The sequence below is a fragment of the Shinella sp. NM-101 genome (genome assembly GCF_021401195.1).
Lineage (GTDB): Bacteria > Pseudomonadota > Alphaproteobacteria > Rhizobiales > Rhizobiaceae > Shinella.
Map to the genome: position 1 here is coordinate 1 of NZ_JACBFT010000007.1, position 56215 is coordinate 56215.

52 protein-coding genes and 1 riboswitch (1 of these 53 cut by a window edge) are annotated in these 56215 nt (G+C 66.1%); of the genes, 30 read left to right on the forward strand and 22 right to left on the reverse strand.

The features are described 5' to 3' along the window. Positions 1-191 precede the first annotated feature (191 nt). Together modA and L0976_RS14500 are read right to left on the reverse strand one after the other, a co-directional pair. Positions 192-965: a molybdate ABC transporter substrate-binding protein gene (gene modA, locus L0976_RS14495; RefSeq protein WP_234188029.1), complete on the reverse strand. Its 774-nt coding sequence runs from the start codon at positions 963-965 to the stop codon at positions 192-194. Positions 966-1133: 168 nt separating this feature from the next. Beyond that, positions 1134-2858: a chemotaxis protein gene (locus tag L0976_RS14500; RefSeq protein ID WP_234188030.1), complete on the reverse strand. Its 1725-nt coding sequence runs from the start codon at positions 2856-2858 to the stop codon at positions 1134-1136. 366 nt (positions 2859-3224) lie between these two features. Here L0976_RS14500 and L0976_RS14505 point away from each other — a divergent pair, with 366 nt between their 5' ends. From L0976_RS14505 to L0976_RS14545, 9 genes are all read left to right on the forward strand, one after another. Then, entirely contained in the window at positions 3225-3551 is a 327-nt protein-coding gene (locus L0976_RS14505) for an STAS domain-containing protein (RefSeq protein WP_203317957.1), read from the forward strand. Further along, the gene (locus tag L0976_RS14510) at positions 3551-3919 is read left to right on the forward strand and encodes a response regulator (protein ID WP_234188031.1); all 369 of its coding nucleotides are present in this window, start codon (positions 3551-3553) and stop codon (positions 3917-3919) included. The genes L0976_RS14505 and L0976_RS14510 overlap by 1 nt, the downstream gene beginning before the upstream one ends. Then, complete coding sequence (locus tag L0976_RS14515) at positions 3916-5913, forward strand: chemotaxis protein CheA (RefSeq protein ID WP_234188032.1); 1998 nt, start codon at positions 3916-3918, stop codon at positions 5911-5913. The genes L0976_RS14510 and L0976_RS14515 overlap by 4 nt, the downstream gene beginning before the upstream one ends. Beyond that, the gene (locus tag L0976_RS14520) at positions 5910-6428 is read left to right on the forward strand and encodes a chemotaxis protein CheW (protein WP_234188033.1); all 519 of its coding nucleotides are present in this window, start codon (positions 5910-5912) and stop codon (positions 6426-6428) included. The genes L0976_RS14515 and L0976_RS14520 overlap by 4 nt, the downstream gene beginning before the upstream one ends. Before the next feature lie 17 nt (positions 6429-6445). Beyond that, positions 6446-8143 carry a methyl-accepting chemotaxis protein gene (locus tag L0976_RS14525; protein ID WP_234188034.1) on the forward strand — a complete coding sequence of 566 codons (1698 nt, stop codon included), beginning with the start codon at positions 6446-6448 and terminating at the stop codon, positions 8141-8143. Between the two features lie 2 nt (positions 8144-8145). Continuing rightward, positions 8146-8640, forward strand: a complete 495-nt coding sequence (locus L0976_RS14530) for a chemotaxis protein CheW (RefSeq protein WP_234188035.1) — start codon at positions 8146-8148, stop codon at positions 8638-8640. Between the two features lie 11 nt (positions 8641-8651). Continuing rightward, positions 8652-9503: a protein-glutamate O-methyltransferase CheR gene (locus tag L0976_RS14535; protein ID WP_234188036.1), complete on the forward strand. Its 852-nt coding sequence runs from the start codon at positions 8652-8654 to the stop codon at positions 9501-9503. After that, entirely contained in the window at positions 9503-10591 is a 1089-nt protein-coding gene (locus L0976_RS14540) for a chemotaxis response regulator protein-glutamate methylesterase (RefSeq protein WP_234188037.1), read from the forward strand. Before L0976_RS14535 ends, L0976_RS14540 begins: the two co-directional genes overlap by 1 nt. A gap of 106 nt (positions 10592-10697) precedes the next feature. Beyond that, on the forward strand, positions 10698-11405 hold the full coding sequence (locus L0976_RS14545; RefSeq protein WP_234188038.1) for a ParA family protein: 708 nt from the start codon (positions 10698-10700) through the stop codon (positions 11403-11405). 478 nt (positions 11406-11883) lie between these two features. Here the strand turns inward: L0976_RS14545 and L0976_RS14550 are convergent, their stop codons facing one another. Both L0976_RS14550 and L0976_RS14555 read right to left on the reverse strand, forming a co-directional pair. After that, a complete protein-coding gene (locus L0976_RS14550) occupies positions 11884-12030 on the reverse strand; it encodes a DUF1127 domain-containing protein (RefSeq protein ID WP_234188039.1) in 147 nt (48 codons plus the stop codon). 171 nt (positions 12031-12201) lie between these two features. Then, positions 12202-13341, reverse strand: coding sequence for an aminotransferase (locus L0976_RS14555; RefSeq protein ID WP_234188040.1), 1140 nt, complete (start codon positions 13339-13341; stop codon positions 12202-12204). A gap of 63 nt (positions 13342-13404) precedes the next feature. Between L0976_RS14555 and L0976_RS14560 the strand changes: the two genes are divergently transcribed. Together L0976_RS14560 and L0976_RS14565 are read left to right on the forward strand one after the other, a co-directional pair. Further along, positions 13405-13974 carry a helix-turn-helix domain-containing protein gene (locus tag L0976_RS14560; RefSeq protein ID WP_203317946.1) on the forward strand — a complete coding sequence of 190 codons (570 nt, stop codon included), beginning with the start codon at positions 13405-13407 and terminating at the stop codon, positions 13972-13974. Positions 13975-14104: 130 nt separating this feature from the next. Beyond that, positions 14105-16666 carry an FAD-dependent oxidoreductase gene (locus L0976_RS14565; RefSeq protein ID WP_234188041.1) on the forward strand — a complete coding sequence of 854 codons (2562 nt, stop codon included), beginning with the start codon at positions 14105-14107 and terminating at the stop codon, positions 16664-16666. A gap of 76 nt (positions 16667-16742) precedes the next feature. Here L0976_RS14565 and L0976_RS14570 read toward each other — a convergent pair whose 3' ends face one another. Then, a complete protein-coding gene (locus L0976_RS14570; RefSeq protein WP_203317944.1) occupies positions 16743-17492 on the reverse strand; it encodes a L,D-transpeptidase in 750 nt (249 codons plus the stop codon). Between the two features lie 16 nt (positions 17493-17508). Continuing rightward, positions 17509-18552 (reverse strand): hypothetical protein, encoded by a 1044-nt coding sequence (locus L0976_RS14575; protein ID WP_370643680.1) that lies wholly within the window; start codon positions 18550-18552, stop codon positions 17509-17511. A 343-nt stretch (positions 18553-18895) separates the two neighbouring features. Here L0976_RS14575 and L0976_RS14580 point away from each other — a divergent pair, with 343 nt between their 5' ends. Next, complete coding sequence (locus L0976_RS14580) at positions 18896-19312, forward strand: helix-turn-helix domain-containing protein (RefSeq protein ID WP_234188042.1); 417 nt, start codon at positions 18896-18898, stop codon at positions 19310-19312. Here the strand turns inward: L0976_RS14580 and L0976_RS14585 are convergent. Together L0976_RS14585 and L0976_RS14590 are read right to left on the reverse strand one after the other, a co-directional pair. Continuing rightward, positions 19309-19875, reverse strand: a complete 567-nt coding sequence (locus L0976_RS14585; protein WP_234188043.1) for an SCO family protein — start codon at positions 19873-19875, stop codon at positions 19309-19311. The genes L0976_RS14580 and L0976_RS14585 overlap by 4 nt on opposite strands. Beyond that, a complete protein-coding gene (locus tag L0976_RS14590; RefSeq protein ID WP_234188044.1) occupies positions 19872-22103 on the reverse strand; it encodes a heavy metal translocating P-type ATPase in 2232 nt (743 codons plus the stop codon). Before L0976_RS14590 ends, L0976_RS14585 begins: the two co-directional genes overlap by 4 nt. Positions 22104-22633: 530 nt before the next feature. On the opposite strand from L0976_RS14590, the gene L0976_RS14595 reads away from it, so the two are divergent. Next, positions 22634-23734 (forward strand): carboxynorspermidine decarboxylase, encoded by a 1101-nt coding sequence (locus L0976_RS14595; RefSeq protein WP_234188045.1) that lies wholly within the window; start codon positions 22634-22636, stop codon positions 23732-23734. 36 nt (positions 23735-23770) lie between these two features. Continuing rightward, positions 23771-25009 (forward strand): saccharopine dehydrogenase family protein, encoded by a 1239-nt coding sequence (locus L0976_RS14600; protein WP_234188046.1) that lies wholly within the window; start codon positions 23771-23773, stop codon positions 25007-25009. A gap of 93 nt (positions 25010-25102) precedes the next feature. Here L0976_RS14600 and greA read toward each other — a convergent pair whose 3' ends face one another. The 4 genes from greA to L0976_RS14620 all read right to left on the reverse strand — a co-directional run bounded on the left by greA (position 25103) and on the right by L0976_RS14620 (position 29344). Next, a complete protein-coding gene (gene greA / locus L0976_RS14605; RefSeq protein WP_234188047.1) occupies positions 25103-25585 on the reverse strand; it encodes a transcription elongation factor GreA in 483 nt (160 codons plus the stop codon). A gap of 55 nt (positions 25586-25640) precedes the next feature. Then, the gene (locus L0976_RS14610; RefSeq protein ID WP_203317938.1) at positions 25641-25850 is read right to left on the reverse strand and encodes a hypothetical protein; all 210 of its coding nucleotides are present in this window, start codon (positions 25848-25850) and stop codon (positions 25641-25643) included. 80 nt (positions 25851-25930) lie between these two features. Then, entirely contained in the window at positions 25931-27223 is a 1293-nt protein-coding gene (gene rhaI / locus L0976_RS14615) for an L-rhamnose catabolism isomerase (protein ID WP_234188048.1), read from the reverse strand. Between the two features lie 24 nt (positions 27224-27247). Beyond that, the gene (locus tag L0976_RS14620) at positions 27248-29344 is read right to left on the reverse strand and encodes a bifunctional rhamnulose-1-phosphate aldolase/short-chain dehydrogenase (protein WP_234188049.1); all 2097 of its coding nucleotides are present in this window, start codon (positions 29342-29344) and stop codon (positions 27248-27250) included. A gap of 201 nt (positions 29345-29545) precedes the next feature. Here L0976_RS14620 and L0976_RS14625 point away from each other — a divergent pair, with 201 nt between their 5' ends. From L0976_RS14625 to L0976_RS14655, 7 genes are all read left to right on the forward strand, one after another. After that, positions 29546-30358, forward strand: a complete 813-nt coding sequence (locus L0976_RS14625) for a DeoR/GlpR family DNA-binding transcription regulator (protein ID WP_203317935.1) — start codon at positions 29546-29548, stop codon at positions 30356-30358. 49 nt (positions 30359-30407) lie between these two features. Then, positions 30408-31403, forward strand: a complete 996-nt coding sequence (gene rhaS, locus L0976_RS14630) for a rhamnose ABC transporter substrate-binding protein (protein WP_234188050.1) — start codon at positions 30408-30410, stop codon at positions 31401-31403. A gap of 219 nt (positions 31404-31622) precedes the next feature. Beyond that, positions 31623-33161 (forward strand): sugar ABC transporter ATP-binding protein, encoded by a 1539-nt coding sequence (locus L0976_RS14635; protein WP_234188256.1) that lies wholly within the window; start codon positions 31623-31625, stop codon positions 33159-33161. Between the two features lie 12 nt (positions 33162-33173). After that, positions 33174-34163: an ABC transporter permease gene (locus L0976_RS14640; RefSeq protein WP_234188051.1), complete on the forward strand. Its 990-nt coding sequence runs from the start codon at positions 33174-33176 to the stop codon at positions 34161-34163. 5 nt (positions 34164-34168) lie between these two features. Continuing rightward, complete coding sequence (locus L0976_RS14645; RefSeq protein ID WP_234188257.1) at positions 34169-35176, forward strand: ABC transporter permease; 1008 nt, start codon at positions 34169-34171, stop codon at positions 35174-35176. Further along, complete coding sequence (rhaM, locus tag L0976_RS14650) at positions 35176-35490, forward strand: L-rhamnose mutarotase (protein WP_234188052.1); 315 nt, start codon at positions 35176-35178, stop codon at positions 35488-35490. The genes L0976_RS14645 and rhaM overlap by 1 nt, the downstream gene beginning before the upstream one ends. After that, on the forward strand, positions 35487-36854 hold the full coding sequence (locus L0976_RS14655; RefSeq protein ID WP_234188053.1) for an FGGY-family carbohydrate kinase: 1368 nt from the start codon (positions 35487-35489) through the stop codon (positions 36852-36854). Before rhaM ends, L0976_RS14655 begins: the two co-directional genes overlap by 4 nt. A gap of 3 nt (positions 36855-36857) precedes the next feature. Here the strand turns inward: L0976_RS14655 and L0976_RS14660 are convergent, their stop codons facing one another. The 3 genes from L0976_RS14660 to L0976_RS14670 form a co-directional block, all read right to left on the reverse strand. Next, positions 36858-38801 (reverse strand): MacB family efflux pump subunit, encoded by a 1944-nt coding sequence (locus L0976_RS14660; protein WP_234188054.1) that lies wholly within the window; start codon positions 38799-38801, stop codon positions 36858-36860. Positions 38802-38810: 9 nt separating this feature from the next. Further along, positions 38811-40088 (reverse strand): efflux RND transporter periplasmic adaptor subunit, encoded by a 1278-nt coding sequence (locus L0976_RS14665; RefSeq protein WP_234188055.1) that lies wholly within the window; start codon positions 40086-40088, stop codon positions 38811-38813. 123 nt (positions 40089-40211) lie between these two features. Continuing rightward, a complete protein-coding gene (locus tag L0976_RS14670) occupies positions 40212-41021 on the reverse strand; it encodes a pseudouridine synthase (RefSeq protein ID WP_234188056.1) in 810 nt (269 codons plus the stop codon). An 88-nt stretch (positions 41022-41109) separates the two neighbouring features. Between L0976_RS14670 and prmB the strand changes: the two genes are divergently transcribed. Both prmB and L0976_RS14680 read left to right on the forward strand, forming a co-directional pair. Next, positions 41110-42027, forward strand: a complete 918-nt coding sequence (gene prmB / locus L0976_RS14675) for a 50S ribosomal protein L3 N(5)-glutamine methyltransferase (protein WP_234188057.1) — start codon at positions 41110-41112, stop codon at positions 42025-42027. Positions 42028-42117: 90 nt separating this feature from the next. Then, positions 42118-42741 (forward strand): histidine phosphatase family protein, encoded by a 624-nt coding sequence (locus L0976_RS14680; protein WP_234188058.1) that lies wholly within the window; start codon positions 42118-42120, stop codon positions 42739-42741. A 5-nt stretch (positions 42742-42746) separates the two neighbouring features. Here the strand turns inward: L0976_RS14680 and nrdF are convergent, their stop codons facing one another. From nrdF to nrdH, 4 genes are read right to left on the reverse strand one after another with little or no spacing between them, the layout of a single operon-like run. After that, positions 42747-43736 (reverse strand): class 1b ribonucleoside-diphosphate reductase subunit beta, encoded by a 990-nt coding sequence (gene nrdF / locus L0976_RS14685; RefSeq protein ID WP_234188059.1) that lies wholly within the window; start codon positions 43734-43736, stop codon positions 42747-42749. Positions 43737-43749: 13 nt separating this feature from the next. Beyond that, entirely contained in the window at positions 43750-45954 is a 2205-nt protein-coding gene (nrdE, locus tag L0976_RS14690; protein WP_370643683.1) for a class 1b ribonucleoside-diphosphate reductase subunit alpha, read from the reverse strand. After that, positions 45951-46349, reverse strand: coding sequence for a class Ib ribonucleoside-diphosphate reductase assembly flavoprotein NrdI (gene nrdI / locus L0976_RS14695; protein ID WP_234188258.1), 399 nt, complete (start codon positions 46347-46349; stop codon positions 45951-45953). Before nrdI ends, nrdE begins: the two co-directional genes overlap by 4 nt. Before the next feature lie 10 nt (positions 46350-46359). Then, complete coding sequence (nrdH, locus tag L0976_RS14700) at positions 46360-46581, reverse strand: glutaredoxin-like protein NrdH (protein ID WP_203319665.1); 222 nt, start codon at positions 46579-46581, stop codon at positions 46360-46362. A 250-nt stretch (positions 46582-46831) separates the two neighbouring features. Then, a riboswitch (cobalamin riboswitch) is annotated at positions 46832-47049 on the reverse strand. A 246-nt stretch (positions 47050-47295) separates the two neighbouring features. Here nrdH and L0976_RS14705 point away from each other — a divergent pair. Then, entirely contained in the window at positions 47296-47757 is a 462-nt protein-coding gene (locus L0976_RS14705; RefSeq protein WP_203317921.1) for a hemerythrin domain-containing protein, read from the forward strand. A gap of 9 nt (positions 47758-47766) precedes the next feature. Here the strand turns inward: L0976_RS14705 and L0976_RS14710 are convergent, their stop codons facing one another. The 3 genes from L0976_RS14710 to L0976_RS14720 are packed head-to-tail and all read right to left on the reverse strand — an operon-like array spanning position 47767 to position 50185. Further along, the gene (locus L0976_RS14710) at positions 47767-48702 is read right to left on the reverse strand and encodes a U32 family peptidase (RefSeq protein ID WP_234188061.1); all 936 of its coding nucleotides are present in this window, start codon (positions 48700-48702) and stop codon (positions 47767-47769) included. Positions 48703-48710: 8 nt separating this feature from the next. Continuing rightward, the gene (locus tag L0976_RS14715; RefSeq protein WP_203317919.1) at positions 48711-49688 is read right to left on the reverse strand and encodes a peptidase U32 family protein; all 978 of its coding nucleotides are present in this window, start codon (positions 49686-49688) and stop codon (positions 48711-48713) included. Further along, a complete protein-coding gene (locus L0976_RS14720; protein ID WP_203317918.1) occupies positions 49679-50185 on the reverse strand; it encodes an SCP2 domain-containing protein in 507 nt (168 codons plus the stop codon). Before L0976_RS14720 ends, L0976_RS14715 begins: the two co-directional genes overlap by 10 nt. A gap of 105 nt (positions 50186-50290) precedes the next feature. On the opposite strand from L0976_RS14720, the gene L0976_RS14725 reads away from it, so the two are divergent. From L0976_RS14725 to L0976_RS14750, 6 genes are all read left to right on the forward strand, one after another. Further along, complete coding sequence (locus L0976_RS14725) at positions 50291-51802, forward strand: UbiD family decarboxylase (RefSeq protein WP_234188062.1); 1512 nt, start codon at positions 50291-50293, stop codon at positions 51800-51802. Then, positions 51799-52386, forward strand: coding sequence for a UbiX family flavin prenyltransferase (locus L0976_RS14730; RefSeq protein WP_234188063.1), 588 nt, complete (start codon positions 51799-51801; stop codon positions 52384-52386). The genes L0976_RS14725 and L0976_RS14730 overlap by 4 nt, the downstream gene beginning before the upstream one ends. Positions 52387-52461: 75 nt before the next feature. Continuing rightward, positions 52462-53373, forward strand: coding sequence for a glutathione-dependent disulfide-bond oxidoreductase (gene yghU, locus L0976_RS14735; protein ID WP_234188064.1), 912 nt, complete (start codon positions 52462-52464; stop codon positions 53371-53373). A 10-nt stretch (positions 53374-53383) separates the two neighbouring features. Continuing rightward, entirely contained in the window at positions 53384-53761 is a 378-nt protein-coding gene (locus tag L0976_RS14740; protein ID WP_234188065.1) for a hypothetical protein, read from the forward strand. 155 nt (positions 53762-53916) lie between these two features. Beyond that, positions 53917-55365, forward strand: a complete 1449-nt coding sequence (locus L0976_RS14745; RefSeq protein WP_234188066.1) for a sugar ABC transporter ATP-binding protein — start codon at positions 53917-53919, stop codon at positions 55363-55365. Beyond that, positions 55362-56215, forward strand: the 5' portion of a protein-coding gene (locus tag L0976_RS14750) for an ABC transporter permease (protein ID WP_203317912.1). It continues 166 nt past the right edge of the window; 854 of the gene's 1020 nt are visible here — the first part of the coding sequence; the start codon lies at positions 55362-55364; its stop codon lies beyond the right edge, outside the window. The genes L0976_RS14745 and L0976_RS14750 overlap by 4 nt, the downstream gene beginning before the upstream one ends.

A 56215-nucleotide genomic window follows, 5' to 3' on the forward strand; every position in this document is an offset into this window, starting at 1 on the left:
ACGGCGGATGATGACCCGAGCTCTCCCACGGGCTTGCAAGCCCAAAGGTCATGCGGTCTCTCATCCGCCACCGCGACACGCACTACAGCGCCAAACGCGGGCCAAGGGAAGTTACAAAGGTCGCGGCAGCGGGATGAGGGGCTGCGCCATCCTGCGCTTACACGAAGCGATCGATATTCGCGAGCCTCGTCCTACTTCAGGATGGTGAAGCCCTGCTCGGTGAAGAAGGGGGCGGCCTTGTCGGACTTCAGGAAGTCGAGATAGGCGCCGGCGGCCGGGCTCTGCGATTCCGAAAGGATGGCGACCGGGTAGATGATCGGCGGATGGCTGTCTTCCGGGAAGGTGCCGACGACGGCGACGCCCGGATCGGCGGCGGCATCCGTCTGGTAGACAATGCCGTAGGGCGCCTCGCCGCGCGAGACGAGCGCGAGCGCGGCGCGCACGCTTTCGGCGCCCGCCACCTTGCCTTCGACGGCGGACCAGACGCCGAGCTTTTCAAGCGCGGCCTTGCCGTATTTGCCGGCCGGCACGCTGTCCACCGCGCCCATGGCGAGCTTGCCGTCGCCGACGAGATCTGCGAGGTCGAAGCCTTCCTTGATCTCGACGGTCAAGGCCTTGTCCTTCGGCGCGACGAGCACGATGCGGTTGCCGAGAAGGTTGGAGCGGGTGTCGTCCTTGATCAGCTTCTTCTCGGCGACGTAGTCCATCCAGGCAAGGTCCGCCGAGATGAAGAGATCGGCGGGCGCGGCCGCCTCGATCTGCTTGGCGAGCGCCGAGCTTGCGGCATAGGAGACGGCCGTCTCGTTGCCGGTTTCCTTCTGCCAGGCGGCATTGGCGGCATCGAGCGCGTTCTTGAGGCTGGCGGCGGCGAAGACGGTGACCTTCTCCGCGGCGGCGGCCGGCAGGGCGAGCGGCATGGCCGCGAAGGCGGCGACGACCAGTTTCAAAAGCAGACGGCGGTTCATTCCTGTTCTCCCTTTTCCTGCCTCGACGGCAACGTAATATCTCCTTGAATATATCGATGTTTCCGGCTTGGCCAGCGCTATGTTTTCAAAAATACAATGAAAGTGCCCACGCAAATCGACCGGAACGGCCGGCCTGCGGAAGCAGGCGAAGGATGGGGAAGCGGGGGCTCAGAAGAGCGCGTCGTCGAAGAGCGCCTCGTCGCTCCCGGCGGCGACCGGCGCAACGGGCATCTCGACCGTCGCGCCGAAGATCCGGGCATGGACCTCGCGCTCGCACACCATGGTATAGGTCCGCGCGATCCGGCCGCCGAGATCGGCAAGAGCCGCCTCCAGCCCGCGGGTATCGGGCAGGTCCGGCCCGGTCAGCGCGGCGGCGCTGGCGGCGCAATCGGCGAGCACGTCGCCGAGCTCGGCCTTGAAGTCGAGACCGGCGATCGTGTTGCCGGCCTTTGCGGAAATATCCGCGCCGCAGGCTCGCAGCGCCGCCATGTCCGCCTCCATGCGGTCGCCCGCGCGCCGGATATGGTCGAGGACTTCCTCCAGATGCGCATCGAGCGAACCATCCGCCGCATTGCCCGCCTCGCCGAGCTTGCCGGCATCGCCTTCCAGCGATTGCAGGGCGGCAAGGATGCGCTCGGCGGTCTCGTCGAGCTGGGCGGAAAAGGCGCGCAATTCCGCCGTCACCACGTTGATCGCCCGCCCCTCCTCGCCGAGCTTGCTGCAGCGCAGGTTGGTGTTGAGCGCCATGTACTGGATGTCGGTGCGCACGAGCTGGATCGTCTTCACGCCCTTGAGCAGTTCCTGCACCGTCTCGACCGTGCTCGAGCCGAGCGCATTGGCCTTGCCGGCCGCCTGCTCGATGTCGCGCACCACGGCGCGCGCGGCGGCGATGTCTGCCTCCAGCGTGCGCATGGCGCGGTCGGCGGAGTTGCCGTCGGCGGCGTCCATGTCGCCGTGCAGCGCCGTCAGCGCATCTATATCGACGCCGAAACTGCGGATCGTGCCGACGACGGTCCTGCATTCGCGCTCGAAATCGCGGGCGAGCCCGGCGAGCTGGTCGCGCACGAGATGGCGCACCAGCGCGGTGAGGCGCCCGCCGGCCTCGGCATCCAGCGTGCCTGCCGCAAGATAGTCCTCCAGCAGGGCGAAGGCCGACTGGCAGTGCTCGATGCGCTGGCGCGTGATATCGCCGATCTGCATGGCGGAGAGGGTCGTCGCCGCCTTGGTCTGCACCAGGCGCGCCGAGGCGCCGACCTTGCCGGCAAGCTGGGAAAGATGGCGGCGCTGGGCGGTGAGATCGGCCGCGTTGCGCGAAAGGTTGCCGGCGATATCCGGCACGCTGCGACGGAAGCGCTCCAGCGCCTCCCCGCCCCCGGCCGACGCGGCGTCGATCACGCTGCCGAGCGTGCCGATCTTCGCGCCGAGCGCATTGACCTCGCCCGCGCCGAACCGGATGCGTTCGAGGATCTCGTCCGCGAAACCGGAGAAATCGGGAATGGCGGCGCCGGTGATCTTGGCCGTCGTCGCGAAGGTGCGCAGGTAGCGCAGCGTCTCCTGCATGTCGGCAATACAAGTGCCGAGCGACTTTTCCGTCACGGCGACGCCGGCGAGGCGGGACTGGCGCGTCTCCTCGATGGCGGGCAGCGTCCTCAACCGGTCGACCGTTGCGAGCAGCTGGCCGATCGTCGCCTCGGCGGTGTCGTCGTCGAGCGAGTGCGACAGGTGCTCCAGCGAGGCGACCAGCCGGTTGAGCACGTCGAGCACGGCCAGCAGGACGACACCGCCGTCGAGGAAGCGCTGCTCGATGCGGGAACGGGCCCCTTCGAGGCGCGAGACGAGCTCGCCCTCCGCTGTCTGCCGCTCCACGCGGACTGCGCTTGCTGTTCCTGACACGCCCCACCCCATTTCCAAGAAAATCTGGGCGAACCCTAGGAGCCAACACGGTAACGCGCAGTAAATTCGCAACTCCTGATGAAGCCGAATCCCCCATGCCAGGGCGGTTTTGCGCCCTGCTACCCGAGGGTGCAGCCATCCCTAGAATTAGGGACTTATAAATAATATCACTTATTTCTAATCATCGTGAATTCCATTGAGGAACATAATCTTAGATCGATTACCTTCCCTAAGGTAAGGCATTGCGCCCCTTTCGGAACAACCAGCAATACGTGAATTTATCAACCACGCTTTACTGTTCATTAAGCCTGACTGGGAATTCTCGCGCGGGAAATACTCTCTCGCCAAACGACGATCGGGCCATCCATGCCATCCACCCTGCCCGGTGAGACGCCATTAACCTTACCGGCCTCGCTCACCATCAAGACTATAGTGTCGATCCAGGGACTCATCCTGGACCACCTGAACAATAACGGGACGACGATACTCGACATCGGCGCCGACGCGCAGGTCGATCTCAGCTTCGTCCAGCTCGTGACGGCGGCGCGCAAGCACGCTGCGTCCCGCGCGGGCCGGCTTCTACTTGCGCGGCCGGCGGCGGGGGACCTTTACGACGTACTGAAGCGCGGCGGCTTTCTCGACGAGATGACGCCGGACGCCGCGCATTTCTGGCTGCATCAGGAGAAGAATTGATGACCGCGAAAATCTTGACCGTGGACGATTCCGCCAGCATCCGGCTGACGACACGCGTCACCCTCAGCAATGCCGGCTACACCGTGACCGAGGCGGTCGACGGGCTCGACGGCCTCAACAAGCTGAAGGAAGGTGAATACGATCTCGTGGTCACCGACCTCAACATGCCGAACATGGACGGCCTGACGATGATCCGCGAGCTGCGCAAGCTGCCCGCGCATACCGGCGTGCCGGTCATCTTCCTCACCACCGAATCCGACGGCGAACTGAAGGCGCAGGCCAAGGCCGCCGGCGCCACCGGCTGGCTCACCAAGCCGTTCGATCCGGAAAGCCTCGTCAAGATCGCCCGGAAGGTCCTCGGAAAATGAGCAACCCGGACCCGATCTCAGTCTTCCGGACAGAAGCGGCCGAACTGCTGGAACTGATCGAGTCCGGCCTTCTGGACCTGACCCGCAGCCTCGACGACCGCGACCAGATCGACGCGGTCTTCCGGGGCCTGCACACGCTGAAGGGGTCGGGCGCGATGTTCGGCTTCGAGGCGCTGGCCGCCTTCACGCACCATTGCGAGACCGCCTTCGACCGCGTGCGCAAGGGCGACGTGCCGGCGACGCACGAACTGGTCTCGGCGGTGCTGTCCGCGCAGGACCACATGCGCGCCCTGCTCGAAACGCCGAACGGCGACCATGACGCGATGAGCGCGAGCCTCCTCGACAACCTTCACCGCGCCGTCAACGGCGCGGGCTCGCCCGCCCCCGCGGCAAGCGTCGCCGCCGCTGCCGCGCCGCTGACCGAAGCGCCCGGCGGCATGCGCGAATGGCGCATCCGCTTCAGCCTGCCGGTCAACGCCATGGCGAACGGCACCAATCCGCTCGGCCTGCTCGACGAGATGCGCGATCTCGGCGAATGCCGGATCGTCGCCGATGCGGCGAAGGTGCCCGAGCTTGCCGCGCTCGACCCGCGCGACATCCACCTTTCCTGGGACGTGGCGCTGAAGACCGACAAGCCGCGCAGCGACATCGAGGACGTCTTCATCTTCGTCATGGACGACATGGAGCTGGAGATCAGCGAGATCGCCGTCGAGCGTCCGGCCGCAACACCCGAGGCCGCTCCCCTGCCGAAGGCGGTGGTGGTGACGGAGCGGGAAGCGCCGGCCGTGCAGGCGGCCAACGATTCCAGGCAGGCGAAGTCCGCCGAGAATGTCCGCGTCCCCGCCGAACGGCTCGACGAGATGATGGACCGTGTCGGCGAGCTGGTCATCGCCCAGTCCCGCCTCACCCAGCTTGCGGGCGCGGCGGCCGACCTTGGCCTGCGCTCCGTCTCTGAAGAGATCGAACGCCTTTCCGGCGAATTGCGCGACACGATGATGGTGCTGCGCATGATGCCTGTCGCCAGCCTCTTCAGCCGCTTCCGCCGCCTCGTGCACGACCTCTCGCGCGAGACCGGCAAGGAAATCGAGCTCATCACCGAGGGCGAGAGCACCGAGGTCGACAAGACGGTCATCGACCGGCTCGCCGATCCGCTCGTCCACCTCGTGCGCAACTCCATCGACCACGGCCTCGAAAAGCCCGAGGAGCGCATCGCCGCCGGCAAGGACCCGAAGGGCAAGGTGCTCCTCTCGGCCCACCAGACGGGCGGCGAGGTCATCATCACCATCAAGGACGACGGCCGCGGCATCAACCGCGAGCGCGTGCGCGCCAAGGCCGAGGCCTCGGGCCTCATCCAGCCGGGCCAGGCGCTTTCCGACCCGGAGCTGTTGCAGCTCATCTTCCAGCCGGGCTTCTCCACCGCCCAGCAGGTCACCAACCTTTCCGGTCGCGGCGTCGGCATGGATGTGGTGAAGAAGACGGTGGAAGCGCTGCGCGGGGCGATCGACATCGCCAGCAAGCCGGGCGACGGCTCGGAAGTCTCGCTGCGCATCCCGCTGACGCTCGCCATCATCGACGGCCTGCTCGTGCGCGTCGGAGAGGGCTGCTACGTCATCCCGCTCTCGGCGGTCGAGGAGTGCCTGGAGCTTTCGCTGGAAGACGACCTGCGCTCGCGCGGGCGCTCCTTCATTTCGCTGCGCGACAGCCTCGTGCCGTTCCTGCGCCTGCGCGAGCTCTTCCGCACCGGCACCCAGCCCGATCCGCACCAGAAGGTCGTCGTCATCTCGACCGGCTCGGAGCGCGTCGGCCTCGTCGTCGACCAGATCATCGGCGACCACCAGACGGTCATCAAATCCATGTCCAAGCTGCACCATGACGTCGCCACCTTCTCGGGCGCGACCATCCTCGGGGACGGCAGCGTCGCGCTGATCCTCGACGTCACCCACCTGGTCGCGGCCGGACAGCACCAGGAGGCGCAAATGCGGGCGGCAGGATGAGCGAAGCGGCACGGAGACTCGACCACGACACGATCTGGGGCGCGCAGGAGGACCTTTCCGTCCTCACCTTCAACCTCAACGGCGAGACCTTCGCCATCGAGGCGACGGTCGTGCAGGAGATCCTCGATCTCCTGCCGGAAACCCACGTTCCCGGCAGCAAGCCCTTCGTTTCCAGCGTCATCAACTTCCGCGGCAAGGTGATCCCGCTCGCCGACATCCGCCTCGCCTTCGGCATGGATGCGACGGAAACCACCATCGACAGCCGCATCGTCGTCATCGAGCTCGACCTCGACGACGAGCCGACGCTGGTCGGCATCCGCACCGACAAGGTCAACGAAGTCACGACCCTCGCGAAGGTCGCCAGCGAGCCGCCGCCGAGCGTCGGCATGCGCTGGCGTCCCGACTACATCAACTGCCTCGTCAAGCGGGGCGGCGAATTCATCATCGTCCCGAACCTGCACGCGATCTTCTCCTCCCGGAAGGAACGCAGCGGCACGGCGCAAACGCCGAACTAGGCACCCAGGAGAGCCCCATGCGCTTCACCATCAAACTCAAGCTGTTCCTCACCTTCGGCTTCATGCTCGCCGTCCTCGTGGGGACGGCGGCCTACGGCATCATGAGCCTCGGCAGCCTCAACACGACGCTCAGCGACGTGCTGAACGGTCCGGCCGCGCGCCTCAAGCTCGCCCAGCAACTGAGCAACTTCCAGCTCCAGCAGATCCGCCAGCAGAAGAACATGCTCTCTTCCGCCAATGTCACCGAGACCAACCGCTATGTCGGCCTCAGCGACGAAGCGCGCAAGGAATTCGACGCGGCCTTCGAGGAGGTCGTCGCCAAGGCGACCGAGCAGGGCAAGGTGCTGTGGAGCCAGCTTTCCACCTTCACCAGCGATTTCCGCCGCAATGACGACCGCATCCGCGCGCTGGCGCTTGCCGGCGACATGGACGGCGCGACGCGCCTTTCCAACACCGATGCCCGCACGGTGACGAACGAGATCGACAAGCTGCTCGACGAGGTGGTCAAGCTGGAGGACAGCCGGCTGCATGAAGCGGAAGTCGAGGCCGAAGCGCAGTACCAGGGCACCCGGACGATCATGGTGACGGTCTCGGCCATCGCACTCCTCGTCGCCACCATCGCCGCCGTCTGGATCGTCCTTTCGATCAACCGCGGCATCAGCCGGGCGGTCGGTGTCGTGCAGAACGTCGCGGACGGCGACCTCACCCGCTTCGCGGACATTACCACGAAGGACGAGATCGGCGACATGCTCGGCCACGTCAACACGATGATCGAGCGCCTGCGCGGGGTCGTCGCCGATGCGCTTTCGGCTTCCAGCAACGTCTCGATGGGCAGCCAGGAACTCTCCTCCAGCTCCGAACAGCTCTCGCAGGGCGCGACCGAGCAGGCTTCCTCCGCCGAAGAGGCCTCCGCCTCGATGGAAGAGATGGCCGCCAACATCAAGCAGAACGCCGACAACGCCGCCCAGACCGAGAAGATCGCCCGCCAGTCCGCCAAGGACGCGGAAGCTTCCGGCGAAGCGGTCGGCCGCGCCGTCGGCGCCATGCGCACCATCGCGGAGAAGATCTCCATCGTGCAGGAAATCGCCCGCCAGACGGACCTCCTCGCCCTCAATGCCGCGGTGGAAGCCGCCCGCGCCGGTGAGCACGGCAAGGGCTTTGCCGTCGTCGCCTCGGAGGTTCGCAAGCTCGCCGAGCGCAGCCAGGCGGCGGCCGCCGAGATCAGCACGCTGTCCGGCCAGACCGTCTCCGTCGCCACCGAGGCCGGCGACATGCTGAACCGGCTGGTGCCGGACATCCGCAAGACCGCCGAGCTTGTCTCCGAGATCTCCGCCGCCTGCCGCGAGCAGGATATCGGCGCCTCGCAGATCAACGAGGCGATCCAGCAGCTCGACAAGGTGACGCAGCAGAATGCCGGCGCATCGGAAGAGATGTCCGGCACCTCGGAGGAGCTTGCCGCCCAGGCCGAGGAGTTGCAGACCTCCATCGCCTTCTTCCGCGTCGACAGTGCCGCCCGCAAGGAACCGAACCATGCCGACCGGCTGCGGGCGACCGCCGCGAAGATGGCCGCTCCCGCCGCCAAGCGGCCGGCTGCCGGCCCTGCCCATCGCCCCGCGCCGGCAAGCGCCAAGGCGGCGCGCGGCAACGGCTTTTCCCTCGACATGTCGATGGGCGGCCCGGATGCCGACGACGCGGACTTCAGGGAAAGCGCCTGATCATGGCCGGCACGTCCTCCGAATCCCAGTACGTCACCTTCTCCCTCGACAACGAGGTCTTTGCGGTCCCCGTCTCGGTGGTTCGGGAAATCCTCGACCATGAGGAGGCCTTCAGGATCCCCCATGGGCCGGACTATCTGCTGGGGCTCCGGGACGTGCGCGGCCAGGGCGTGCCGGTCATCGATCTTCGTCTGCGTCTCGGCATGACGAAGACGGAGAGGACGCCGCACACGCGCGCCCTCGTGCTCGACGTGCCGATCGGCGAGAAGACCCTGACGCTCGGCCTCGTCGCCGACCGCGTCTACGAGGTCATTCCCTTCCGCGAGGAGGAGATCGAGGGCGCGCCTGATATCGGCGTGCGCTGGCCCTCCGACTACATTGCCGGCGTCGTGCGCCGCGACGGCGGCTTCGTCGTCATCGTCGATCTCGCCCGCCTCTTCTCCGGCGCGGAAGTGGCGATGATGGGAACGGCGAACCGCCTCGCCGCGACGGCATAAGGGAGACGGGCGTGGGAGCAGCATTGCGGGCGCAGGCGGGCGAAGACGGCTTGAGCAGCCGGAACTTCGAGGCCCTGTCGCGCTATATCTACGACTACAGCGGCATCAAGATGCCGATCACCAAGCTGACGATGCTGGAGGGCCGCCTGCGGCGGCGCCTGCGGGCCACCGGCATCCCCAGCTTCAACGCCTATTGCGACTATCTCTTCAAGCATGGCGGCATCGAGAAGGAAGCGATCTTCCTGATCGACGCGGTGACGACCAACAAGACGGACTTCTTCCGCGAGCCGAAGCATTTCGAATTCATGGAGCGGACCGGCCTGCCGGAACTGGTCGCGGCCGGGCACAAGCGGCTGCGCCTGTGGAGCGCCGCCTGCTCGATCGGCGCCGAGCCCTATACGATGGCGATGGTCATGCAGGATTTTGCCGAAAGCACGCCTGGCATCGACTACCGCATCCTCGCGACGGACCTTTCGACGGACGTTCTGGCCGCCGCCCGCCGCGGCGTCTATCCGCGCGACATGGTCCAGCCCGTGCCGGCCGATCTCCAGCGGCGCCACGTGATGGTTTCGCGCGATGCCGCACGCGGCGAGGTGCGCATCCATCCGCGCCTGCGCTCGACCATCGGCTTTGCCCGCATGAACCTCATGGACAACGCCTACAAGGTGGGCGAGCCGATGCACATGGTCTTCTGCCGCAACGTGCTGATCTACTTCGACAAGCCGACGCAGGCGAAGGTGCTGACACGGCTTTGCGACTGCCTCGTGCCCGGCGGTTTCCTCTATGTGGGCCATTCCGAAACGGTCACCGGCATTCCCCTGCCGGTGCGCCAGGTCGCCAACACGGTTTTCAAGAAGATCTGATGCCCCTTCCGGCCAGGAAAATCCGCGTTCTCATCATCGACGACTCCGCGAGCGTGCGCCAGGCGCTGACCCGCGTGCTGGAAGAGGACCCCGAGATCGAGGTGATGGGGGCAGCCTCCGACCCCTTCATGGCGGCGAAGAAGATCCAGGAGGAGCTGCCCGACGTCATCACGCTCGACGTGGAAATGCCGCGCATGGACGGCATCACCTTCCTGCGCAAGATCATGTCGCAGCGGCCGATCCCCGTCGTCATGTGCTCCTCGCTGACGGAAGAGGGCTCCGAGACGCTGATGCAGGCGCTGGAGGCCGGCGCCGTCGACATCATCCTCAAGCCGAAGATCGGCGCGGCCGACCATCTTGCCGAATCCGGCACGCGCATCCGCGAGGCCGTCAAGGGCGCGGCCGTCGCCCGGCTCGGCACGAACCGGCGCAGCGCCGCGGCAAGCGGCCCCACGGCGAAGCTCACCGCCGATGCCGTGCTGCCGCCACCCTCCGGCCGGGCCATGGCCAAGACGACGGAAATGGTGGCCTGCATCGGCGCCTCGACGGGCGGCACGGAGGCGCTGCGCGTGCTGCTCGAACAGCTGCCGGCCAATTCGCCCGGCATCGTCATCGTCCAGCACATGCCGGAAAAATTCACCGCCGCCTTCGCCAAGCGGCTGAACAGCCTTTGCGAGGTGGAGGTCAAGGAGGCGGTGCATGGCGATCCCGTGCTGCGCGGCCATGTGCTGATCGCCCCCGGCGACCGCCACATGATGCTGGAGCGGCAGGGCGCGCGCTACCATGTCGCGGTGCGCGAAGGACCCCTCGTCTCCCGCCACCGGCCGTCCGTCGACGTGCTCTTCCGCTCGGCGGCCCGCGCGGCGGGCGCCAACGCCATGGGCGTCATCATGACCGGCATGGGCGACGACGGCGCGCGCGGCATGGCCGAGATGCACCAGGCGGGCGCCTATACCGTTGCGCAGGACGAGGCGTCCTCCATCGTCTTCGGCATGCCGAAGGAGGCGATCGCCCATGGCGGGGTCGACAGGATCCTGCCGCTCGACCAGATCGCCCGCGAAATCCTCGCGGCGGACCGACGCAGATAGGGCATTTTCATCCGCCATTAACCATGATGGGCGAGAGTGGCGAAGCACCATGCGAAGGTGCCTGCCCGAGCGATGACCGGCTCAAGGAACCGATCCGGAGAGGCCCATGCCCGTCATCACCTTCGCCAATACCAAGGGCGGCGCCGGCAAGACGACCGCGGTGCTGCTGCTCGCCACCGAGCTTGCCCGCCTCGGCTTCAGCGTCTCGGTGCTCGACGCCGATCCGCAGCACTGGATCACCCGCTGGCACGAGACATCGCAAAGCACGCTCGGCAACCGCCTGACCGTCGTGCCCTACGTCACCATGAACTCGATCGACCGGCAGCTTGCCGAGGAGAAGGCCCGCGCCGATTTCGTGCTGATCGACCTGCCCGGCTCGCGCTCCTCGCTGCTCGCCAAGGCTGTCGGCCATGCAGACTATGTGCTGATCCCCGTGCAGGGCTCGGCCATGGATGCCCAGGGCGGGGCCAATGTCATCGAGCTCCTGCAATATCTCGAGGACAAGGCCGATATCCGCATCCGCCATTCCGTCGTGCTGACGCGCGTCAACTCGATGGTGACGACGCGCGCGATGAACGCCGTCAAGGACCTGCTCGCCGCCCGCCGCGTGCACCTGCTCGAAACGCCGATCATCGAACGCTCCGCCTTCCGCGACATGTTCGGCTGCGGCGGCACCCTCTATTCGATGGATGCGCGCCGCGTCAGCAATCTCGACAAGGCGCAGGAAAACGCCCGCGCGCTGGCGCTGGAAGTGCTGCGGCAGATTCCCGCCGCGCGACATGCCGGCATTCCGGGGCTGCGCAACGTCGCCTGAAGCGCCGCTTGCAATTTCATGACTCTCCCCGCCGTCATGCTCAGGCATGACGTTGGCCTATCGTGATAGCGCACCGGACAAGGCCGGCCCGCTGCCGCTCGATCTGCTCTTTTGAGAAAACAAAGGTCCAGAAATGGAAAAGCCTGCCGCGGGAGGAGGTGCGGCAGGCTTTCCGATAGAACCGAATGGCGACTGGGAGGAGGAGTGCCGCCATTCCCGCAGTCGGCCTTGGGAGGAGGAGTAGGCCTTCTGCAATATCGAAGCTTCGTGGGAGGAGGTACGTTGCTTCGATAAGTGTGACTATACGCGATTCCTGATCATTTCATAGGCATCACTTTGCAAGGCAGCTATGCGTTATGCGCGTACCGTATATCTCAATTCCGTTGAATTAAGCGCCGTCCGAGCGATTCGTTCGCACATGCAAAAACGCCCGCCGGAGGGCGGGCGTCTTCGAATTCTGCCGTTTGGCGCGCGTCGATCAGAAGCCGACGGCGGCGCGGGCGACGGCCTTGATTTCCGACCGGTCGATGCCGAGGTCGCGCAGTTCGCGCGCGCTCATGCGGTCGAGTTCGTTGACGGTCTGACGGTACTTGCGCCAATTATTGAAGGAACGTGCCATGTTCATGATGATCCCCTTTCCTAGGGCTCTCTGTTCGGCACCGGTCCGTGGCGCCGCGTCTTTCGATGGCTGCGTTATAGAACTATGCTGCAATGCGGAACAGCGCTAAGGGAGCACGTCACCCATGCAGAAGGTGCATGGGTATGCTGCCCGGATGAAAACGAGGCGGTTTGCTCCTCACGCCGCGCGCAGGGCGGCTTGCTCTTCGCGCAGGAAGACGGAAATGCGCGCCAGCCCCTCGCGCAGGATCGCCTCGCCGTTCGCATAGCCGATGCGCAGGTGCCCCTCCATGTCCATGGCGCTGCCGGGTGTCAGCATGACGCCGGTGCGTTCCAGCAGCGTCCTGCAGAAGGCCTCGGAAGCGAGCGGCAGATCGTATTTCAGCAGCGCCGTCGTGCCGGATTTCGGCTTCACCCAGGAAATCAGCGGCTCGCCCTCCACCCATTCGGCGAGGATGGCAAGGTTGCGCCGGGTGATCTCGTGGCTGCGGGCGAGGATCCTGTCACGGTTTTCCAGGGCGATGGCGGCGAAATGGTCGTCCAGCATGCCAACGCTGATGGTGTTGTAGTCGCGGTGGATGGAGACCTGTTGAAGAAGCGCCTTCGGCCCGGCGATCCAGCCGAGGCGCAGGCCGGCCAGCGAATAGGTCTTCGACATGCTGCCGGTGCTGATGCCCTTTTCATAGAGATCGGCGATGGAGGCCGTCATGCCGTCGCCCTCTTGGTCCGTGCCGCGATAGACCTCGTCGCAGAGGATCCAGGCGCCGCAGCCGCGGGCGATCGCGGCGACCTGGACCAGGAAATCGCGGTCCATCAGCGAACCGGTCGGATTGTTCGGATTGTTGAGGCAGATGAGCTTCGTGCCGGGCGTGGCGAGCCGGCGCAGTTCTCCGAGGTCCGGCAGGAAGCCGTTTTCCGCGGCGAGCTTCAGGATCTGCACATCCGCACCGAAGCTTTCGGGGATGGAATAGTGCTGCTGGTAGGTCGGCAGGACCGAGACGACGCGGTCGCCCGGCTCCACAAGCGTCTCGTGCACCAGCGCGTTGGCGCCGATCGCGCCATGGGTGACGACGACATTCTCCATGGCCTGTTTCTCATAGAGGCCGGCGATCAGGCGGCGCAGCCGGTCGCTGCCCTCGATGGCGCCGTAGGTGAGCTTCATCGGCAGGAGTTCGGCGAGGATGTCGTCGCGCTTGCCGGCCATGTCGAGCAGTTCGGCGAGCGTCAGCGATTCCACGCAGGTTTCCGCCAGATTCAGCTCGCAATGGTTCTCATAGCGGTTCATCCAGATCTCGACTCCGAAATCGCGTATCTTCATGGCGGGGTCCTTTCGGGTTAGAAAGCGCAATTCGGGCAGCCTGCCCCTTCGATATGGAACGTTATGAGCAATATACTGCACAGTCAAGAACGCGGCGACGTGCTCGCCCATGTCTCCGGCAACCTGCGCCGCCTCCGGCAGGCGGCGGGGCTCAGCCAGATGGCGCTGGCGGAGGCGTCCGGCATCAGCCGGCGCATGATCGTGGCGCTCGAAGGGGGCGATGCGAATATCAGCCTGTCGAGCCTCGACAAGCTGGCGGCCGCGATGGGCGTCGGCTTCGTCGACCTCGTGCGCGACCCGGCCCGCGCGCCCTCGGCGGAGATCAACGAGGTGACGTGGCGCGGCGCGCATGCCGAGAGCACCGCCGTGCTGCTCGGCTCGGCGCCCGCGACCACCGAGGCGCAGATGTGGCTCTGGTCGCTCGGCCCCGGCGAGCACTACGAGGCCGAGCCGGACCCGGCGGGCTGGCATGAGATGGTGTTCGTCACCGAGGGGACGCTCCGGCTCACGCTTTCAGGCTCTGCGAAGGATCATCCGGCCGGCAGCTTCGCCGTCTACCGCACGGACCGGAGCTATGCCTATGCCAATCCCGGCGACACGACCGTGCGCTTCGTGCGCAACGTGATCGCCTGAGGCCGGGCGGCTTCGGGGATGCTGTCTCCCGTGACTGTCGGAACTGGTCGCTGGCGAGTCGCAGACAGGCTGCAACGACACCGGGCGAGGCCCTAAAGTCCACCTCAATTTCTCATCGGGGTCTATGAGCATGGCAGAGTTTCCGCAACAGGCGAAGGTCGTCATCATCGGTTTGGGTGGCATCGTGGGCGCGTCGATCGCCCACCATCTCATCGAACGCGGCTGGGACGACATCGTGGGCATCGACAAGTCGGGCATTCCGACGGACATCGGTTCGACGGCGCATGCCTCGGACTTCTGCTACACGACCAGCCACGATTACCTTTCGGTCTGGACGACCCAGTATTCCATCGATTTCTTCGAGAAGATGGGCCACTACGCCCGCATCGGCGGCCTTGAGGTCGCGCGCACCGGCGACGATGCCTGGATGGAGGAGATCAAGCGCAAGCTCTCCTCGGCCAAGGCCTTCGGCACCCGCGCGCATTACGTCTCGCCGGCCGAGATCAAGGAGAAGTTCCCGCTGATCGAGGAAGACCAGGTGCAGGGCGGCCTGTTCGACCCGGATGCCGGCCTCGTCATTCCGCGCTCGCAGACGGTTGCCGGCAAGCTGGTCGATGCCGCCGAGAAATCCGGCAAGCTCCAGGTCTACGGCAATACGCCGGCCACCGCGCTCATCGTCGAGAAGGGCCGGATCAAGGGCGTCGTCACGCATCGCGGCACGATCATGGCGGACCATGTCATCGTCTGCGCCGGCATCTGGGGGCGCCTCATCGCCGAGATGGTCGGCGAGGACCTGCCGGTCATGCCGGTCGACCATCCGCTCACCTTCTTCGGCCCGTACAACGAATTCGAGGGCACCGGCAAGGAAATCGGCTTCCCGCTGCTGCGCGACCAGGGCAACTCCGCCTATATGCGCGACACGGGCGACCCGAAGACCACCGAGGGCGGCCAGATCGAGTGGGGCTATTACGAGACCACCAATCCGCGCCTGTGCCATCCGCGCGACATTCTCGAAAAGCACGAGGCGCGCCTGTCGCCCTCGCAGCGCGACCTCGACATGGAGCAGATCCTCGAGCCGCTGGAAAAGGCCATGGAACTCACGCCGATCCTCGGCGAGCTCGGCTACAACGAAGGCCATTCCTTCAACGGCCTGCTGCAGGTCTCCGCCGCCGGCGGCCCGTCCTGCGGCGAGAGCCAGAAGGTGCGGGGCCTGTGGTACTGCGTCGCCATCTGGGTCAAGGACGGCCCCGGCTACGGCAAGCTGATCGCCGACTGGATGACGGACGGCCGCACCGAGATCGACCACAACTCCATCGACTATTCCCGCTTCTACCCGCACCAGCTCGAAGAGAAGTTCATCGAGGGCCGCACTTTCGAGGCGGCGCAGAAGATCTACTTCCCGGCCGTGCACAACCGCGAGCCCTATGCCTCGGGCCGCGGCGTCAAGCGCTCGCCGTTCTACGAGCGCGAAGTGGAGCTCGGCGGCTACTTCATGGAGCTTGGCGGCTGGGAGCGCGCGCATGGCTACAAGGCCAACGAGCACCTGCTGGAAAAGTATGGCGACCGCGTGCCGGTGCGCGAGAACGAATGGGACAGCCGCCACTTCTGGCGGGTCTCCAATGCCGAGCACCTGGCGCTGAGCGAGGATTGCGGCATCATCAACCTGTCGCATTTCCACATGGTCGACATCGAAGGCCCTGACCATGTCGAGCTGCTGGAATGGCTCTGCGCGGCCAAGATCGGCGGCGACGGCAATATCGGCAAGGGCATCTATACCCACTTCCTCGACGACGAGGGCATGGTGCGCGCCGACTTCACCGTCTTCCGCATGGCCGACCGCTGCCGCCTCGTCAACGGCGCCGATGCCGGCCCGCGCGACTTCCACTACATGAAGCGCGTCGCCGAGGACCGCGGCCTCGACGTCACCATCACAGACACGTCGGAGAAGTACATCACCATCGGCATCTGGGGGCCGAACGCCCGCGAGAACCTGAAGAAGGTGGTCGCCGATCCGGACGGCCTCAACGTCGAGAACTTCCCCTTCGCGGCCATCAAGCAGATCGAGATCGCCGGCAAGCCGGTCACCGCCTTCCGCATCTCCTATGTCGGCGAGCAGGGCTGGGAACTGCACATGAAGTACGAGGACGGCCTTGCCGTCTGGGACGCGCTGCGCTCCACCGGCGTCATGGCCGTCGGCGTCGAGACCTATGCCAACTCGCGCCGCATGGAAAAGAGCCTGCGCCTCCAGAACGCCGACCTTCTCACCCAGTACAACCTCATCGAGGCCGACCTTGCCCGCCCGAAGGTCAAGGAAGCCGATTTCCGCGGCAAGGCGAAGCACCTGGAATACAAGGCGCGCGATCACCAGCCCGCCATGCTGTGCACGCTCGTCATGACGGAGAATACCGACAGGAACGGCGTCAAGCGCTACCCGCTCGGCAACCTGCCGGTCATGGACCCGGAAACCGGCGAAGCCCTCGTCGACGAACTCGGCCGTCGCTCCTACACGACGTCCATCGCCTTCGGCCCGACCATCGGCAAGAACATCGCGCTTGCCTACCTGCCGCATGCCTATTGCCAGGAGGGCCGCAAGCTCAACATCGAGTATTTCGCCGAGACCTACCCGGTCGAGGTGGTCGGCATCGGCTACAAGCCGCTCTACGACCCCGAGAACCTGAAGCCGCGCACATAAGCGGCTTCGCACGGCAAACGAAAGGGCGTGCCCGCATTGCGGACACGCCCTTTTTTTCATTACGGCAGGCGTTGCCTCAGTAGACCAGCCTGTCCTCACCGTAGACGGGCATCTGCTCGTCGACCGCCGCCATGGCAGGCTCGGCCGCGCCCAGCACGACGATCGGCGTGCCGTTCTGCACGCGGCTGTAGAGGTCGACGATATCCTGGTTGATCATGCGCACGCAGCCGGAGGACACGGACTTGCCGATGGTCCACCATTCCGGCGAGCCGTGGATGCGGTAGAGCGTGTCCTCGCCGTTGCGGAAGATGTAGAGCGCGCGGGCGCCGAGCGGGTTCTTCAGGCCCGGCTCCATGCCGCCGTTCCTGGAACTGTAGGGCTCCAGTTCCGGCTGGCGGCCGATCATCTCGTCCGGCGGCGTCCAGCGCGGCCATTCGCGCTTGTACTGGATGACGCCGCGGCCCGCCCATTCGAAGCCGGCACGGCCAAGGCCAACGCCGTAGCGCATCGCCTGCCCGTCCTCATAGGTCAGGTAGAGGAAATGGCTGGATGTATCGACGACGATCACGCCGGCCCGTTCACCCGTCGGGTTCGGCACCATCTGGCGGTAGAAGCGAGGGTCGATCTTCTGATAGGGGATCGCCGGCAGCGGGAAGCGTTCGTCGGGCTTGGGCCCGTACATGGCCGCATAGATGCTGTTGTCGACCGGCTCGGGCTCGATGGCGACCCTTTCGCGGGCGGGCGTCGTGCAGCCGGCCAGAACGGTTGTGGCCAGTCCCGCGCTGCCGAGCAGGAAGGACCGGCGGGTTACGCTTTCACCAGTCAACACATATCCTCATAGGTCAATCGTCATAGGGATCGGCAAGCGCGGCCTCTGGCCGGCTGACCGGATATTTCGTGCGCGAGATCCGGGCGGCCATGCCCTTCGCTCCCTGCTGCTTCAAAAGCGAGCGGAAGCTCGGATGCATCCCGCCGTCCACATAGGCGAAGCTCGAAACCGGTGTGGCGCCGGCAAAAACGGCGTCCAGCTTCTTTTGTTCCGCACCGATCTTCGCCATCAGGTCGGATTCTGCGCCACCGGCCGTCGGAGGGCACTGGGCCAGCGGGTCGTTGGGCTCCCCGTTGACGAATTCCTTGTTGAAGACATAGCGGCCGCTACAGACCGAAACCTTCGGCTGGCGCTTCGTGAAGGCGAAGGCGTCATAACCTTCCTTCAGCGTGCGCCAGAATGGCATGTTCGGGTCGCCCTTGTGCTTTGCCATGTTGTCCGTGGTCATGCGGAAGGGATAGGCCTGCACCTGGAAGCGCTCCTGCCCGCCTTCCAGCGCCTTCTGCACGATGGCATAGATCTCTCCGACGCCCTGGTCGGTCATGGCGTAGCAGCCCGAGGAGGAGCAGGCGCCGTGCACCATCAGCGCCTCGCCGGTATAGCCGAGCGCCGATTCCAGCCGGTTCGGATAACCGAGGTTGAATGAGACGTAGTATTGCGAGTTCGGGTTCAGCATGCCGGCCGAGACATGGTAGAAGCCTTCCGGCGCCTGGCGGTCGCCGATCTTCGTCTTGGGGCCGAGCTTTCCGGACCAGCGGCACATCGGATAGGTCTTGAAGAGCGCATATCTGCCGCTCGCATCGACCTTCCAGACCTCCAGCTCGCTTTCCTGCTTGAAGATGCGCACGAGCACGGGGCTTTCAGGCTTCATCTTCCTGGCGGCCATCTCGGCCTTCACCTTGCTGGACAGCTTGGGCGCCTCAGCGAGCGAGGCGACGTCCATGGCCATGCAGCCCGCGAGCAGGCCACCGGCGACGGCGGCGGCGGCGAGCCGGGCGAAAAGCGAAAGACGCGAACGGGCGGTTTGACGGGACTGGCGGTGGCGAAGCGCAAACATGGGTCGTTTTCGTTGTTCGGGATCCGTGGCGCGCCGCATCGGAAGGCGACGCATCTCGATACCAGAGTCCAAGCGATTGCTTAGAACTTCGTTAATCTTATGGCCTGCATCGGCCCTCGCGCGGCATCATGCCCTATCCGGGACCCCGAATCCGGGGCCTTCGGCCTGACGGAGCTTAAACCCGCAAGCCGTTTCCGCTTCAAGACCAGCTTTGCGGCTTTCTTTCGTCCTGACATCACGGATCGAACAAAAAAGCGTCAAAAGCCTGCACCCTGCCATCAAAACTTGATTTGCCGACGCTCGCGCCACATCTGTGATGCAGTTCATGCGACGAGGGCAGGCGATGCTGACGATCGGCGATCTTTCCAGGCAGACGGGCGTCAAGGTTCCCACCATCCGCTATTACGAGCAGATGGGGCTGCTTTCCCATGCCGAGCGCTCGGAGGGCAACCAGCGGCGCTATTCCAGCGACGAGCGCGACCGCCTTGCCTTCATCCGCCATGCCCGCGACCTCGGCCTGACCATCGATGCCATCCGCGAGCTGATCGAGCTCAGCCAGCATCCCGAACATCCCTGCCGCGACGCCGACCGCATCGCCGCCGAGCAGCTCGCCACCGTCCGGCGCAAGATCGCCCGGCTGCGCAAGCTGGAGGCGGAGCTGGAGCGCATCACCAGCCATTGCCATTCCGACCAGATCCGCGACTGCTACGTCATCCGCGCGCTCGCCAACCACGACCTCTGCGCCGACGACCACGACTAGGACGCGGCGAGCAGCCTCAGCTTCTGCAATTGGGTTTCACGCGGCTCGTGCATGTCGAGCATGCCTTGCAGGCGGCCGTCAGTGCGCACGAGGAAGAGCCCGGCCGTGTGTTCCATCGTGTAGCTGTCCGACGCCGTGGGCACCTTGCGGTAAAAGGCCGAGAACGCCGCCGCCGCCGCCTTCGTCTGCAAGGCATCGCCGCGCAGCGCGACGATCCGCCGGTCGAACGCGGTCATGTAGAGCTTCAGGAGCTCCGCGGTATCGCGCTCGGGATCGATGGAGACGAAGAGCGGCGTGATGCGATCCGCCGCCGGGCCGAGCGCCTCCAGGAGCGCGGTCAGCTCGAAGAGCGCGGTCGGGCAGACATCCGGGCAATGGGTGAAGCCGAAGAAGACGAGATAGGGCTTTCCCGCGAGATCGGCCGAGCGGAAGGGCTTTCCGTCGGTCGTCTGCAAGGTGAAGGCGCGCTGTTTCGGTCGATCGGCTTGCGGCACGAGGGCCGCGGCCGTCGCCCCGACGATCGCGGCCCCGACGCAAATGCCGAAGAATATCCTGCGCCTCATCCCTTGATGGGCCTCAGCAGGCGCAGGGCGTTCAGCGTGACCAGCACAGTGGCGCCGGTATCGGCGAGGATCGCCGGCCAGAGGCCGGTGATGCCGACGATGGTCGTGACCAGGAAGACGCCCTTGAGGCCGAGCGCGATGACGATGTTCTGCGTGATGTTGCGCATGGTGCGCTTCGAGAGGTCCGTCATCAGCGCGACGTCGCCGACGCGGCCATGAAGGATCGCGGCATCGGCCGTTTCCAGCGCCACGTCCGTGCCGCCGCCCATGGCGATGCCGACATTGGCGGCGGCAAGCGCCGGGGCGTCGTTGATGCCGTCGCCGATCTTGCCGACGACGAAGCCCTCGCGCTGCAATTCGCCGACGATGCGCTGCTTGTCCTCGGGCATCAGCTCGGCGCGGACCTCGATGCCGAGTTCGGCGCCGACGGCTTTCGCCGTGCGGGCATTGTCGCCGGTCAGCATGATCGTCTTGATGCCGGCATCGCGCAGGGTCTTCAGGCCGGCGGCGGCGTCCGCGCGCGGCTCGTCGCGCATGGCGATGGCCCCGGCGAGCACGCCGTCGACGATCAGCATGGAGACGGTCTTGCCGTCGTCGTTGAGCGCCGTGGTGGCGGCCTTCACCTCTTCGGAAATGCTGGCCCGCTCGGCGGCGGCCTTCGGCGAGCCGAGGAAGATGCCCTTGCCTTCGACGGTGGCCGTGACGCCCTTGCCGCCCAGCGCGCGGGAGCTACTGGCGGTCGGAAGGGCGATGCCGTCCTCGGCCCCCCTGCCGAGAATGGCGAGCGCCAGCGGGTGGCTGGAGCCAGCCTCCAGCGCGGCGGCAAGGCGCAGCACCTCTTCGGCCGGCTGCGCGAAGGCGACGACATCCGTGACGACAGGCTTGCCCTCGGTCAGCGTGCCGGTCTTGTCGAAAGCGATGGCGGTGAGCTTGCCGAGGCCCTCCAGCACCGCGCCGCCCTTCATGAGCAGGCCGCGGCGCGCGCCGGCCGAAAGCGCGGCGGCGATGGCGGCGGGCGTCGAGATGACCAGCGCGCAGGGGCAGCCGATCAGGAGGACGGCGAGGCCCTTGTAGACCCATTCGCTCCAGACGCCGCCGAGGAGGAGCGGCGGGATGATCGCGACGAGCGCGGCGACGGCGACCACGCCGGGCGTGTAGTATTTGGAGAAGCGGTCGATGAAGCGCTCGGTCGGCGCCTTCGATTCCTGCGCCTCCTCGACCAGCTTGATGACGCGGGCGATGGTGTTGTCGGCCGCCGCGGCGGTGACGCGGATGCGCAGGGCCGCATCGCCGTTGACCGTGCCGGCGAAGACCGTGTCGCCGGTCTCCTTGCGCACGGGCGTGCTCTCGCCGGTCACGGGTGCCTCGTCGATGGCGCTCTCGCCCTCGACGATCGTGCCGTCGGCGGAGATACGGTCGCCGGGACGCACGAGGATGACGGCGCCGACGGCGAGCGATTCGGCGGGCACTTCCCTGGTTCCGCCCTCCCCTTCCAGCAGCGCCGTCTTCGGCACGAGGGCGGAGAGCGAGCGGATGCTGTCGCGCGCCTTGCCGGCGGCGACGCCTTCCAGCAGTTCGCCGACGAGGAAGAGGAAGACGACCGCCGCCGCTTCTTCCGTGGCGTTGATGATCACCGCGCCCACGGCGGCGATGGTCATCAGCATCTCGATGGAGAAGGGCGTGCCGGCGAGCGCGGCCATGATGGCGCGGCGGGCGATCGGCACGAGGCCGACGGCCATGGCGACGATGAAGGCATAGGTGGCGATGGCCGGGAAGAGATGGCCGATGCCGTAGGCGATGACCAGCGCCGCCCCGGCGAGGATGGTGAGGCGGCCCTTCCGGCCCTTCCACCACGGCCCTTCGGAGGGACCGTGGTCGTGGCCGTGCAATCCTTCGATCGCCGCAGCTTTCGGCTCATGGGCGTGGTCATGGCCGGCGTGATCATCATGCGCATGATCGTCATGATTGCAGGAGGGGCCGTGCTCATGGTTCCCGGCCTGCTTTTCCGCCGCACCCGGCGTCACGGTGTAGCCGAGGCCGGAGACCTTGCGCTGGATCGCCTTGAGATCGCTCGTCCCGTCGTGCTCGACGCGCATCGTGCCGGCGGTCACGGAAACGGAGACGTCGGACACCCCGGGCATGCGGCGCACGGCCGTGTCGATCTTGCTGGCGCAGGAGGCGCAATCCATGCCCTCCACCCGGAAACGCGTCTCTTTCACATCGGTCATCGCACAATCCTCTTCAGTCTCTTGAGGATGTTGTACGACCTCTAGCGACTAGAGGTGCAAGTGCCGATTTCAAAAAAATCAGGGCAAAGTAGCGCATTGAAATCCGCCGCGCGCCTGTGCTAGAGAGCGCCTCACTTATTGCAGGTTTCATCTGCTGGTTGGGGAGGACGCCATGTCTTGCGACGCCCTCTTCCAATCGGGGATGGGCTCGGTAGATGCCCCCCGAACGGAAGAACGCTTTTCGATGCGTGCCATCGCGGCACGGTCTGGCTTTTATGCCGTTACGCCAACCGGTCCCATGCGGCCGGTGAAGACACCCTGCCTGCCCGTCCTCCATTTCACGCGATATGCCGACCGGGCGAACAGCGCCAAGGCGCTGTCACACCGCCGTGTCCGCACGACGATACCGTAACAGACGGTTCCTTCCCTGAGCCCACGCGGAGCGGGAGGCCTGTGCCTCTCCTCGTCGCGTTTCTATCGCGTTTCCGGCGCTGCCTGCGCACGATCCACCGCAAGAAGACAGGTTCTCCATGTCCCTCACCACGCCCTATTACCTGATCGACAAGTCGAAGCTTCTCGCCAACATGGAGAAGATCGCCCTGCTGCGCGAGATTTCCGGCGCCAGGGCGCTCCTGGCGCTGAAATGCTTCGCCACCTGGTCGGTCTTCGATTTCATGCGGGACTACATGGACGGCACGACCTCCTCCTCGCTCAACGAGGTGCGCCTCGGCCACGAGCGCTTCGGCAAGGAGACGCACGCCTATTCCGTCGCCTATGCCGATTACGAGATCGACGAGGTCATCAGCCACGCCGACAAGATCATCTTCAACTCTGTCAGCCAGCTCGACCGCTTCTGCGACAAGGCCGCCGGCATCGTGCGCGGCCTGCGGCTCAACCCGGGCATCTCCTCCTCCAGCTTCGATCTCGCAGACCCCGCCCGCCCCTTCTCGCGCCTTGGCGAATGGGATGTGAAGAAAGTCGAGCCGGTCATGGACCGCGTTTCCGGCTTCATGATCCACAACAATTGCGAGAACGGCGATTTCGACCTCTTCCACCGCATGCTCGGCACCATCGAGGAGAAGTTCGCCCCGCTGCTGAAGAAGGCCGAATGGGTGAGCCTTGGCGGCGGCATCCACTTTACCGGTGCAGACTATCCGCTGGAAAAGTTAGCCGAGCGGCTGAAGCGCTTTGCCGGCGACTACGGCGTGCAGGTCTATCTGGAGCCGGGCGAAGCCTCGATCACCAGGTCCACCTCGCTTGAGGTGACCGTGCTCGACACGCTCAACAACGGCAAGGACCTCGCCATCGTGGACAGTTCCATCGAGGCGCACATGCTGGACCTGCTGATCTACCGCGAGAACGCCAAGCTCTCCCCGAACACCGGGCCGCACCGCTACATGGTCGCCGGCAAGTCCTGCCTTGCCGGCGACATCTTCGGCGAGTTCAATTTCGAGCAGGAACTGAAGGTCGGCGACCGCATCTCCATCCAGGACGCGGCCGGCTACACCATGGTCAAGAAGAACTGGTTCAACGGCGTGAAAATGCCGGCCATCGCCATCCGCGAGCTGGATGGCAGCATCCGCACCGTCCGCGAATTCGACTACGCGGACTACGAGGCAAGCCTTTCCTAAATCCCCCCGTCAACCCAGAAGGAGCTATTCCGGGACATGAAGAAGAACGTGCTCATCATCGGCGCCGGCGGCGTTGCACAGGTCGTGGCGCACAAATGCGCCCAGAACAACGACGTGCTCGGCGACATCCACATCGCTTCGCGCACCAGGGCGAAGTGCGACAAGATCATCGCGTCCGTTCATGAGAAGAAGGCGATGAAGCAGCCGGGCGTCCTTGAAGGCCACGCCCTCGACGCGCTCGACATCGAGGCCACCAAGGCGCTCATCGCATCGACGAAGTCGCAGATCGTCATCAATGTCGGCACCGCCTTCCTCAACATGTCGGTGCTGCGCGCCTGCATGGACACGGGCGTCGCCTATATCGACACCGCGATCCACGAGGAGCCGGGCAAGATCTGCGAGACGCCGCCGTGGTACGGCAACTACGAATGGAAGCGCGCCGCCGAATGCGAGGAAAAGGGCATCACCGCCATCCTCGGCGCGGGCTTCGACCCGGGCGTCGTCAACGCCTATGCGAAACTCGCCAAGGACGAATATCTCGACACGGTGACGGACGTCGATATCGTCGACATCAATGCCGGCAGCCACGGCAAGTACTTCGCCACGAACTTCGACCCGGAAATCAACTTCCGCGAATTCACCGGCGTCGTCTATTCCTGGCAGAACGGCCAGTGGCAGACCAACAAGATGTTCGAGATCGGCAAGGATTACGACCTGCCGGTCGTCGGCACGCGCCGCGCCTATCTGTGCGGCCATGACGAGGTGCATTCGCTGGCGAAGAACATGGACGGCGCGAATGTGCGCTTCTGGATGGGCTTCGGCGATCACTACATCAACGTCTTCACCGTCTTGAAGAACCTCGGCCTGCTCTCCGAGCAGCCGGTCAAGACGGCCGAAGGCCAGGAAGTCGTGCCGCTCAAGGTCGTCAAGGCCGTGCTGCCCGATCCCGCCTCGCTCGCCCCCGGCTACGAAGGCAAGACCTGCATCGGCGACTATGTGAAGGGCCTGAAGGACGGCAAGGAAAAGACCGTCTTCATCTACAACGTGGCCGACCACAAGGAAGCCTATGAGGAAGTCGGCTCGCAGGGCATCTCCTACACCGCCGGCGTGCCGCCGGTCGCCGCGGCCATGCTCGTCGCGACGGGCGAGTGGGACGTGAAGAAGATGGCGAATGTCGAGGAACTGCCGCCGAAGCCCTTCATCAACCTCCTGAACCGCATCGGCCTGCCGACCCGCATCCAGGACGAGGACGGCGACCGCGCAGTTAGCTTCTAAACCGATGCCCATGCCGTGGACGGCATGGGCAAGGTTCCCGAAACGAAAAGGCCGGCGTAATGCCGGCCTTTTCTCATGATGGCTGTCCGCCATTCATGCGATCTTCTCGATCTCCAGTTCCTGCCCGCCCATCGTCACCACATCGCCGACCGCCTTGCCCATGAGGAGGCGCGCGACGGGGGAGACATAGGAGATCGACCCCGCCTTGGGGTCGGCCTCGTCCTCGCCGACGATGCGGTAGGTCTGCACGCGGCCGTCGTCCCGGTTGAAGGTGACGGTGCTGGCGAAGGCGACGACATCGTTCGAAGCCGGCGGGGGAATGAGCTGGGCGGTGCGCAGCCGCTCGGCGAGGTAGCGCAGATCGCGCACCGGGCCGGCCATCTGGCGCCGCCGCTCGTTCACGTCCTCGATGGCGTTGGCGGCCTCATAGGCGTCCTTCGCCTCCTGAAGCTGGCGTTCGAGCGCCTTGAATCCCGACTCGGTCACGAGATTGGGATGCGGCGAGACGGGGCGATCCGGCAGATGGGTTTCCGCCGCCGTTTCGGCGCTCTCTTCCTTGACGAATGCGACGCTCACGCTCGGACTCCGTTATGATTTGCGCGCGGATGTTACGGAAATTCGCGTGCCATTGCTACCGCAGCCAGACGGCAAGATCGGAGGGCTTGCCGCCGCGGCGGCGCAGCGAGACCAGCTTCTCCCGGGCGAATTTCTTCGCCGCCGCCTCGGCGGCCTCGCGATTGGGATAGGTGTCCGGCAGGACATAATCCTTGCCGCCGCACGACAGCAGCGCCCGGCAACTCAGAACGTCGAAATGCAACTGTATATCGGTTTGCTCGCCCATTTCGTCCTCCCTTCAAGACAACGGGAGAAACACCGCACGCGCCGGGAAGTTCCCCACGCGTGCCGGGTCTGGTCACACGCTCAGACGATGCCGCCGGAACCGGCGATGGAAGCCGGACGTTCGGCGGCGACCTTCCGGCGATAGCCGCTGGCGCGGTAGGTCGCGACCGGATCGATCGCCCCGCCGGTGCGGCGGCGGGCTTCGGCGAGGATCGGCTCCACATCGGTGCGGTAGGCGCGCTTGAGCGTTTCCGTCGCCATGAGGGCGTCGTTGTCCTCCTGGTAGCTGGACAGCGCCGTGCGGTCGACGAGGAGCGCCTGCGCGTAGGCGCGGCGGATTTCGTTCGCGCTGTTGATCAGGCTTTCGATCGGGTCGGTGACATTGTGCGACTGGTCGATCATGTGCGCCGGGTGGAAGCCCTTGGCGCCGCGCGCCTCCGCATCCACCAGTTCGTTGAAGACGAGGAAGAGGCGATAGGGCTCGATGGCGCCGGCATCAAGGTCGTCGTCGCCGTATTTGGAATCGTTGAAGTGGAAGCCGCCGAGCTTGCCGAACTGGATGAGGCGAGCGACGATCATCTCGATATTGGTGTTCGGCGCGTGATGGCCGAGATCGACGAGGCATTGCGCCTTGGGGCCGAGCGTCTCAGCGATGAGATAATTCGTGCCCCAGTCCTGCACGACGGTCGAATAGAAGGCCGGCTCGTACATCTTGTGCTCGGAGAACAGCTTCCAGTCATCCGGCAGGCCCTTGTAGATCTCCGCCATGGCAGCAAGGTAGCGCTCGAAGGCCCTGGTGAAGTTGCTCTGGCCGGGGAAGTTGGAGCCATCGCCGACCCAGACCGTCAGCGCCTTGGAGCCGATGGCCTTGCCGATCTCGATGCATTCCAGATTGTGCTCGACCGCCTGGGCGCGTGTCGCCGCGTCCGTGTGGCTGAGCGAGCCGAATTTGTAGGAATGTTTCTGGCCGGGTGCATCGGAGAAGGTGTTGGAGTTCATGGCGTCGAAGCCGAGGCCGAGCGCATCGCCCTTCGCCTTCAGTTCCTTCGGATCGGCCTTGTCCCACGGGATATGCAGCGAGACATTGGGCGTGGCGCGCGTCAGCTGCTGGATGACGGCGCAGTCGTCCAGCTTGTCGAAGACGCCGCGCGGCTCGCCGGTGCCGGGAAAGCGCGCGAAGCGCGTGCCGCCCGTGCCGACGCCCCAGGAGGGGACGGCAACGAAGAACTGTTCGACCTTGCCCGTGACGGCCTCGATGTCGATGCCGCGGCGGGCGAGGTTCGCGCCGAGCGCCTCGTAATCTTCCTTCAGCGCCTGGGCGCGCCTGTCGTTTTCCCGCGCGACGACATCCTGCGCGATCCTGAATTCAGCCATTCCATCCTCCCTGATCCACGCGGACTAGCGCGGAAAACTCTGCGCGTTGCCGGCATCCACGTTGATGATGTTGCCCGTCGACTTTGCCGAAAGGTCCGATGCGAGGAAATAGATCGCCTCGGCGATGTCCTCCGGGAAGACGTTGAGCTTGAGCATCGACCGCTTGCGGTAATGCTCCTCCAGCTCGCCCACCTCGATCTTCGAGGAGGCGGCGCGCTGCTTGCGCCACTCGCCGCCCCAGATCTTGGAGCCGCGCAGCACCGCGTCGGGGTTGACCGTGTTGACGCGGATGCCCGCCTCCGCGCCTTCGAGAGCAAGGCAGCGGGCAAGGTGGATCTCGGCGGCCTTGGCCGTGCAATAGGCCGAGGCGTTCGGCGAGGAGGCAAGGCCGTTCTTGGAGGCGACGAAGACCACGTTGCCGCCGAGGTTCTGGCGGCGGAAGAGGCGGAACGCCTCGCGCGAGACGAGAAAGTAGCCGGTCGCGAGGATCTCGATGTTCTTGTTCCACATCGAAAGCTCGGTGCTTTCGACCGGTGCCGAGGAGGCGATGCCGGCATTGGAAACGAGGATATCGACGCCGCCGAATTCGACGCAGGCTTCCGTGAAGGCGGAGATGACGCCCGCCTCGTCCGTCACGTTGAGCGTGACGGTGCGCACGGCGTCGCCGCCGTAGGTCTTCGCGAAGTCCGCACCGACCTCAGCCAGCGCAGCGGCGTCGATATCGGCCAGAACCACGCAGGCGCCCTCGCCCGCCAGCCGCGCGGCCGTCGCGCGGCCGATGCCGCCGGCACCGCCCGTCACGAAGGCGACGCGGCCGGCAAGGCTCTTCGGCTTCGGCATGCGCTGGAGCTTCGCTTCCTCCAGCAGCCAGTATTCGATGTCGAAGGCTTCCTGCTCCGGCAGGCCCTGATATTCGGAAACCGTCGAGGCGCCGCGCATCACGTTGATGGCGTTGACGTAGAATTCGCCGGCGATGCGCGCGGTCGCCTTGTCCTTGGCGAAGGAGAACATGCCGACGCCGGGAACGAGGAAGATGACCGGGTTCGGATCGCGCATGGCCGGCGAATTGCCGCGCTTGCAGGCTTCGTAGTAGCGGGCGTAGTCGGCGCGATAATCTTCCAGCGCCTTGTCGAGGCCGGCGATCACGGCATCCACATCGGGCTTGGCGGGATCGAAATCGACGATCAGCGGGCGGATCTTGGTGCGCAGGAAATGGTCCGGGCAGGAGGTGCCGAGCGCGCCGAGCGGCCTCAGGTCCTTCGAATTGACGAATTCGAGCACGGCGGCCTGGTCGTCGAAATGGCCGAGCTTGCGTTCGCCCTTGCCGATGCGGCCGCGGATTTCCGGCATCAGCTTCGCTACGACGGCGCGGCGCTCGGTTTCACCGAGGCTCTTGGCGACGGCGCCGCCGAAGATCGTCTTGCCTTCCGTCTCCTTGCCGAACCATTCGATCGCCCGGTTGATGATGTCGAGTGTCAGCAGGTAGCAATCCTTGGCATCGTCCGCCCAGGTGAAGAGCCCGTGGCTTTCGAGCACGACGCCCTTGGCATTCGGGTTCGCCTTCACGAAGGCTTCGAGGTCGAGGCCGAGCTGGAAGCCGGGGCGACGCCAGGGCAGCCAGCCGATCTCCTCACCGAATATTTGCGCCGTCAGCGCCTTCGAGTTCTTCGACGCGGCGATGGCGATGATCGCGTCCGGGTGCATGTGGTCGACATGCGCGAACGGCACGAAGCCGTGCAGGGGCGTATCGATGGAGGCGGCGCGCGGATTGAGGTTGAAGGTGCAGTGCGGCAGGAAGCCGACCATGCGGTCCTCGTCCTCGACGCCCTTGTAGATGCCCTTCAGCGCTTCGAGCTTTTCCATGTAGAGGGTGGCGAAACCGTCGAGCTTGATCGTACCGACGTCGCCGCCGGAGCCCTTCACCCACAGGACACGGACCTTTTCGCCCGTCAGCGGATCGGTTTCCAGCACCTTGGCCGAGGTGTTGCCGCCGCCGTAATTGGTGATGCGCTTGTCTGCGCCGAGGAGGTTGGAGCGGTAGAGCAGCTTGCCCGGCTCGTCGAGCCCTGCGGCATGGGCGTCGTCCCAACGGTTTTCGAGAAGGCGGGGCTGGCCCGTCATGACATCCTCCCTGGTCTGTCCAATCACGGGATGCCGGCGCGGCGTCCCGTCTCCTTTGCCAGAGCTATGGCGCACCTTGGCTCGCAATGTCAATCATTTTTGATCACTAAAGATCATTGTGCAATGCAATATGATCTTTTTTGATCGTTTTTGATTGACAGGCTAAAACGAATGCGAATAAATCATACTGAGGAGGACCCCATGCACGAACGCGAACGCCATCGCATCATTCTGAGCGCTATCCAGGAAAAGCCCGTCGTGACGGTGCAGGATATCGCCGAACTGACCGAGGCATCCGAAGCCACGATCCGCCGCGACATCGCGGCCCTGCATGTGCAGGGCAAGCTGCGCCGCGTGCGCGGCGGCGCCGAGGCCGTGCATCCGCCGCAGCTCGGCAATCTGGCGGCGCGTCCGTTCAAGGTCTCCGAATCGATCAACATCGATCGCAAGCGCGCAATCGCCCGCCGCGCGGTGGAGCTCTGCGAGGAAGGCGACTCCATCATCATCAACGGCGGCACCACGACGTTCCAGATGGTGCATTTCATGTCGGCCCGCCGCCTGCAGGTCATGACCAATTCCTTCGCCATCGCCGAGCATCTGGTGAAGCATTCCAAATGCACGGTGAGCGTTCCGGGCGGCGCGATCTACCGCGACCAGAGCCTCATCCTCTCGCCCTTCGACAATGACGCGATCCGCAATTTCTATGCGCGGCGCATGTTCATCGGCGCGCAGGGCGTCAATGCGCTCGGCATCATGGAGGGAGACGCGCTGGTGATCCAGAGCGAGCAGAAGCTGATGCGGCAGGCGGAGGAATTGATCGTGATGGTCGATTCCAGCAAGTTCGAGCGGCGCTCCAGCCTCATTCTGTGCCCGCTGGAGAATGTCACCACGATCATCACCGACGACAGGATTTCGGACGAGGCGGCCGCCATGGTCGCCCATGCCGGCATAAGGCTCATCACGGTCAAGCCGATGGCTTCGACCGAGAAGGAGGATTCCACCTCGGCGGCCTGACAAGCGGGCGGCCGGGAGGAGTGAACGTTTCAACATTGGGAGGAAAACCATGAAACTGACCACGAAACTGCTCGCCGGCGCGGCGCTCGCGCTTGCCGCCATGGTGTCCACGGCCAATGCCGCGGACATGAAGATCGCCCTTCTCGTCAAGTCGCTCGGCAACGGCTTCTTCGAGGCCGCCAACAAGGGCGCGGAGGAAGCCGCCAAGGAACTCGGCGGCGTCGAGATCATCTATACCGGCCCGACCACGACGACGGCCGAAGGCCAGATCGAAGTCATCAACTCACTGATCGCGCAGGGCGTCGACGCCATCGCGATCTCCGCCAACGACCCGGACGCCGTCGTCCCGGCGCTGAAGAAGGCCCAGCAGCGCGGCATCAAGGTCATCTCGTGGGACTCGGGCGTGGCGCCCGAAGGCCGCATCATGCACCTCAACCCGTCGTCCAACGAGCTGATCGGCAAGATGTGCCTGCAGCTCGCCAAGGACCACCTGCCGGATGGCAAGGGTGACTTCGCGATCCTCTCGGCGACGACGACCTCGACCAACCAGAACACCTGGATCGAGGAAATGAAGAAGCAGATCGGCGACTTCCCGGGCCTCAACCTCGTCACCACCGTCTACGGCGACGACCTTGCCGACAAGTCCTACCGCGAAGCCAACGGCCTCCTGACCTCGCAGCCGAACGTCAAGGTCATCGTCGCCCCGACGACGGTCGGCGTGCTTGCCGCCTCGCAGGCCGTCAAGGATGCCGGCAAGATCGGCGAGGTCTACGTGACGGGCCTCGGCCTGCCTTCCGAGATGGCCGGCGCCATCAAGTCGGGCGCGACCAAGGAATTCGCCATCTGGAACCCGATCGACCTCGGCTATTCCGCAACCCAGATCGCCTATCATCTCGTCAAGGGTGACACGGACGGCGCGCCGGGCTCGGAAATCGAAGCCGGCCGCATGGGCAAGATCAAGGTCGGCGACAACGGCGAGGCCGCCATGGCCGATCCCTTCGTCTACGATGCCTCGAACGTCGAAGAGTTCGCGAAGATCTTCTGATCCAAAGCAAGACGATGCCGCTGTCTTCCTTCTCCCCGGCGGGGAGAAGGTCGCGGCAGCGGGATGAGGGGGCCGCCGGAGGCGAAAGCGACCGTCCCTCCCCCTCATCCGACCCTTCGGGCCACCTTCTCCCCGAGGGGGAAGGAAAACCGAGACGCCGTGCGTCCCACGCAATTGCCCGGCCCTTCGCTGGAGAGGGCCTTCAAGGTGAAACCGAACATGCTCGCCGCCACACAACAGTCCGATGCCGGCTCGATGTCCGAAAGCACAAAGTCGCCCATTCTGGAGATGCGTGGCATCTCGCAGATATTCCCCGGGGTGAAGGCGCTCGACGGCGTCGATATCGCGCTCTATCCCGGCGAGGTGACGGCGCTGATCGGCGAAAACGGCGCGGGAAAATCGACGCTGGTGAAAATCCTGACCGGCATCTACCGCCCGAACGAGGGCGAGATCGTCATGGACGGCAAGCCCGTCGCCTTCGCCAATGCGCAGGCCGCCATCGACGCCGGCGTGACGGCGATCCATCAGGAAACCGTGCTCTTCGACGAGCTGACGGTCGCGGAGAACATCTTTCTCGGCCATGCGCCGCGCACGCGCTTCGGCCTCATCGACTGGAAGACCATCAACGAGCGCGCCCGCGCGCTGATGCACCAGCTCGAAAGCAATATCGATCCGACGATCAAGCTGAAGGACCTCTCCATCGCCCAGCGGCATCTGGTGGCGATCGCCCGGGCGCTTTCGGTCGAGGCGCGCATCGTCATCATGGACGAGCCGACGGCCGCCCTTTCGCGCAAGGAGATCGACGACCTTTTCCGCATCGTCGGGAACCTGAAGAAGCAGGGCAAGGCCATCCTCTTCATCAGCCACAAGTTCGACGAGCTCTACGAGATCGCCGACAGCTACGCCGTCTTCCGCGACGGGCGCATGGTCGGCGCCGGCCGGCTGAGCGAGACGCCGCAGGAGGAGATCGTGCGGCTGATGGTCGGCCGCGACGTGCATGACGTCTTCCCGAAGAGCAAGGTCGCCATCGGCGAGACCGTGTTCAGGGTCGAGGGCTACTGCCACGACACGGAATTCCGCGACATCTCCTTCGACCTCCGGCGCGGCGAGATCCTCGGCGTCTACGGCCTGATCGGCGCTGGGCGCTCGGAGCTCTGCCAGTCGCTGTTCGGCATGACCGTGCCCGCCTCGGGAAAGACCTTCCTCGACGGGCGCGAGATCGCCATCCGCTCCTCCGCCGACGCGATTGCCGCCGGCATCGTCTACGTGCCGGAGGAGCGCGGCCGCCACGGCCTCGCGCTCGAAATGCCGATCTACCAGAACATGTCGCTGCCCTCGCTCGCCCGCACCTCGGCGCGCGGTTTCCTCAAGGCGATCAACGAGTTTTCGCTGGCGCGCAAATATGCCGAGCGGCTGGACCTTCGCGCCGCCGCGCTCGCCGTGCCGGTCGGCACGCTTTCGGGCGGCAACCAGCAGAAGGTGGTGATCGGCAAGTGGCTCGCCACGAAGCCGAAGGTCATCATCCTCGACGAGCCGACCAAGGGCATCGACATCGGCTCCAAGGCGGCCGTGCATGCCTTCATCTCCGAACTTGCCGGCGAGGGCCTTTCCATCGTCATGATCTCCTCCGAACTGCCTGAGATCCTCGGCATGTCGGACCGCGTGATGGTGATGCGCGAGGGGCTGATGGCCGGCCTGTACGACCGCGACGGGCTGACGGCGGAAACGCTGGTGCGCGCGGCGACCGGCAATGCGTAAGGGCGAATGAGCATGCAGCGTCTTCTCAAGAACCGTGAACTCCTGCTGGCCCTGATCATTCTCGTGATGATCGCCGGCTTCGCGACGCGTGCGGCCGGCTTCGCTTCCCCCGCCAACCTTGCCAATATCTTCAACGACACGTCGATCCTGATCATCCTCGCCCTCGGCCAGATGACGGTGATCCTGACCAAATCCATCGACCTTTCCGTCGCCGCCAACCTCGCCTTCACCGGCATGGCCGTCGCCATGCTGGATGCGGCCTATCCCGGCCTGCCGCTGGCGCTGCTCATCGTGCTCGCCATCGGCATCGGCGCGGCGCTCGGGGCGATCAACGGCTTCCTCGTCTGGCTCCTGCAGATACCGCCCATCGTCGTGACGCTCGGCACGCTCACCATCTATCGCGGCATGGCCTTCGTGCTGTCGGGCGGCAGCTGGGTGAACGCCCACCAGATGACACCCGATTTCCTCAACCTGCCGCGCTTTCCCGTGCTCGGCCTGCCGATCCTCTCCTGGCTCGCCATCGCCATCGTGCTGATGATGTGGTTCGTGCTGACGCGCACGCCCTTCGGCCGCGCCGCCTATGCCTCTGGCGGCAACCCCACGGCCGCCGTCTATGCCGGTATCGATGTCGGCCGCTCGCGCTTCCTCGCCTTCGTGCTATCAGGCGCGCTCGCCGGCCTCTCGGGCTATCTCTGGGTGTCGCGCTATGCCGTCGCCTATGTCGACATCGCCGCCGGCTTCGAGCTGGACAGCGTCGCGGCCTGCGTCATCGGCGGCATCTCCATTGCCGGCGGCATCGGCAGCGTGATCGGCACGGTGCTCGGCGCGCTCTTCCTCGGCGTCATCAAGAACGCGCTGCCCGTCATCGGCATTTCGCCCTTCGCGCAGATGGCGATCTCGGGCGTCGTCATCATCCTCGCCGTCGTCTTCAACGCCCGCGCCGAGAAGAAGAAGGGCCGCATCATCCTGCGCGACCGCGCCGCCAAGGAGACGCTGGCATGAACCAAATGACACCGGGCGAAACCACGATCCGCCGCCAGACCCCCGACCGGCTCGGCACGCCGATGAAGCGCCTGCTGGCAAGCTGGGAGGTGCTGCTCTTCTGCGTGGCCGTCCTCATCTTCATCGCCAATTCGCTGGCCTCGCCCTATTTCCTCGATGCCTGGAACCTCTCGGACGCGACGTTCAACTTCACGGAAAAGGCGCTGGTCGCCTTCGCCATGGCGCTGCTGATCATCGCTGGCGAGATCGACCTTTCCGTCGCCGCAATCATCGCGCTCGCCTCGACCGCCATGGGCGCGGCGGTGCAGATGGGCGTCGGCACGCCCGGCCTCGTCGCCATCGGCATCGGCACCGGCCTTGCCTGCGGCGCGTTCAACGGCCTGCTCGTCGCCGGCCTCAAGCTGCCGTCCATCGTCGTCACCATCGGCACGATGAGCCTCTTCCGCGGCATCTCCTATATCGTGCTCGGCGATCAGGCCTATGGCAAGTATCCCGCCGATTTCGCCTGGTTCGGCCAGGGCTATGTCGTCTGGGTGTTCTCCTTCGAATTCGTGCTCTTCCTCGTCATGGCCGCGGTCTTCGGCGTGCTGCTGCACAGGACAAATTTCGGCCGCCACGTCTATGTCATCGGCAACAACGCCATGGCCGCGCGCTTCTCCGGCATTCCGGTCGACCGGGTGAAGTTCATCCTTTTCCTGCTGACAGGCCTGATGAGCGGCATCGCCGCCGTCTGCCTCACCTCGCGCCTCGGCTCCACCCGCCCCTCCATCGCGCAAGGGTGGGAGCTGGAGATCGTGACCATGGTCGTGCTCGGCGGGGTTTCGATCCTCGGTGGGGCCGGCACCATCGCAGGCGTCGTCATCGCCGCCTTCGTGATGGGCCTCGTCACCTTCGGCCTCGGCCTTCTCAACGTTCCCGGCATCGTCATGTCCATCTTCATCGGCCTCCTGCTGATCGTTACCATCGCCCTGCCGATCGTCGCGCGCCGGATCAAGCATGCGAGGGGAGCCTGATGGAACGCTACGCCTTCAAGATGAAGCTCCATCCCGGCATGGAAGCGGAATACAGGAAGCGCCATGACGCGATCTGGCCCGAGTTGGTCGCCCTGCTGCGCGAGGCCGGCGCGTCCGACTATTCCATCTATCTCGACCCGGAGACGAACATCCTCTTCGGCATCCTCACCCGGCCGGAGAACCACGCCATGGCGGCCTTGCCCGACCACCCCGTGATGAAACGCTGGTGGGCGCACATGGCCGATATCATGGAGACCAACCCGGACAATTCCCCCGTCCAGAGCGACCTCGTTCCCGTCTTCCACATGCCATGACAGCCTGTTCCCGCATCGCCGTCCTCGACATCGGCAAGACCAACGCCAAGGTCGTCGTCCTCGACGCTACGACGCGCGCGGAAGTCGCCGCCGCCCGGATGGCCAACGCCGTCCTGAAGGACTGCCCCTATCCGCATTACGATGCGGAAGCCCTCTGGGCCTTCACGCTGGACGCCTTCCGGCGCTTTGCGAGGGAACCCGGCTTCGACGCGATCTCGATCACGACGCACGGTGCCTCCGCCGCACTGCTCGATGCCGAAGGCCGGCTCGCCATGCCGGTGCTCGACTACGAGCACGAATATCCGCAAGGGATCCGTGACGCCTATGACGCGCTTCGCCCGCCCTTCGCGGAGACGCGCTCGCCGCGCCTGTCGATGGGCCTCAATGTCGGGGCGCAGTTGCACTACCAGAAGACCGTGTTTCCCAAGGCCTTCGCCAAGGTGACGACCATCATGACCTACCCGCAATACTGGGCGGCACGGCTGACCGGCATCGCGGCGAACGAGGTGACATCGCTCGGCTGCCACACCGATCTCTGGAACCCGCAGACGGGCAACTATTCCTCGCTGGTCGATACGCTCGGCATCCGCCCGCTGATGGCGCCGATCCGGCCGGCCTTCGATGCGCTCGGTCCCGTCCTGCCGGAGATTGCCGAAACGATCGGCGTCTCGGTCCCCGTCTATTGCGGCATCCACGATTCCAATGCCTCGCTGCTGCCGCATCTGGTGGCGCGGCAGGCGCCCTTCTCGGTCGTCTCGACCGGCACCTGGGTGATCAACTTCGCCGTCGGCGGCGACCTGGAGCATCTCGATCCGGCGCGCGACACGCTCGCCAATGTCGATGCCTATGGCCGCGCCGTGCCCTCCTCCCGCTTCATGGGCGGGCGGGAGTACGAAATCCTCTCCGCGGAAATCGGCAGCGTGGCGGATGAAGCTATCCTCGCGGCCCTGCCCGCGGTGATCGAAAGGAAGCTGATGCTCACGCCGAATGTCGCGCCGGGTTCCGGGCCCTTCCCCGGTCATCAAAGGCGATGGCTGAATGCGGCGGGCGCGAGCGCCGCAGAGTGCCATGCCGCCGCCTGCCTCTACCTCGCCCTGATGAACGAGGCCTGCCTTGGCCTGATCGGGGCGAAAGGGCCGACGATTGTCGAAGGGCCGTTCGCCGCAAACCGGCTCTACCTCACTCTTTTGGCCGCATTGACCGGCCGCCCGGCCATCGCCGTGCCGGGCTCCACCGGCACCAGCCAGGGTGCTTCGCTGCTCACCGGCATCGCGCCGGTCGCAACGCAGGAAACGCGGGTGAAGCCTACCGATATTGCGGGGCTGGAGGCCTATCGTGCGGCCTGGCTTGCGGCGATCGGCTAAGCCTCAATCGGCGCTGAGCGCGACGGCCGGCTGGAGATGCGAGGCGTTGCGGGCCGGCAGGTAGCCGAAGACGAGGCCCGTCAGGAACGAGCAGGCGAAGGCGAGCGCGACGGGACCGGCCGTGAAGCTGACGGGCATGCCGAACACCTTGGCGAGCCCGCCGATGGAAAGGCCGAGCACGACGCCGATGGCCCCGCCGATGGCCGATACCACGAGCGCCTCGATGAGGAATTGCAGCAGGATATCGCGCCGCCGCGCGCCGGTCGCCATGCGCACGCCGATCTCGCGGGTGCGCTCGCGCACGCTCACCAGCATGATGTTCATCACCCCGATGCCGCCGACGAGCAGCGAGATGGCCGCGACGGAGCCGAGGAAGAGCTTCATCGTGTTCGACGTCTCGGTGAAGGCCTCGCGCACCGAGGACATGTTGGTGATCTGCGTATCCTCGGCCTTGTGCCGCTCGTTCAGCAGCGACTGAATGGCATCCTGCGTCAGGTCGATGGCCGCGGCGTCCTCGACCTGAACGGTGATGGTGCGCACGTTGCGCTGGCCGAAGAGCCGCATGCTGCCGGTGGAAAGCGGCACGAGCATCACGTCGTCCTGGTCGTTGCCGCCGGCGCTCGCGCCCATCTCGGCCATCACGCCGATCACCTGGAAGGGGATCTTGTTGACCAGCACATACTGGCCGAGCGGATTGCCGCCGCTCGGGAACAGCGTCTTCGCCACCGTCTGGCCGAGCACGACGACCGGCGCATAGGTGTCCATGTCGTCCTGGTTGATGAATTCGCCGGAAGCGATGCTCCAGGATTTCGCGCGCGGGAAGGCCGGCACCGTGCCGTTGGCGGTCGTCTGGTAATCGATATTGCCGTAGCGCACCGTGACGGAACTCGTCATTTCCGGCACGGCGAAGGCGACGTTCGGCAGTTCGAGGATCGCGTCTGCATCCGAGGGAACGAGCGTCACGGGAAAGCTGCCGCCGGCGCCGCGGAAACTCGCCATGCTGGGGCGCACCAGAAGCAGGTCCGAGCCCATTGAGGAAATGCGGTCGAGCACGGAGTTCTGCGCGCCCGTGCCGATCGCCAGCATCGCCACCACCGAGCCGACGCCGATGACGATGCCGAGCAGCGTCAGCACCGTGCGGAAGAGGTTGGCGTGCAGCGCCCGGAAGGCCATCTTGATCGCCTCCGAAATGTCGGCGATGGCGGCGGAGCCTTCCTGCACGGCCTTTTGCAGGCCGGCGGCGGCTTCCGCGGAGGGGCGGGCCTTGCGGGCGCGGTCGGAGATGATGCGGCCGTCGCGGATCTCGATCAGCCGGTCGGCCGCCTCCGCCACCTCGCGCGAATGGGTGATGAGGATGATCGTGTGGCCGTCCTCGTGCATGCGGCGCAGGAGAGCCATCACCTCTTCGCCGCTCTGGCTGTCGAGCGCGCCGGTCGGCTCGTCGGCGAGGATGACGCGGCCGCCGTTCATCAGCGCGCGGGCGATGGAGACGCGCTGCTGCTGGCCGCCGGAAAGCTGGTTCGGGCGGTGGTCGAGCCGGTCGCCGAGCTTCAGCGAACCGAGCAGCGCTTCGGCCCGCTCCTGCCGGTCGCGCGCGGGAAGGCCGGCATAGATCGCCGGCACCTCGACATTCTCGCGGGCGCTGGCGGTGGGGATGAGGTTGTAGCTCTGGAAGACGAAGCCGAAGGTGCGGCGGCGCAGCGCCGCAAGGTCGTCGCTCTCGAAATCGGCGACCGGCTCGCCATCGATCAGGTAGTCGCCGGAGGTCGGCTGGTCGAGACAGCCGAGGATGTTCATCAGCGTCGACTTGCCCGAGCCGGACTGGCCGATGATCGCGACGAACTCCCCCGCCTCGATGTCGAGCGTGACGCCGTGCAGGACCTCCACGGCGAAGTCGCCGTTATAGAAGGTCTTGGTGACGTCCCTAAGCGAGATGAGCGCCGTCATGGCCGCACCTCAGAACATCGGCGGCATGCGCATGCCGCGTCCGGAGCTGCGGCCGCTGCCGGAGCCATTGCCGCCGCCCGCGCTGACGATCACCTTGTCGCCCTCGGCAAGGCCGCTCTTCACCTCGACGCTAACGCGGTTGCGGATGCCGGTCTCGACCGCGCGCACGTCCTGCGCGCCGGAGGCGGTGACGACCGTCACCTCCGTCGTCGGCTTGCCGCCGCCTTCCGCCCGCTTCGTCGTCACCGCACCGGCCGGCACGATCAGCACGTCGCGCGCTGCGGCCTGCACGAAGAAGACCTGCGCGCTCATCGACATCATCAGTTCGCCGTCCGTGTTCGGCACGTCGAACAGCGCATTGTAGAGCACGACATTGTTCTCGACGGTCGGCGACGGCTCGATCTGGCGGAGCTTGCCGGTGAAGCGCTTGCCCGGCTGGCCGAGCAGCGTGAAATAGGCCTCCATGCCTACCGTAAGGCGGCCGACATCGGCCTCGGAGACCTCGGCGCGCACGGTCATGGTGGAAAGGTCGGCGATGGTGACGATGGTGGGGGCGGACTGGACGGCGTTCAGCGTCTGGCCTTCCTTCACCGGATTGGCGATGACGGTGCCGGCCATCGGCGCGTAGATCTTGGTGTAGCCGAGATCGACCTGGTCGCCGGCCAGCGTCGCCTGCTGCTTGCGGATCTGAGCCTCGGTGGCGTTGACGTCCGCCTCCGCCGCGGCAAGATCGGCCACGGCCTGGTCGAGCGCCTGCCTGGCCGCGGCGTTGCCGGCCACCAAGCTTTGCTGGCGGGCGATATTGGCCTGCTTGAATTCGAGCTGCGCCTTCTTGGAAACGAGCTGTGCCTGGAGATTGGCGAGTTCCGCGCGGTTGATCTCCATGCGGTTCTCGATGGTCGCCGGGTCGATCTCGGCGAGGAGCTGGTCCTTCGTCACGGTATCGCCGATCGCCACGCGCAAAGCCTTGAGCTGGCCGGACACCTGCGCACCGGCATCGACGGACTTGACCGCCTCCAGCGTGCCGACCGCCGTCACCGCATTCTCGATGTCGCCGCGCACGACGGGCTGCGTGATGATCGCGGTCGTCGTCTCGGCGGGCGCATAGGCCTTCCAGCCGTAATAGCCGGCACCGGCGAGGATGGCGATCACCGGCAGCCATATCCAGGCGCGCGACCGCCGCTTGCGGCGCGTCGGCGGAACCGCGCCCGGCATGAAGGTGACGTTGGTGCGGCCGGCCCCGTCGGCAGCCTTCTCATCGGTTTTCGGTCGTGCGGTCTTGGTCATCGGCGTTCCACATGTCGAGGCCGTGCCTCTCGCGTCCCTTTTGTTGACATGTGGCACCGCAGGACCCCGAGGAGAAGCCCTTGGGATCATTATATTTTCGTAATGTTTATCAAAAGGGGCGCGTCAGCCGGCCCTGCCGGTCCGCCGCGATGCGATGCGCCGGCGCAGATCCGCGACCTCCTCCTGCGTCAGGGGCCGCACCGCGCCCTTCGCCAGATCGCCGAGCGCAAGGGCGCCGATCGCCACACGCACGAGGCGCAGGCAGGCGCTGTCCAGCGCCTCCAGCATGCGGCGGATCTGGCGGTTCTTGCCCTCGTCCAGCACCACCTCGATCCAGGAATTGCGGTCGCCCTCGCGCAGGAGGCACGCCTTGCGCGCCCGCAGCACATCGCCGTCATGCGTTACACCGCGCATCATCGCGTCGAGCAGCGCCTCGTCGGCGATGCGGTCGAGCTGGACGTGATAGGTCTTGGCGACATGCGTCCCGGGGTCGAGCAGCGCCTGGGCGAATTCCGTGTCGTTGGTGAAGAGCAGGAGCCCCTCGCTCGCCTTGTCGAGGCGGCCGACGGGGGAAAGATGCGCATGGTCGAGATGGGTCAGGCAATCGAAGACCGTCGGGCGGCCTTCCGGGTCGTGCCGCGTGGTGACGAGGCCGCGCGGCTTGTTGAGCATCAGGTAGACGCGCTCCTCGGCGGCGACGCGCCTGCCGTCCACCGCGATCACCGCATCGGAAAGGTCGACCCAGGTCTCAAGGTCCGTCGTCACGCGGCCGCCGACCGCCACCCGTCCCTCGCGCACCAGCGCTTCGGCCTGCGCGCGCGAGCAGAAGCCGAGCTTGGAGAGGGCGCGCGGCAGCGTCACCCGCTTGCCGCCCGCGGGCGGGCCGGCCTCACGGCCGGTTTTCGGTTTCTGCGCCTTTCGGGTGCCCTTCATCTCGCCGTCCTCGGTTGACCCAAAGGCCCTTGCCATTCTAAAGCCGGGGTCGTCCAGCCAAATCCGCAAAGCCCGAAGTGAGACGCCGTTGACAAAGGACGACATTACCCACGAACTCGTGACGCTGCGCGACTACTGGCGCTATGCGATCTCCCGTTTCAACGCCGCCGACCTCAGCTACGGCCACGGCACGACGACGGCCGGCGACGACGCGGCCTTCCTGCTGCTGGATTCGCTGGACCTGCCGATCGACGCGCTCGATCCCTTCCTCGACGCCCGCCTGCTGCCGGCCGAGCGCCGGCTGCTGGGCGAGCGGATCGAGGCGCGCGTTTCCACCCGCAAGCCCTCCGCCTACCTTACCGGCCGATCCTATATCCAGGGCGTGCGCTTCCATGTCGACGAGCGGGTGATCGTGCCGCGCTCGCATATCGGCGAAATCCTGTTCAGCGAATATCTCGGCGAGCACGGCTCGTCCTTCCTGCCCGACCCGATGGCCGTCGAAAGCGTGGTGGACATCTGCACCGGCTCGGGCTGCCTTGCCGTGCTGGCCGCGAAATTCTTCCCCGCGGCGACCGTCGATGCCGTCGACCTTTCGGCCGATGCGCTTGAAGTCGCCGAACTGAACATCGCCGAGCACGATGTCGCCGGGCAGGTGAACCTTTTCGAAGGCGACCTTTTCGCCCCGCTTGCCGGCCGGACATACGATCTCATCATCACCAACCCGCCCTATGTCGATCAGGAAGCACTGGACGGCTATCCGCCGGAATTCCGCGCGGAGCCGAAAATGGCCCATGACGGCGGCGAGGACGGGCTCGACCTCGTCCGCCGCATCCTCGCGGACGCGCCGGCCTATCTCAATCCCGAAGGCGGCATGATCTGCGAGATCGGCTCGGGACGCGAAATCCTCGAGGAGGAGTTCCCGCATCTCGACTTCGTCTGGCTGGAAACGGAGCAATCCCAGGACGCGGTCTTCTGGATCTCCGCCGAAGCCCTCGGCGTAGCCTAGCGCATTTCCGCTGGCTTCTCGCGCCGGCATCCGCTTCTATCGGGGTACTTCGGGCGCATCCGCGTTCGAGCCTCGATGGAGCCGTTGAACGTGAACGATGACATGCAGGAAGGCGGGACCGGGCGCAACGGACGGGCAAGCCGGCTGACGCTGCTGTGCCGCGGCGCGACCGCATCCAACCGCCTGTCTCGCCTTTCCTCCGACGAACCGCTCCTGCCGAAGGAGGCGCTGCGGGCGAGGCTGCTTGCCGGGCGGCTGCGGGCAAGCGATGCGGTGTTCAGCGCGCCGGAGATCGCCGCGCGCGAGACGGCGGCATTCCTTTCCGCCGCGCCGGCCCCCTGCGATGCCCTGCGCGATGTCGACTACGGGCGGTGGAACGGCCGCCGCATCGACGAGATCGCGGCGGAAGACCCGTTCGGCCTCCGGGAATGGATGACGGACCCTGCTTCTGCGCCGCATGGCGGGGAGAGCTTCGAGGCGGTGCGCGCGCGATGCGCCGCATGGCTCGATGGCCAGCACGGAGCGGGCGGGCACCGGCTCGCCGTCACCCACGCCGTCGTGCTGAAGATCGTCCTTGCCCATGTCCTGCAGGCGCCGCTCACCGCCGTCTGGCGCGCGGACATCGAGCCGCTCGGCCTGATGACCCTCACAAGCGACGGCCGACGGTGGGCGCTGCGGTTCTTCGGTGCCCACCCCGATCCGGCGTCCGGCTGAGACTTTCAGAAATCCCAGTCCTCGTCCTCGGTCGCGACCGCCTTGCCGATGACGTAGGACGAGCCGGAGCCGGAGAAGAAGTCGTGGTTCTCGTCGGCATTCGGCGAGAGGGCGGAGAGGATGGCCGGGTTGACCTTGCAGGCTTCCGGCGGGAAGAGCGCCTCGTAGCCGAGATTCATCAGCGCCTTGTTGGCGTTGTAGTGCAGGAACTTCTTGACGTCCTCGGTGAGGCCGACGCCGTCGTAGAGTTCCTCGGTGTACCTGGCCTCGTTGTCGTAGAGCTCGAGCAGGAAATCGAAGGCGAAGTCCTTGATCTCCTGCTGCTTCTGCGCGCCCAGGCGCTCGATTGCGCGCTGGAACTTGTAGCCGATATAGTAGCCGTGCACGGCCTCGTCGCGGATGATGAGGCGGATCAGGTCGGCGGTGTTGGTGAGCTTGGCACGGCTCGACCAGTACATCGGCAGGTAGAAGCCGGAATAGAACAGGAAGCTTTCGAGGAAGACGGAGGCGATCTTCTTCTTCAGGGGATCGCCGGAGGCGTATTGCTCCATGATCAGCGCCGACTTCCTTTGCAGGAACTCGTTCTCCTCCGACCAGCGATAGGCGTCGTCGACGTCGGGCGTCAGGCACAGAGTCGAGAAGATCGAGGAATAGGAGCGCGCATGCACCGCCTCCATGAAGGAGATGTTGGAAAGCACCGCCTCCTCGTGCGGCGTTGCCGCGTCCGCCATCAGCTTCACCGCGCCGACGCCGTTCTGGATCGTGTCGAGCAGGGTGAGGCCGGTGAAGACGCGGATGGTGAGCTTCTGCTCTTCCGGTTTCAGGGTCGCCCAGGAGGGGATGTCGTTGGAGAGCGGCACCTTTTCCGGCAGCCAGAAATTGCCGGTCAGGCGGTTCCAGACCTCCAGGTCCTTGTCGTCATCGATGCGGTTCCAGTTGATGGCGCGGATGGCGCTGGCGGCCTTCGGGGCCTTGGTCTTCACTTGGATGTTCATGGCGTCACCGAAATCAGAGGGCGCAGGAGACGCAGCCCTGCACTTCCGTGCCGGACAGCGCCATCTGGCGAAGGCGGATGTAGTAGATGGTCTTGATGCCCTTCTTCCAGGCGTAGATCTGCGCCCGGTTGATGTCGCGGGTCGTCGCGGTGTCGCGGAAGAACAGCGTCAGCGACAGGCCCTGGTCGACGTGCTGCGTGGCCGCCGCATAGGTGTCGATGATCTTCTCCGGGCCGATCTCGTAGGCATCCTGGTAATAGTCGAGATTGTCGTTGGTCATGAAGGCGGCCGGATAGTAGACGCGGCCGATCTTGCCCTCTTTCCGGATCTCGATCTTCGAGACGATCGGGTGGATCGAGGAGGTCGAGTGGTTGATGTAGGAGATCGAGCCGGTCGGCGGCACGGCCTGGAGGTTCTGGTTGTAGAGCCCGCCTTCCATGACAGCGGCCTTCAGCGCGCGCCAGTCCTCCTGGGTCGGGATGTCGATGCCCGCCGCATCGAAAAGGGCCTTGACCCTCTCCGTCGCCGGCAGCCATTCCCGCTCGGTGTACTTGTCGAAATATTCGCCGGAGGCGTATTTCGAGTTCTCGAAGCCCTTGAAGCTCTTTGCCTTCTCCACCGCCAGCCGGTTGGAAGCGCGGACGGCGTGGTAGGTCACCGTGTAGAAGTAGATATTGGTGAAATCGACACCCTCTTGCGAACCATAGAAGATGCGCTCGCGGGCGAGATATCCGTGCAGGTTCATCTGGCCGAGGCCGATGGCGTGGCTGTCGTCGTTGCCCTTCTCGATCGAGGGGACCGAGGAGATGTGGCTCATCTCCGAGACCGCCGTCAGCGCGCGGATCGAGGTCTCGATGGTCTGGCCGAAATCGGGGCTGTCCATCGCGGCGGCGATGTTGAGCGAACCGAGGTTGCAGGAGATGTCCTTGCCCATCTTCGCATAGGAGAGGTCGTCGTTGAACTCGCTCGCCTCGCTCACCTGGAGGATCTCTGAGCAGAGATTGCTCATGGAGATGCGGCCGGCGATGGGGTTTTCCCGGTTCACCGTGTCCTCGAACATGATGTAGGGATAGCCGCTCTCGAACTGGATCTCGGCGATGACCTGGAAGAAGTCGCGCGCCTTGATCTTCTTCTTGCGGATGCGCCCGTCCTCGACCATCTCGCGGTACTTCTCGCTCACCGAGATCTCGGTGAAGGGCACGCCGTAGACGCGCTCCACGTCATGCGGCGAGAACAGGTACATGTCCTCGTTGTTCCTGGCGAGCTCGAAGGTGATGTCGGGGATGACGACGCCGAGGGAGAGCGTCTTGATGCGGATCTTCTCGTCGGCATTCTCGCGCTTGGTGTCGAGGAAGCGCATGATGTCGGGATGATGGGCGTGGAGGTAGACCGCGCCCGCCCCCTGCCGCGCGCCGAGCTGGTTGGCATAGGAGAAACTGTCCTCCAGCAGCTTCATCACGGGGATGACGCCGGACGACTGGTTCTCGATCTGCTTGATCGGCGCGCCCATCTCGCGAAGGTTCGTCAGCGACAGCGCGACGCCGCCGCCGCGCTTGGAAAGCTGCAGGGCCGAATTGATCGAGCGGCCGATGCTCTCCATGTTGTCCTCGACGCGCAGCAGGAAGCAGGAGACGAGCTCGCCGCGCTGCTTCTTGCCGGCGTTGAGGAAGGTGGGCGTCGCCGGCTGGAAGCGGCCGGAGATGATCTCGTCGACGAGCTCGCGGGCAAGCTGCTCGCTGCCGCGCGCCAGCGCCAGCGCCACCATGCAGACCCGGTCCTCGTAGCGCTCCAGGTAGCGCTTTCCGTCGAAGGTCTTCAGCGTATAGGACGTGTAGTACTTGAACGCGCCGAGAAAGGTGGGAAAGCGGAATTTCCTGTCATAGGCGTGGTCGAAGAGATCGCGCACGAAATTGAAGGAATACTGGTCCAGCACCTCCTGCTCGTAATAACCCTCGGTCACCAGGTAATCGAGCTTCTCCCTGAGGTTATGGAAGAAGACCGTGTTCTGGTTGACGTGCTGGAGGAAATATTGCTTGGCGGCCTGCCGGTCCTTGTCGAGCTGGATCTTCCCCTCGTCGTCGTAGAGGTTCAGCATCGCGTTCAGCGCGTGGTAATCCAGCGCCGTGATTTCCGGGGCCTTCGCCGGCTTGTCTGCCACGGGGTGAGGAAACGCGTGAGGCGTTTTTTCGCTCGCGTCCCGGGGCGTCGGGGTGTTCATCGTGTCCAAAATCGTTCCAGTCCCTGTCTGACGTTGTCGACGTCCTCCTTCGTGCCGAGCAGCTCGAAACGGTAGAGGAACGGCACCGCGCACTTCGCGGAAATGATGTTGCCCGCGACGGCGTATCCGGTGCCGAAATTGGTGTTGCCGGCCGCGATGACGCCGCGGATCAGGCTTCTGTTGCGCGGATTGTTGAGGAAGCGGATGACGGGCCTCGGCACCGCCCCCTTCTGGCCGCCCCCGCCATAGGTCGGCGAGACCAGCACGAAGGGGTCCTCGACCTCCGGCGACTCCTCCGCCGCATCGACCGGCAGGCGCAGGGCCTTGACCCCGAGCTTTTCGACGAAGCGGCGGGTGTTTTCCGAACGGCTGGAGAAGTAGACGAGCCCGGCCATCATGCGCCCCTCAGGCGAGCGCGCTGATCATGTCCGGCCGGAAGCCGGCCCAATGGCGCTCGCCGGCGATGACGACGGGAACCTGGCGATAGCCGAGGCCCTGCACGAGCGCGAAGGCATCGGCGTCCTCGGACACGTCGACGACTCGGTAATCGATACCCTGGCGGTCGAGCGCGCGGGTGGTCGCGGTGCACTGGACGCAGGCGGGCTTGGAATAGACGGTGATGGACATGGTTTTCCTCGTGGTCTGGGAATTGGGCATGGGAGATCGTCCGGCCATCCGCCGATGGCCGTCCGAGACGTCGGACATGAGATGGACGGCCGTGTACCGACGGCCGGGCACAGGGGCGCTGCTACTCGCGCGGATACGCTGGAAACGTGATCGACATGGACTTCACCCCGAAGCAGTTACGCGGGGCACCAGGGAAAACGACGGGCGGCATCATTCCGCACCGACCACTCGCCTGCCGGACTCCCCGCCCGTGGACGTTGATGCGCGAGGCAGGTCTCCTGGCTTGCGGGTCGCCACATCCGTCCGCCTTCCCAAGGCATTTGCGCCCCAGTGGCTCATCGAACGAATGCTCGCCGCTTACAGTTGCGGGGGCAGCTCCGGATTGTCGCGGCCATCATGGCCGCCCCGGATTCCCGTCTTAGCCTTCGATCCTCTCGAATCGAAGGAACCTCGAACACAAGATATAGTAGACGAGGTAAAAAATGCGTCAATGGCTATGGCAGGTTATCAACGGATTCATGACATTCGGCCGGCGGCGGCGCGGGCAGGCCCGCCGGTCCGCCTGCGGGCGACTTTGCGCCGGCACAAAGAGCGGCGGGCCGGAGCACGGCATGATGGCGGCGTCAAAAGGATCGTTCCATGGCGGATGCGCAGCCCGGCCACACATATCGCCGCACGGATGCGCTGCCGAATGGACAGGCTGCAGGAGGCACCATGACCGAACCGTCCCTCGCCGCTGCCGACATCGGCCGGCTGGAAGCGCTTCATAAAGACCTGCTCGATCTCTGCCTGCGCCTCGAGGAGGCGGCAGGAGAGCCCGGGATCGTCAGCGAACTGCGGGACCTCGCCGAGGCGATCCCGCCCCTCCTCAGGGCGGTTCACGACCTGGAGGAGCGCCTGCTCTTTCCCGATTTCGACCGCAATGCCGGCTCCTGCTTCGCGGCCCTGACGATCGAGCGGCTGAAGGCGGAGCACCGCTATGACAGGCTGGCCGCGGAGGAACTGTCGCTGACGCTGAAGGCGGTCGCGGAGGAGCGTTGCGCGCTCTCCCCGGATACCGTTGCCCGCATGATCGGCGGCTTCCAGGAAAGCCTGCGCCGCCATGTCTTTTCCGAGCAGGTGCTGCTGGAGGCGCTGCTCTCCGCCAAGGCGGACGTGCGCGAGGTCTTCGCCTGAGCCTTCCGCTCAGGCGTGCCCCATCGCCGCGTTCCGCCCGCGCGACACCCAGGCCGCGCCTTCCTGCTGGTGCAGGAAGCCGTTTGAGAAGGGCACGCCCGGATAGACGGATGCCAGTTCCGCGATCGCCTCCGCACCATCCATCCGGCCGTCGAGCACGGCGCGATAGAGGTTGGCCACGGCCACCATGTCGCAGTCCTGCGGCGACAGGCGGACGCGGCAAAGGCCCGCCTCGGCCAGCGGCGCGAGGTCGTCGACCAGCACGGCGCAACTGCTCGACATGGTCTGCACGCCGTTCAGCACGAGGAAGGACTGCCTGTCGAGCGTGCGCAGCGGCAGGCCGTCCGGCTCCTCGCCGCAGATGAACTGGCAATTGTCCTTCGTCAGCCCCTTGGAGCGCGCATGGGCGCAGCGGGCGGAGATGGCGAGCGGCATGCGGCCGAAGGCGAAGAGCTCGAAGGAAAAGCCGGGCATGGCGGCCAGCATCTCGCGGATCGAGGCGGCCGGCAGTTCCGGCGGCAGACAGATGTTCTGCGCCCCGCGCGCGGCAAGCATGCGCGCCGTGGCGGCATTGTAGACATTGACCAGCGGGCCGATGGAATGCGGCCTGCCCTTGAGGAGGCCGAGGGCGGAAAGGTCGTTGGCCTCGACCGGATGGACGCTGTCGCGGATGAGATCGCGGACGTGCCGGCTTTCCCGCTCCAGCGTCACCATGGCGAGCGTCGAGAGCGTCACCCTCTTTCCGGCCGCCTCCAGCCGTTCGATCACCTCGGCGACGTGCGGCTCGCTGAAATGCTGGCGCTTGGAGCAGACCGTCTCGCCGAGCGTGACATGCTCCACCGGCGCCTCGTCGGCGATGCGGAAATAGAAGTCGCGCCATTTCGGCCCGTCCCAGAGGAAATAGACCGGCCCGAGGCTGAGGGCGGGATTTGCTGTCGTCGTCATGCTCTTTCCTATCGCCAGCGCTTGTCGTAGGCGCCCGTGGTGGTGCGCTGGCCCTCGCTCATGGCGCGAAGCCTTGCAACGAGCGCCGCGCGCTCGGCCGGCGCCGCATCGAGCGCCTTCTTCAGCGAGGACACGACCTCCGCGACATAAGCCTTGCCGCGCTGGCGTCCCTCGATCTTCAGCGCCGAGACGCCGGCGGCGCGCAATGCGTCGATCTCGTCGATGACGTCGAGCGAGACCGGGTCCTCGAAGGCGTAGCCCTCGACGTCGCCGATCTCGAAGCGTCCCTTGCAGAGCGTCGGATAGCCGGAGGCCTCGCCGGGGCCGAATCGGTTGATCGTGTAGGCGCCGAGCTCGGAGACGAGGTCCGGGCCGTCCTGCCGGTAGCGCACATGGCTTGCGGGCGAGCAGACGCCGTTCATGTTGGGCGACTTGCCGGTGGCGTAGGAGGAGAGCGAGCAGCGCCCCTCCGCCATGACGCAGAGCCCGCCGAAGGCAAAGACCTCGACTTCGCAGTCGATCTGCCGCGTCAGCCGCGCGATGTCCTGCACGGTGAGGACGCGCGGCAGCACGACGCGCTTTGCGCCGAAGGCCTCGATGAGGAAGCGGATGGCGTCGGCATTGGAGGCCGAGGCCTGCACGGAAACATGCAGCCGCTGCTCAGGGTACTTTTCCGCGACATAGGCCATCAGGCCGAAATCGGCGAGGATCAGCGCATCGGCGCCGAGCGCCACCGCGTCGTCCGCCGCGCGATACCACAGCGCCTCGTCGCCCGCCCGCATGAAGGTGTTGAGCGCGACGAAGGTGAGGACGCGCTTGCTGTGGGCGAGCGCGATGGACTGGCGCAGTTCCTCGCGGCTGAAATTGAGGCCGGGGAAGTTGCGCGCGTTGGTCTCGTCGCGAAAGCCGCAATAGACGGCGTCGGCGCCCGCTTCCACCGCCTCGCGGAAGGCGGCTGGCGTGCCGGCCGGGCAGATCAGTTCCATGTCGCATCCCTTCCTTCGAGCGCCTTGCTGCGGATGTAGCGCGCCGTGCCGGCGACCAGCGGCGAGAACGGCCCGGCAAGGGCGCCGAGCTCGCGCGGCAGGTCGATGGCGCTGTCGTCGAGCGCATTGCGCAGCGCCAGCATCGCCTCCATGTCGCCGGTGACGGAAAGCTCGCGCGAGAAGAACAGCGCATCGGCATCGCACCGCCCCTCCAGGAGCCCGAGCAGCAGCACCAGCGGCCCCTCGATGCGCGCATCCGAAAGGGGCGGCTGGCCGCGCGAGACGGCCAGCGTCCGCGTCGCCGGGACGACGGTGAAATGCAACCGCAGATCGGTTGGCGAGAAGCCGTAGCGGGTCTGCCGGTAGGTATCGAGTCGCTCGAACACATCGGGATGCGCCTTGAGGACGCTGGCGAAAATGGACCGCGCCACCCGCTCCACCAGCCAGATCGGGGCCAGATCGACCGGTTTTGCGAGGAGCGGAGATAGCGATGTCATGGGCGGCCCTGCGAGATACATGTGGCGCGACCCTAGGCAGCCTTGCGCCCGGGGAGTTTGCGCGAGGTCAAAGACCGCAACATTTTTCCCCGGCAAGGAGACGGCATGAAAGCCGATGCTCCCATTCCGCGCCGTTTCGACAGCCTTCAGGATTTCGTCGCCTTGCTGGAACGGCGGGCGCGGCTGAAGCGAATCCGCGAACCGGTCTCGCTCGTTCACGAGGTGACCGAGATCCATCGCCGCGTGCTGGCCGAGGAAGGGCCGGCGCTGCTTTTCGAGCGGCCGGTCGATGCGGCGGGCAATATCCAGCCGATCCCGCTCCTTGCCAATCTCTTCGGCACGCGCGAGCGCATCGAGTGGGGGCTCGGGCTGGAGGCCGGCGGCCTGCCGCACCTGGCCGGCTTCCTTGCGGACCTGCGCGATCCGCGGCCGCCGCGCTCGCTGCGCGACGCCTGGGGAAAGCTGCCGCATCTGAAGGCCGCGCTCTCGATGAACCCGCGCGAGACGCGGCGCCCGCCCTGCCAGGAGATCGTCTGGCGCGGCGGCGACATCGATCTGGGCCGCCTCCCCATCCAGACCTGCTGGCCGGGCGAACCCGCGCCGCTCGTCACCTGGCCGCTCGTCATCACCCGCGCGCCCGACGATCCATCGGATGTCAATGTCGGCATCTACCGCATGCAGAAGCTCGGCCGCGACCGGCTGGTCATGCGCTGGCTGGCGCATCGCGGCGGGGCGCGGCACCACCGGCTCTGGCAGGCGCTCGGGCGCGACATGCCCGTCGCGGTGGTCATCGGCGCCGATCCCGCAACGATCCTGTCGGCCGTGATGCCGCTGCCCGACGGCATGAGCGAGCTTGCCTTCGCCGGCGTTCTCGGCGGCCGGCGGCAGGAAACGGCAAGCGGCCTCACCGTCCCCCTCCCCGTGCCCGCCGGCGCGGAGATCGTGCTGGAGGGCATGGTCTCGGCAAGCGAGACGGCGGACGAAGGTCCTTACGGCGACCATACCGGCTACTACAACGCCGTCGAGCCCTTCCCGGTCCTGACGCTTTCGGCGATCACCATGCGTCGGAGCCCGCTCTATCTCTCCACCTATACCGGCCGCCCGCCGGACGAGCCGTCGCGGCTCGGCGAGGCGATGAACGAGCTCTTCGTGCCGCTGGTGAAGCGGCAGTTCCCCGAGATCCGCGACCTCTGGCTGCCGCCCGAGGCCTGTTCCTACCGGGCGATGGTCGTCTCCATCGACAAGCGCTATCCCGGCCAGGCGCGGCGCATCATGATGGGCCTGTGGTCGATGCTGCCGCAATTCAACTACACCAAGCTGATCATCGCGGTGGACGGAGACATCGACGTCCGGAGCTGGCCGGACGTGATGTGGGCGCTCTCCACCCGCTTCGACGCGAGCCGCGACCTGATGGTGGTGGAGAACACGCCCATCGACTATCTCGATTTCGCCTCGCCGAAATCCGGCCTCGGCGGCAAGCTGGGGCTCGACGCGACGACCAAGATCGGCACCGAGACGGACCGCGAATGGGGCCGGGTGCTGGCGATGACGCCTGACGTGACCGCCCGCGTCGACGGCCTGTGGGCGTCCCTCGGCCTTGCCGGAGATCCGACATGAGCATCGTGCGCGTCGTCGTCGGCATATCCGGCGCGTCGGGCGCGGCGCTCGGCGTGCGCATCACGGAACGGCTGGCGGCGATGCCCGGCGTCGAGACGCACCTCGTCGTCTCGGATGCCGCGCGGCGCACGCTCGACCTCGAATGCCCGCCCGGCGCGCTGGCGCGTCTCGAAACCCTCGTCCACCGCCACCATCCGAACGGGGACATCGGCGCCTCGATCGCCAGCGGCTCCTTTCCCGTCCGCGGCATGATCGTCGCGCCCTGCTCGATGCAGACGCTTTCGGCCATCGCCACCGGCCGCGCCGACACGCTGCTGACGCGCGCGGCCGACGTGCAGATGAAGGAGCGTCGCCGGCTGGTGCTGCTGGCGCGCGAAACGCCCCTCCATCTCGGCCACCTGCGCAACATGTGCGCGGTCACGGAAATGGGGGCCATCGTCATGCCGCCGGTGCCGGCCTTCTATCATCGTCCGCAGTCCGTCGCAGAGATCGTCGACCATCTCGCCGCCCGCGCGATCGACATCATGGCTTTCGCGCCGGCTCCCCTTGCCGAGAGCTGGACGGGCACTGACGAGGCCGGTTGAAGCCTTGCAATAGGGCTTGCGTCCGACAGCCAGTCGTTATCCTATGGCCCGGATTCGACGAAGAGGACGCATTCGATGACCGACAAATCCCCCGCGGACAATTTTCCGGCGGGCTACGAGCCCGCGAAAGTGTGGACCTGGGACAAGGGCAATGGCGGCGCGTTCGCCAACATCAACCGCCCCGTCGCCGGCCCGACCCATGACAAGGAGCTGCCGGTCGGCAAGCATCCGCTGCAGCTCTATTCGCTCGCCACGCCCAACGGCGTGAAGGTGACGATCATGCTGGAGGAACTCCTGGCGGCCGGCCATGCGGGCGCCGAATACGACGCCTGGCCCATCCGCATCGGCGATGGCGACCAGTTCGGCTCCGGCTTCGTGCAGGTCAATCCGAATTCCAAGATCCCCGCGCTTCTCGACCATGCGCCGACGGGCGGCGGCGCGCCGGTGCGGGTCTTCGAATCCGCCTCGATCCTGCTCTATCTCGCGGAAAAGTTCGGCGCCTTCCTGCCCGCCGACCTGCGCGCCCGCACCGAGACCTTCAACTGGCTGTTCTGGCAGATGGGCTCGGCCCCCTTCCTCGGCGGCGGCTTCGGCCATTTCTACGCCTATGCGCCGATCCGCATCAAATACGCCATCGACCGCTACGCCATGGAGGTGAAGCGGCAGCTCGACGTACTGGACCGTCACCTTGCGGACAACCGGTTCATGGCGGGCAGCGACTATACCATCGCCGACATGGCCATCTGGCCGTGGTACGGAACCCTTGCGCAGAACAAGCAATATGGCGACGCCGGCACCTTCCTGGAGGTCGAGACCTACCGCAACGTCCAGCGCTGGACGGCCGAGATCGCCGACCGTCCGGCGGTCCGGCGCGGCCGCATGGTCAACCGGCTGACGGGCGAACCGTCCGAGCAGTTGCACGAGCGGCACGACGCGTCGGACTTCGACACGAAGACGCAGGACAAGATCGGCCCGGCCGAGACGTAAGGAGCAGCCGATGGCGAACCTTCCCGACATGACCAAGCACCGCGGCTTCCCATCCGGGATGCCGGGAACGGGCGTGCAGTTCACGATCCGCCGCGCCAACCCGCGCGGGGTGACGCCGATCAAGGCGCTGCCCCGGCGCGCGCGGCCGGGCACGGCCGAGCACCGCATCGACGCCGCCTTCCTGCACGCGCTCTGGCACCATTTCGGCGCCGAGCCCTTCGAGCGCGGCAATCTCGATGCCGCGCGCCTCAGCCTGCTCTTCGGCCGCGAGGTCGTCGCCGCGGAAAAGGATTTCGACCCGATCTCCTATGAAGCCATGCTCGTCATCGACGAACGGGTGGGCCGCCAGAGCTTCCCCGAATCCTTCGAGGACACGTTCGAGGTTTGACGAGCGGCCCGGCGCGCAAGCGCCGGGCACCTTGAAAAATTGACATAAGCCATTGGAACCGTTTTTCTTTCATCGGCGATTTTTCGCACGAAATCTGCTTGCGCGCATGCGCCTCCCCTGAGAGATAAGTCCTGTAATCCAACCCGGCCGACGCCATGTCCCTGCTTGAAGCCCACGCCCTCTCCCGATCCTTCGGATCGACGAAAGCCCTCGTCGACCTGTCGCTTGCCGTCGATCCCGGCGAGATCGTGGCGTTGATGGGCGCGAACGGCGCGGGCAAGTCGACCTTCGTGAAGATCCTCTCCGGCGTCCTTGCGGCCGACAGCGGCAGCGTCGCCTTCAAGGGGCGCGCCTATGCCCCGCAGACGCCGGCCGAGGCGAGCGCCGCCGGCATCGTGACCGTGCACCAGTCGACCGACCTCGTCGGCATCCCGGGCCTGACGGTGGGCGATGCGCTGCTGCTCAACCGCTTCGTCGACCGCAGCCAGCCCTTCTTCGTCTCGCGCGGCCGGGTGCGCCGGGAGGCACAGGCCATGCTGCGCGAGGCGGGCTTCGACCTGCCGGTCGACCGGGACTTCGCCGAGCTTTCCGCCGCCGACCGGCAGCTCGTCGCCATCGCCCGCGCGCTCGCCAACCGGGCCGAACTGCTCATCCTCGACGAGCCGACGGCGAGCCTTTCCGCCAGCGAATCCCGGCGGCTCTACGCCACGCTGCTCGATCTCAAGCGGCGCGGCATCGCGATCCTCTACATCTCCCACCGCACCGCCGACCTTGCGGCGCTCGCCGACCGCGTCGCCGTGCTGCGCGGCGGGCGCGTGGTCGAGACGTTCACGCGGCCCGTCGATTTCGACAAGGCGATCGAGACCATGATCGGCCGGCCACTCGCCTCCGCGCGGCCCGACGCCCGGCAGGCGGAAGGCGCTCCGGTGTTCGAGCTCGCGGACGCGCGGCTCCTGCCGTCCAGCGAGCCGTTCGGCCTCTCGCTCCATCGCGGCGAGGTGGTGGCGATCACCGGCGTGCTCGGCGCGGGCAAGAGCCGGCTGTTGTCCGCACTGTTCGGCGCCGGCCGGCTCGCCGGCGGCACGATGCGCCTCGACGGCGCGCCCTATGCGCCGCAGACGCCGGCCGAGGCGATCGCCGCCGGCGTCGCCATGGCGGGCGAGGACCGGCACCGCTCCTCGCTGATGCCGGCCGGCTGGCCCGGCGAGACCATCGCCGAGACGATCAGCCTGCCGCATCTTTCCCGCTGGTATCCCGCCGGCTTCATCCGGCCGCGCCGCGAGCGGGAGAAGGCCGAGGCCGCCATCCGGCGGCTCGGCATCCGCGCCGCAGGCCCGACCGCCTCCGTCTGGACGCTCTCCGGCGGCAACCAGCAGAAGGTCGTGCTCGGTCGCTGGGAGGCAGAGCCCGGCCGGCTGCTCCTGCTCGACGAGCCGTTCCAGGGCGTCGACGTCGGCGCGCGCCACGACATCATCACCGCCATCCGCAGCCGCACCGACCGCGCAACCCTGATCGCCACCTCCGATCCGGAAGAGGCCATCGAGGTCGCCGACCGCGTGCTGGTCATGGACCACCACACCATCAGCGAGAGCAACGCACGATGAGCACCGCCCCCGACCAGTCCATCGCGAACGGCAGCGACCGCGCCCGGGAATTCCTCAGGGCCGGCGCGGTCTTCATCCTGCTCTTCGTCATGGTGGCCGGCTTCACCGCCGCCCAGCCGGCCTTCATCACCATCAACAACCTGATGAGCATCCTGCAGGCCGTCTCGGTCGTCGCCATCCTCGGGGCCGGCGTCACGGTCACGCTCGCGGTCGGCGGCTTCGACCTGTCGATCGGCGCGGTCGCCGCCTCCAGCGTCATGGCGGCGAGCTACTTCATGATCGTCTGGGGCCTCGGCGTCTTCGCCACCGTGCCGCTGGTGCTGCTGCTCGGCGCGGCCGTCGGCCTCCTCAATGCCTTCCTCATCGTCCGCCTCAAGGTGCCGGACCTGCTGGCGACGCTCGCGGTGATGTTCCTGCTCACCGGCCTCCAGCTCATCCCGACCGCCGGCCGCTCCATATCGCCCGGCCTCATCCTGCCCGACGGCTCGACCGCCACCGGGAAATACGATCCGCTCTTCCTGCTGATCGGCCGCTCCAGCCTGTTCGGCGTGGTGCCGCTGCCCGTCGTCATCATGGCGCTCGTCGCCGTCGCGCTCTTCGTCCTGACCGAGCGCACGCGCATCGGCCGGCTGCTCTTTGCGACCGGCGGCAACGAGCTGGCGACGCGGCTGGCCGGCGGGCCGACGGACCGGCTGAAGACGCTCGCCTATGTCCTTTCCGGCGCGCTCGCCTCGCTCGGCGGCATCGTGGTGGCCGCCCGCGTCGGCCGCGGCGACGTCTCCTCCGGCGCGTCGCTCCTGATGGATTCGGTCGCTGCCGCGCTGATCGGCTTTGCCGTACTCGGCCTGCG

Bases quoted from the DNA above. Each gene is read 5' to 3' on its own strand.
- L0976_RS14670 (WP_234188056.1), bottom strand. From the start codon at position 41,021: ATGAAGGGCACCCGAAAGGCGCAGAAACCGAAAACCGGCCGTGAGGCC.
- nrdH (WP_203319665.1), bottom strand. From the start codon at position 46,581: ATGTCCATCACCGTCTATTCCAAGCCCGCCTGCGTCCAGTGCACCGCG.
- L0976_RS14555 (WP_234188040.1), bottom strand. From the start codon at position 13,341: ATGAAGATACGCGATTTCGGAGTCGAGATCTGGATGAACCGCTATGAG.
- L0976_RS14740 (WP_234188065.1), top strand. From the start codon at position 53,384: ATGGCGAACCTTCCCGACATGACCAAGCACCGCGGCTTCCCATCCGGG.
- modA (WP_234188029.1), bottom strand. From the start codon at position 965: ATGAACCGCCGTCTGCTTTTGAAACTGGTCGTCGCCGCCTTCGCGGCC.
- L0976_RS14710 (WP_234188061.1), bottom strand. From the start codon at position 48,702: ATGACGACGACAGCAAATCCCGCCCTCAGCCTCGGGCCGGTCTATTTC.
- L0976_RS14520 (WP_234188033.1), top strand. From the start codon at position 5,910: ATGAGCGAAGCGGCACGGAGACTCGACCACGACACGATCTGGGGCGCG.
- L0976_RS14635 (WP_234188256.1), top strand. From the start codon at position 31,623: ATGCTCGCCGCCACACAACAGTCCGATGCCGGCTCGATGTCCGAAAGC.
- L0976_RS14590 (WP_234188044.1), bottom strand. From the start codon at position 22,103: ATGACCGATGTGAAAGAGACGCGTTTCCGGGTGGAGGGCATGGATTGC.
- L0976_RS14655 (WP_234188053.1), top strand. From the start codon at position 35,487: ATGACAGCCTGTTCCCGCATCGCCGTCCTCGACATCGGCAAGACCAAC.
- L0976_RS14525 (WP_234188034.1), top strand. From the start codon at position 6,446: ATGCGCTTCACCATCAAACTCAAGCTGTTCCTCACCTTCGGCTTCATG.
- nrdE (WP_370643683.1), bottom strand. From the start codon at position 45,954: ATGAACACCCCGACGCCCCGGGACGCGAGCGAAAAAACGCCTCACGCG.
- nrdF (WP_234188059.1), bottom strand. From the start codon at position 43,736: ATGAACATCCAAGTGAAGACCAAGGCCCCGAAGGCCGCCAGCGCCATC.
- L0976_RS14560 (WP_203317946.1), top strand. From the start codon at position 13,405: ATGAGCAATATACTGCACAGTCAAGAACGCGGCGACGTGCTCGCCCAT.
- L0976_RS14720 (WP_203317918.1), bottom strand. From the start codon at position 50,185: ATGACATCGCTATCTCCGCTCCTCGCAAAACCGGTCGATCTGGCCCCG.
- rhaI (WP_234188048.1), bottom strand. From the start codon at position 27,223: ATGGCTGAATTCAGGATCGCGCAGGATGTCGTCGCGCGGGAAAACGAC.
- L0976_RS14665 (WP_234188055.1), bottom strand. From the start codon at position 40,088: ATGACCAAGACCGCACGACCGAAAACCGATGAGAAGGCTGCCGACGGG.
- L0976_RS14600 (WP_234188046.1), top strand. From the start codon at position 23,771: ATGAAGAAGAACGTGCTCATCATCGGCGCCGGCGGCGTTGCACAGGTC.
- L0976_RS14530 (WP_234188035.1), top strand. From the start codon at position 8,146: ATGGCCGGCACGTCCTCCGAATCCCAGTACGTCACCTTCTCCCTCGAC.
- L0976_RS14725 (WP_234188062.1), top strand. From the start codon at position 50,291: ATGAAAGCCGATGCTCCCATTCCGCGCCGTTTCGACAGCCTTCAGGAT.
- L0976_RS14565 (WP_234188041.1), top strand. From the start codon at position 14,105: ATGGCAGAGTTTCCGCAACAGGCGAAGGTCGTCATCATCGGTTTGGGT.
- L0976_RS14575 (WP_370643680.1), bottom strand. From the start codon at position 18,552: ATGTTTGCGCTTCGCCACCGCCAGTCCCGTCAAACCGCCCGTTCGCGT.
- L0976_RS14505 (WP_203317957.1), top strand. From the start codon at position 3,225: ATGCCATCCACCCTGCCCGGTGAGACGCCATTAACCTTACCGGCCTCG.
- L0976_RS14645 (WP_234188257.1), top strand. From the start codon at position 34,169: ATGACACCGGGCGAAACCACGATCCGCCGCCAGACCCCCGACCGGCTC.
- L0976_RS14620 (WP_234188049.1), bottom strand. From the start codon at position 29,344: ATGACGGGCCAGCCCCGCCTTCTCGAAAACCGTTGGGACGACGCCCAT.
- L0976_RS14585 (WP_234188043.1), bottom strand. From the start codon at position 19,875: ATGAGGCGCAGGATATTCTTCGGCATTTGCGTCGGGGCCGCGATCGTC.
- yghU (WP_234188064.1), top strand. From the start codon at position 52,462: ATGACCGACAAATCCCCCGCGGACAATTTTCCGGCGGGCTACGAGCCC.
- L0976_RS14515 (WP_234188032.1), top strand. From the start codon at position 3,916: ATGAGCAACCCGGACCCGATCTCAGTCTTCCGGACAGAAGCGGCCGAA.
- L0976_RS14595 (WP_234188045.1), top strand. From the start codon at position 22,634: ATGTCCCTCACCACGCCCTATTACCTGATCGACAAGTCGAAGCTTCTC.
- nrdI (WP_234188258.1), bottom strand. From the start codon at position 46,349: ATGGCCGGGCTCGTCTACTTCTCCAGCCGTTCGGAAAACACCCGCCGC.
- L0976_RS14705 (WP_203317921.1), top strand. From the start codon at position 47,296: ATGACCGAACCGTCCCTCGCCGCTGCCGACATCGGCCGGCTGGAAGCG.
- L0976_RS14660 (WP_234188054.1), bottom strand. From the start codon at position 38,801: ATGACGGCGCTCATCTCGCTTAGGGACGTCACCAAGACCTTCTATAAC.
- L0976_RS14715 (WP_203317919.1), bottom strand. From the start codon at position 49,688: ATGGAACTGATCTGCCCGGCCGGCACGCCAGCCGCCTTCCGCGAGGCG.
- L0976_RS14640 (WP_234188051.1), top strand. From the start codon at position 33,174: ATGCAGCGTCTTCTCAAGAACCGTGAACTCCTGCTGGCCCTGATCATT.
- L0976_RS14580 (WP_234188042.1), top strand. From the start codon at position 18,896: ATGCTGACGATCGGCGATCTTTCCAGGCAGACGGGCGTCAAGGTTCCC.
- L0976_RS14550 (WP_234188039.1), bottom strand. From the start codon at position 12,030: ATGAACATGGCACGTTCCTTCAATAATTGGCGCAAGTACCGTCAGACC.
- L0976_RS14610 (WP_203317938.1), bottom strand. From the start codon at position 25,850: ATGGGCGAGCAAACCGATATACAGTTGCATTTCGACGTTCTGAGTTGC.
- L0976_RS14745 (WP_234188066.1), top strand. From the start codon at position 53,917: ATGTCCCTGCTTGAAGCCCACGCCCTCTCCCGATCCTTCGGATCGACG.
- L0976_RS14510 (WP_234188031.1), top strand. From the start codon at position 3,551: ATGACCGCGAAAATCTTGACCGTGGACGATTCCGCCAGCATCCGGCTG.
- L0976_RS14540 (WP_234188037.1), top strand. From the start codon at position 9,503: ATGCCCCTTCCGGCCAGGAAAATCCGCGTTCTCATCATCGACGACTCC.
- L0976_RS14625 (WP_203317935.1), top strand. From the start codon at position 29,546: ATGCACGAACGCGAACGCCATCGCATCATTCTGAGCGCTATCCAGGAA.
- L0976_RS14545 (WP_234188038.1), top strand. From the start codon at position 10,698: ATGCCCGTCATCACCTTCGCCAATACCAAGGGCGGCGCCGGCAAGACG.
- rhaM (WP_234188052.1), top strand. From the start codon at position 35,176: ATGGAACGCTACGCCTTCAAGATGAAGCTCCATCCCGGCATGGAAGCG.
- L0976_RS14730 (WP_234188063.1), top strand. From the start codon at position 51,799: ATGAGCATCGTGCGCGTCGTCGTCGGCATATCCGGCGCGTCGGGCGCG.
- rhaS (WP_234188050.1), top strand. From the start codon at position 30,408: ATGAAACTGACCACGAAACTGCTCGCCGGCGCGGCGCTCGCGCTTGCC.